Origin of the sequence: Prevotella sp. P2-180 (assembly GCF_002251435.1) — a bacterium.
In the GTDB taxonomy this organism is placed as follows: domain Bacteria; phylum Bacteroidota; class Bacteroidia; order Bacteroidales; family Bacteroidaceae; genus Prevotella.
Genome location: NZ_NPJI01000037.1, coordinates 57,672 through 107,265, shown reverse-complemented (window position 1 = coordinate 107,265; position 49,594 = coordinate 57,672). Strand labels below are relative to the sequence as shown.

General features: G+C 40.4%; 93 protein-coding genes and 1 pseudogene (2 of these 94 only partly in view). 55 read left to right on the top strand and 39 right to left on the bottom strand.

Annotated features, from left to right (window positions below; all coding sequences use genetic code 11):
• From dcm to CIK98_RS06325, 51 genes and pseudogenes are all read left to right on the top strand, one after another.
• Positions 1-260, top strand: partial view of a DNA (cytosine-5-)-methyltransferase gene (gene dcm, locus CIK98_RS06550; RefSeq protein WP_094383463.1) — the 3' portion only. 580 nt of this gene lie to the left of the window's left edge; 260 of the gene's 840 nt are visible here — the last part of the coding sequence; the start codon falls outside the window, past its left edge; the stop codon is at positions 258-260.
• Positions 261-421: 161 nt separating this feature from the next.
• A complete protein-coding gene (locus CIK98_RS17610) occupies positions 422-625 on the top strand; it encodes a hypothetical protein (protein ID WP_141210443.1) in 204 nt (67 codons plus the stop codon).
• A gap of 423 nt (positions 626-1,048) precedes the next feature.
• Positions 1,049-2,005: a DNA cytosine methyltransferase gene (locus CIK98_RS06545; RefSeq protein WP_094383462.1), complete on the top strand. Its 957-nt coding sequence runs from the start codon at positions 1,049-1,051 to the stop codon at positions 2,003-2,005.
• A 54-nt stretch (positions 2,006-2,059) separates the two neighbouring features.
• Positions 2,060-2,206, top strand: a complete 147-nt coding sequence (locus tag CIK98_RS18035) for a hypothetical protein (RefSeq protein WP_172409845.1) — start codon at positions 2,060-2,062, stop codon at positions 2,204-2,206.
• Between the two features lie 19 nt (positions 2,207-2,225).
• Positions 2,226-2,711 (top strand): DUF4494 family protein, encoded by a 486-nt coding sequence (locus CIK98_RS06540; RefSeq protein ID WP_094383461.1) that lies wholly within the window; start codon positions 2,226-2,228, stop codon positions 2,709-2,711.
• A 75-nt stretch (positions 2,712-2,786) separates the two neighbouring features.
• On the top strand, positions 2,787-3,194 hold the full coding sequence (locus CIK98_RS06535; protein ID WP_141210442.1) for a hypothetical protein: 408 nt from the start codon (positions 2,787-2,789) through the stop codon (positions 3,192-3,194).
• A 58-nt stretch (positions 3,195-3,252) separates the two neighbouring features.
• Entirely contained in the window at positions 3,253-3,489 is a 237-nt protein-coding gene (locus CIK98_RS06530) for a hypothetical protein (RefSeq protein WP_094383459.1), read from the top strand.
• Positions 3,490-3,804: 315 nt separating this feature from the next.
• Positions 3,805-4,176, top strand: coding sequence for a hypothetical protein (locus tag CIK98_RS06525; RefSeq protein ID WP_141210441.1), 372 nt, complete (start codon positions 3,805-3,807; stop codon positions 4,174-4,176).
• On the top strand, positions 4,163-4,459 hold the full coding sequence (locus CIK98_RS06520) for a hypothetical protein (protein WP_141210440.1): 297 nt from the start codon (positions 4,163-4,165) through the stop codon (positions 4,457-4,459). The genes CIK98_RS06525 and CIK98_RS06520 overlap by 14 nt, the downstream gene beginning before the upstream one ends.
• A gap of 2 nt (positions 4,460-4,461) precedes the next feature.
• The gene (locus CIK98_RS06515) at positions 4,462-4,986 is read left to right on the top strand and encodes a hypothetical protein (protein WP_094383456.1); all 525 of its coding nucleotides are present in this window, start codon (positions 4,462-4,464) and stop codon (positions 4,984-4,986) included.
• Positions 4,987-5,003: 17 nt separating this feature from the next.
• The gene (locus tag CIK98_RS06510) at positions 5,004-5,891 is read left to right on the top strand and encodes a hypothetical protein (RefSeq protein ID WP_094383455.1); all 888 of its coding nucleotides are present in this window, start codon (positions 5,004-5,006) and stop codon (positions 5,889-5,891) included.
• A gap of 2 nt (positions 5,892-5,893) precedes the next feature.
• A complete protein-coding gene (locus tag CIK98_RS06505) occupies positions 5,894-6,079 on the top strand; it encodes a hypothetical protein (protein WP_094383454.1) in 186 nt (61 codons plus the stop codon).
• Positions 6,080-6,081: 2 nt separating this feature from the next.
• Positions 6,082-6,420: a hypothetical protein gene (locus tag CIK98_RS06500; RefSeq protein ID WP_141210439.1), complete on the top strand. Its 339-nt coding sequence runs from the start codon at positions 6,082-6,084 to the stop codon at positions 6,418-6,420.
• A 62-nt stretch (positions 6,421-6,482) separates the two neighbouring features.
• Entirely contained in the window at positions 6,483-6,608 is a 126-nt protein-coding gene (locus CIK98_RS18910; protein ID WP_256387759.1) for a hypothetical protein, read from the top strand.
• A 5-nt stretch (positions 6,609-6,613) separates the two neighbouring features.
• Entirely contained in the window at positions 6,614-6,988 is a 375-nt protein-coding gene (locus CIK98_RS06490) for a hypothetical protein (protein WP_094383451.1), read from the top strand.
• A gap of 14 nt (positions 6,989-7,002) precedes the next feature.
• The gene (locus CIK98_RS06485) at positions 7,003-7,329 is read left to right on the top strand and encodes a hypothetical protein (protein ID WP_094383450.1); all 327 of its coding nucleotides are present in this window, start codon (positions 7,003-7,005) and stop codon (positions 7,327-7,329) included.
• 3 nt (positions 7,330-7,332) lie between these two features.
• Positions 7,333-7,773 (top strand): hypothetical protein, encoded by a 441-nt coding sequence (locus tag CIK98_RS06480; protein WP_094383449.1) that lies wholly within the window; start codon positions 7,333-7,335, stop codon positions 7,771-7,773.
• A gap of 16 nt (positions 7,774-7,789) precedes the next feature.
• Positions 7,790-8,041 carry a hypothetical protein gene (locus tag CIK98_RS06475; RefSeq protein ID WP_141210438.1) on the top strand — a complete coding sequence of 84 codons (252 nt, stop codon included), beginning with the start codon at positions 7,790-7,792 and terminating at the stop codon, positions 8,039-8,041.
• 55 nt (positions 8,042-8,096) lie between these two features.
• Positions 8,097-8,330: a hypothetical protein gene (locus CIK98_RS06470; protein WP_141210437.1), complete on the top strand. Its 234-nt coding sequence runs from the start codon at positions 8,097-8,099 to the stop codon at positions 8,328-8,330.
• Between the two features lie 12 nt (positions 8,331-8,342).
• Complete coding sequence (locus CIK98_RS06465; RefSeq protein WP_094383446.1) at positions 8,343-9,047, top strand: DUF2829 domain-containing protein; 705 nt, start codon at positions 8,343-8,345, stop codon at positions 9,045-9,047.
• Between the two features lie 47 nt (positions 9,048-9,094).
• Positions 9,095-9,364, top strand: coding sequence for a hypothetical protein (locus CIK98_RS06460; protein ID WP_094383445.1), 270 nt, complete (start codon positions 9,095-9,097; stop codon positions 9,362-9,364).
• A gap of 5 nt (positions 9,365-9,369) precedes the next feature.
• Positions 9,370-9,570 (top strand): hypothetical protein, encoded by a 201-nt coding sequence (locus tag CIK98_RS06455; protein WP_094383444.1) that lies wholly within the window; start codon positions 9,370-9,372, stop codon positions 9,568-9,570.
• Position 9,571: 1 nt separating this feature from the next.
• Positions 9,572-9,760: a hypothetical protein gene (locus CIK98_RS18030; protein ID WP_094383443.1), complete on the top strand. Its 189-nt coding sequence runs from the start codon at positions 9,572-9,574 to the stop codon at positions 9,758-9,760.
• Positions 9,757-9,975: a DUF2829 domain-containing protein gene (locus CIK98_RS06445; protein ID WP_094383442.1), complete on the top strand. Its 219-nt coding sequence runs from the start codon at positions 9,757-9,759 to the stop codon at positions 9,973-9,975. The genes CIK98_RS18030 and CIK98_RS06445 overlap by 4 nt, the downstream gene beginning before the upstream one ends.
• Before the next feature lie 18 nt (positions 9,976-9,993).
• The gene (locus tag CIK98_RS06440) at positions 9,994-10,239 is read left to right on the top strand and encodes a hypothetical protein (protein WP_094383441.1); all 246 of its coding nucleotides are present in this window, start codon (positions 9,994-9,996) and stop codon (positions 10,237-10,239) included.
• A gap of 1 nt (position 10,240) precedes the next feature.
• A complete protein-coding gene (locus CIK98_RS18025; RefSeq protein ID WP_172409844.1) occupies positions 10,241-10,417 on the top strand; it encodes a hypothetical protein in 177 nt (58 codons plus the stop codon).
• Positions 10,417-10,866 carry a hypothetical protein gene (locus CIK98_RS06435; RefSeq protein ID WP_094383440.1) on the top strand — a complete coding sequence of 150 codons (450 nt, stop codon included), beginning with the start codon at positions 10,417-10,419 and terminating at the stop codon, positions 10,864-10,866. Before CIK98_RS18025 ends, CIK98_RS06435 begins: the two co-directional genes overlap by 1 nt.
• Positions 10,863-11,096, top strand: coding sequence for a hypothetical protein (locus CIK98_RS06430; protein ID WP_094383439.1), 234 nt, complete (start codon positions 10,863-10,865; stop codon positions 11,094-11,096). Before CIK98_RS06435 ends, CIK98_RS06430 begins: the two co-directional genes overlap by 4 nt.
• Positions 11,089-11,451: a hypothetical protein gene (locus CIK98_RS06425; RefSeq protein WP_094383438.1), complete on the top strand. Its 363-nt coding sequence runs from the start codon at positions 11,089-11,091 to the stop codon at positions 11,449-11,451. Before CIK98_RS06430 ends, CIK98_RS06425 begins: the two co-directional genes overlap by 8 nt.
• Positions 11,448-11,600, top strand: coding sequence for a hypothetical protein (locus tag CIK98_RS18020; protein WP_172409843.1), 153 nt, complete (start codon positions 11,448-11,450; stop codon positions 11,598-11,600). Before CIK98_RS06425 ends, CIK98_RS18020 begins: the two co-directional genes overlap by 4 nt.
• Positions 11,576-11,977 carry a hypothetical protein gene (locus CIK98_RS06420; protein WP_094383437.1) on the top strand — a complete coding sequence of 134 codons (402 nt, stop codon included), beginning with the start codon at positions 11,576-11,578 and terminating at the stop codon, positions 11,975-11,977. Before CIK98_RS18020 ends, CIK98_RS06420 begins: the two co-directional genes overlap by 25 nt.
• Positions 11,974-12,255: a hypothetical protein gene (locus tag CIK98_RS06415; RefSeq protein ID WP_094383436.1), complete on the top strand. Its 282-nt coding sequence runs from the start codon at positions 11,974-11,976 to the stop codon at positions 12,253-12,255. The genes CIK98_RS06420 and CIK98_RS06415 overlap by 4 nt, the downstream gene beginning before the upstream one ends.
• 9 nt (positions 12,256-12,264) lie before the next feature.
• Positions 12,265-12,399: a hypothetical protein gene (locus CIK98_RS18905; protein WP_256387758.1), complete on the top strand. Its 135-nt coding sequence runs from the start codon at positions 12,265-12,267 to the stop codon at positions 12,397-12,399.
• Positions 12,396-13,172 (top strand): site-specific DNA-methyltransferase, encoded by a 777-nt coding sequence (locus tag CIK98_RS06410; protein WP_094383524.1) that lies wholly within the window; start codon positions 12,396-12,398, stop codon positions 13,170-13,172. The genes CIK98_RS18905 and CIK98_RS06410 overlap by 4 nt, the downstream gene beginning before the upstream one ends.
• A 1-nt stretch (position 13,173) precedes the next feature.
• Positions 13,174-14,184 (top strand): annotated as a pseudogene (locus CIK98_RS06405) (radical SAM protein).
• Between the two features lie 131 nt (positions 14,185-14,315).
• Complete coding sequence (locus CIK98_RS06400) at positions 14,316-14,627, top strand: hypothetical protein (RefSeq protein ID WP_094383435.1); 312 nt, start codon at positions 14,316-14,318, stop codon at positions 14,625-14,627.
• Entirely contained in the window at positions 14,624-15,028 is a 405-nt protein-coding gene (locus CIK98_RS06395) for a hypothetical protein (RefSeq protein ID WP_094383434.1), read from the top strand. The genes CIK98_RS06400 and CIK98_RS06395 overlap by 4 nt, the downstream gene beginning before the upstream one ends.
• Entirely contained in the window at positions 15,028-15,423 is a 396-nt protein-coding gene (locus CIK98_RS06390) for a hypothetical protein (RefSeq protein WP_216358959.1), read from the top strand. Before CIK98_RS06395 ends, CIK98_RS06390 begins: the two co-directional genes overlap by 1 nt.
• Positions 15,423-15,626: a hypothetical protein gene (locus CIK98_RS06385; RefSeq protein ID WP_094383433.1), complete on the top strand. Its 204-nt coding sequence runs from the start codon at positions 15,423-15,425 to the stop codon at positions 15,624-15,626. The genes CIK98_RS06390 and CIK98_RS06385 overlap by 1 nt, the downstream gene beginning before the upstream one ends.
• A 224-nt stretch (positions 15,627-15,850) precedes the next feature.
• On the top strand, positions 15,851-16,258 hold the full coding sequence (locus CIK98_RS06375) for a YopX family protein (RefSeq protein ID WP_094383431.1): 408 nt from the start codon (positions 15,851-15,853) through the stop codon (positions 16,256-16,258).
• Complete coding sequence (locus tag CIK98_RS06370) at positions 16,242-16,559, top strand: hypothetical protein (RefSeq protein WP_094383430.1); 318 nt, start codon at positions 16,242-16,244, stop codon at positions 16,557-16,559. Before CIK98_RS06375 ends, CIK98_RS06370 begins: the two co-directional genes overlap by 17 nt.
• A 158-nt stretch (positions 16,560-16,717) precedes the next feature.
• Positions 16,718-17,080, top strand: a complete 363-nt coding sequence (locus CIK98_RS17605) for a hypothetical protein (RefSeq protein WP_141210436.1) — start codon at positions 16,718-16,720, stop codon at positions 17,078-17,080.
• Positions 17,081-17,093: 13 nt separating this feature from the next.
• Positions 17,094-17,753, top strand: coding sequence for a nucleotide modification associated domain-containing protein (locus CIK98_RS06365; protein ID WP_172409842.1), 660 nt, complete (start codon positions 17,094-17,096; stop codon positions 17,751-17,753).
• Positions 17,750-18,031: a hypothetical protein gene (locus tag CIK98_RS18015; RefSeq protein WP_094383428.1), complete on the top strand. Its 282-nt coding sequence runs from the start codon at positions 17,750-17,752 to the stop codon at positions 18,029-18,031. The genes CIK98_RS06365 and CIK98_RS18015 overlap by 4 nt, the downstream gene beginning before the upstream one ends.
• Positions 18,015-18,344: a hypothetical protein gene (locus CIK98_RS06355; RefSeq protein ID WP_094383427.1), complete on the top strand. Its 330-nt coding sequence runs from the start codon at positions 18,015-18,017 to the stop codon at positions 18,342-18,344. The genes CIK98_RS18015 and CIK98_RS06355 overlap by 17 nt, the downstream gene beginning before the upstream one ends.
• The gene (locus CIK98_RS06350) at positions 18,328-18,555 is read left to right on the top strand and encodes a hypothetical protein (RefSeq protein WP_094383426.1); all 228 of its coding nucleotides are present in this window, start codon (positions 18,328-18,330) and stop codon (positions 18,553-18,555) included. Before CIK98_RS06355 ends, CIK98_RS06350 begins: the two co-directional genes overlap by 17 nt.
• The gene (locus tag CIK98_RS06345; RefSeq protein ID WP_172409841.1) at positions 18,552-18,887 is read left to right on the top strand and encodes a DUF4406 domain-containing protein; all 336 of its coding nucleotides are present in this window, start codon (positions 18,552-18,554) and stop codon (positions 18,885-18,887) included. The genes CIK98_RS06350 and CIK98_RS06345 overlap by 4 nt, the downstream gene beginning before the upstream one ends.
• Entirely contained in the window at positions 18,875-19,600 is a 726-nt protein-coding gene (locus CIK98_RS06340; protein WP_094383424.1) for a hypothetical protein, read from the top strand. Before CIK98_RS06345 ends, CIK98_RS06340 begins: the two co-directional genes overlap by 13 nt.
• Positions 19,601-19,604: 4 nt before the next feature.
• Positions 19,605-20,096: a hypothetical protein gene (locus tag CIK98_RS06335; protein WP_094383423.1), complete on the top strand. Its 492-nt coding sequence runs from the start codon at positions 19,605-19,607 to the stop codon at positions 20,094-20,096.
• Between the two features lie 210 nt (positions 20,097-20,306).
• On the top strand, positions 20,307-21,080 hold the full coding sequence (locus CIK98_RS06330) for a hypothetical protein (RefSeq protein ID WP_094383422.1): 774 nt from the start codon (positions 20,307-20,309) through the stop codon (positions 21,078-21,080).
• On the top strand, positions 21,058-21,954 hold the full coding sequence (locus tag CIK98_RS06325) for a hypothetical protein (protein ID WP_172409840.1): 897 nt from the start codon (positions 21,058-21,060) through the stop codon (positions 21,952-21,954). Before CIK98_RS06330 ends, CIK98_RS06325 begins: the two co-directional genes overlap by 23 nt.
• A 36-nt stretch (positions 21,955-21,990) precedes the next feature.
• Here CIK98_RS06325 and CIK98_RS06320 read toward each other — a convergent pair whose 3' ends face one another.
• The 34 genes from CIK98_RS06320 to CIK98_RS06145 form a co-directional block, all read right to left on the bottom strand.
• Positions 21,991-22,821 carry a tyrosine-type recombinase/integrase gene (locus CIK98_RS06320; protein ID WP_094383420.1) on the bottom strand — a complete coding sequence of 277 codons (831 nt, stop codon included), beginning with the start codon at positions 22,819-22,821 and terminating at the stop codon, positions 21,991-21,993.
• Between the two features lie 76 nt (positions 22,822-22,897).
• Positions 22,898-23,500 (bottom strand): hypothetical protein, encoded by a 603-nt coding sequence (locus CIK98_RS06315; RefSeq protein WP_141210435.1) that lies wholly within the window; start codon positions 23,498-23,500, stop codon positions 22,898-22,900.
• 62 nt (positions 23,501-23,562) lie between these two features.
• Positions 23,563-23,874, bottom strand: a complete 312-nt coding sequence (locus CIK98_RS06310) for a hypothetical protein (RefSeq protein WP_094383418.1) — start codon at positions 23,872-23,874, stop codon at positions 23,563-23,565.
• A gap of 2 nt (positions 23,875-23,876) precedes the next feature.
• Positions 23,877-24,479: a hypothetical protein gene (locus CIK98_RS06305; protein ID WP_094383417.1), complete on the bottom strand. Its 603-nt coding sequence runs from the start codon at positions 24,477-24,479 to the stop codon at positions 23,877-23,879.
• A gap of 181 nt (positions 24,480-24,660) precedes the next feature.
• The gene (locus tag CIK98_RS06300; RefSeq protein ID WP_094383416.1) at positions 24,661-24,918 is read right to left on the bottom strand and encodes a hypothetical protein; all 258 of its coding nucleotides are present in this window, start codon (positions 24,916-24,918) and stop codon (positions 24,661-24,663) included.
• A gap of 38 nt (positions 24,919-24,956) precedes the next feature.
• Positions 24,957-25,541: a hypothetical protein gene (locus CIK98_RS06295; RefSeq protein ID WP_094383415.1), complete on the bottom strand. Its 585-nt coding sequence runs from the start codon at positions 25,539-25,541 to the stop codon at positions 24,957-24,959.
• A 60-nt stretch (positions 25,542-25,601) separates the two neighbouring features.
• Positions 25,602-25,985: a hypothetical protein gene (locus CIK98_RS06290; protein WP_094383414.1), complete on the bottom strand. Its 384-nt coding sequence runs from the start codon at positions 25,983-25,985 to the stop codon at positions 25,602-25,604.
• 133 nt (positions 25,986-26,118) lie between these two features.
• Positions 26,119-27,081, bottom strand: a complete 963-nt coding sequence (locus tag CIK98_RS06285) for a hypothetical protein (RefSeq protein ID WP_141210434.1) — start codon at positions 27,079-27,081, stop codon at positions 26,119-26,121.
• 110 nt (positions 27,082-27,191) lie between these two features.
• Positions 27,192-27,431: a hypothetical protein gene (locus tag CIK98_RS06280; RefSeq protein ID WP_094383412.1), complete on the bottom strand. Its 240-nt coding sequence runs from the start codon at positions 27,429-27,431 to the stop codon at positions 27,192-27,194.
• A gap of 64 nt (positions 27,432-27,495) precedes the next feature.
• Positions 27,496-28,140, bottom strand: coding sequence for a hypothetical protein (locus CIK98_RS06275; protein ID WP_094383411.1), 645 nt, complete (start codon positions 28,138-28,140; stop codon positions 27,496-27,498).
• A 68-nt stretch (positions 28,141-28,208) separates the two neighbouring features.
• Complete coding sequence (locus CIK98_RS06270; RefSeq protein WP_094383410.1) at positions 28,209-28,445, bottom strand: hypothetical protein; 237 nt, start codon at positions 28,443-28,445, stop codon at positions 28,209-28,211.
• Positions 28,446-28,507: 62 nt separating this feature from the next.
• On the bottom strand, positions 28,508-28,789 hold the full coding sequence (locus CIK98_RS06265; protein ID WP_094383409.1) for a hypothetical protein: 282 nt from the start codon (positions 28,787-28,789) through the stop codon (positions 28,508-28,510).
• Between the two features lie 61 nt (positions 28,790-28,850).
• A complete protein-coding gene (locus CIK98_RS06260) occupies positions 28,851-29,234 on the bottom strand; it encodes a hypothetical protein (protein WP_094383408.1) in 384 nt (127 codons plus the stop codon).
• Between the two features lie 159 nt (positions 29,235-29,393).
• Positions 29,394-30,134, bottom strand: a complete 741-nt coding sequence (locus CIK98_RS06255; RefSeq protein ID WP_094383407.1) for a hypothetical protein — start codon at positions 30,132-30,134, stop codon at positions 29,394-29,396.
• Between the two features lie 75 nt (positions 30,135-30,209).
• Positions 30,210-31,010 carry a hypothetical protein gene (locus CIK98_RS06250; RefSeq protein ID WP_094383406.1) on the bottom strand — a complete coding sequence of 267 codons (801 nt, stop codon included), beginning with the start codon at positions 31,008-31,010 and terminating at the stop codon, positions 30,210-30,212.
• A 368-nt stretch (positions 31,011-31,378) separates the two neighbouring features.
• The gene (locus CIK98_RS17600; protein ID WP_141210433.1) at positions 31,379-31,558 is read right to left on the bottom strand and encodes a hypothetical protein; all 180 of its coding nucleotides are present in this window, start codon (positions 31,556-31,558) and stop codon (positions 31,379-31,381) included.
• 56 nt (positions 31,559-31,614) lie between these two features.
• Positions 31,615-32,046, bottom strand: a complete 432-nt coding sequence (locus CIK98_RS06240; protein ID WP_094383404.1) for a hypothetical protein — start codon at positions 32,044-32,046, stop codon at positions 31,615-31,617.
• Positions 32,047-32,119: 73 nt separating this feature from the next.
• Positions 32,120-32,380 carry a hypothetical protein gene (locus CIK98_RS06235; RefSeq protein WP_094383403.1) on the bottom strand — a complete coding sequence of 87 codons (261 nt, stop codon included), beginning with the start codon at positions 32,378-32,380 and terminating at the stop codon, positions 32,120-32,122.
• Between the two features lie 65 nt (positions 32,381-32,445).
• Positions 32,446-32,673 carry a hypothetical protein gene (locus tag CIK98_RS06230; protein ID WP_094383402.1) on the bottom strand — a complete coding sequence of 76 codons (228 nt, stop codon included), beginning with the start codon at positions 32,671-32,673 and terminating at the stop codon, positions 32,446-32,448.
• Between the two features lie 60 nt (positions 32,674-32,733).
• Entirely contained in the window at positions 32,734-33,090 is a 357-nt protein-coding gene (locus CIK98_RS06225) for a hypothetical protein (RefSeq protein WP_094383401.1), read from the bottom strand.
• Between the two features lie 530 nt (positions 33,091-33,620).
• Positions 33,621-34,025 (bottom strand): hypothetical protein, encoded by a 405-nt coding sequence (locus CIK98_RS06215; RefSeq protein WP_094383399.1) that lies wholly within the window; start codon positions 34,023-34,025, stop codon positions 33,621-33,623.
• A gap of 59 nt (positions 34,026-34,084) precedes the next feature.
• Positions 34,085-34,312 (bottom strand): hypothetical protein, encoded by a 228-nt coding sequence (locus CIK98_RS06210; protein WP_094383398.1) that lies wholly within the window; start codon positions 34,310-34,312, stop codon positions 34,085-34,087.
• A gap of 12 nt (positions 34,313-34,324) precedes the next feature.
• Positions 34,325-34,471 (bottom strand): hypothetical protein, encoded by a 147-nt coding sequence (locus tag CIK98_RS18010; protein ID WP_172409839.1) that lies wholly within the window; start codon positions 34,469-34,471, stop codon positions 34,325-34,327.
• A 172-nt stretch (positions 34,472-34,643) separates the two neighbouring features.
• Positions 34,644-34,961 (bottom strand): hypothetical protein, encoded by a 318-nt coding sequence (locus tag CIK98_RS06200; RefSeq protein ID WP_141210432.1) that lies wholly within the window; start codon positions 34,959-34,961, stop codon positions 34,644-34,646.
• A gap of 62 nt (positions 34,962-35,023) precedes the next feature.
• Entirely contained in the window at positions 35,024-35,569 is a 546-nt protein-coding gene (locus tag CIK98_RS06195; protein WP_094383395.1) for a hypothetical protein, read from the bottom strand.
• 678 nt (positions 35,570-36,247) lie between these two features.
• Entirely contained in the window at positions 36,248-36,859 is a 612-nt protein-coding gene (locus CIK98_RS06185; RefSeq protein WP_094383393.1) for a hypothetical protein, read from the bottom strand.
• A 59-nt stretch (positions 36,860-36,918) separates the two neighbouring features.
• The gene (locus tag CIK98_RS18005) at positions 36,919-37,095 is read right to left on the bottom strand and encodes a hypothetical protein (RefSeq protein ID WP_172409838.1); all 177 of its coding nucleotides are present in this window, start codon (positions 37,093-37,095) and stop codon (positions 36,919-36,921) included.
• Positions 37,096-37,160: 65 nt separating this feature from the next.
• Positions 37,161-37,436, bottom strand: a complete 276-nt coding sequence (locus CIK98_RS06180) for a hypothetical protein (RefSeq protein WP_094383392.1) — start codon at positions 37,434-37,436, stop codon at positions 37,161-37,163.
• A gap of 41 nt (positions 37,437-37,477) precedes the next feature.
• On the bottom strand, positions 37,478-37,957 hold the full coding sequence (locus CIK98_RS06175) for a hypothetical protein (RefSeq protein WP_094383391.1): 480 nt from the start codon (positions 37,955-37,957) through the stop codon (positions 37,478-37,480).
• Positions 37,945-38,157, bottom strand: coding sequence for a hypothetical protein (locus CIK98_RS06170; protein ID WP_094383390.1), 213 nt, complete (start codon positions 38,155-38,157; stop codon positions 37,945-37,947). Before CIK98_RS06170 ends, CIK98_RS06175 begins: the two co-directional genes overlap by 13 nt.
• Before the next feature lie 65 nt (positions 38,158-38,222).
• A complete protein-coding gene (locus CIK98_RS06165) occupies positions 38,223-38,453 on the bottom strand; it encodes a hypothetical protein (RefSeq protein ID WP_094383389.1) in 231 nt (76 codons plus the stop codon).
• 362 nt (positions 38,454-38,815) lie between these two features.
• Entirely contained in the window at positions 38,816-39,268 is a 453-nt protein-coding gene (locus CIK98_RS06155; protein ID WP_094383387.1) for a hypothetical protein, read from the bottom strand.
• A 112-nt stretch (positions 39,269-39,380) separates the two neighbouring features.
• Positions 39,381-39,599: a hypothetical protein gene (locus CIK98_RS06150; RefSeq protein ID WP_141210431.1), complete on the bottom strand. Its 219-nt coding sequence runs from the start codon at positions 39,597-39,599 to the stop codon at positions 39,381-39,383.
• An 895-nt stretch (positions 39,600-40,494) separates the two neighbouring features.
• Positions 40,495-41,565, bottom strand: a complete 1,071-nt coding sequence (locus tag CIK98_RS06145) for a hypothetical protein (protein ID WP_141210430.1) — start codon at positions 41,563-41,565, stop codon at positions 40,495-40,497.
• 1,073 nt (positions 41,566-42,638) lie between these two features.
• Here CIK98_RS06145 and CIK98_RS06140 point away from each other — a divergent pair.
• From CIK98_RS06140 to CIK98_RS06125, 4 genes are all read left to right on the top strand, one after another.
• Positions 42,639-44,093 carry a phage/plasmid primase, P4 family gene (locus tag CIK98_RS06140; protein ID WP_094383384.1) on the top strand — a complete coding sequence of 485 codons (1,455 nt, stop codon included), beginning with the start codon at positions 42,639-42,641 and terminating at the stop codon, positions 44,091-44,093.
• A 38-nt stretch (positions 44,094-44,131) separates the two neighbouring features.
• Positions 44,132-44,629 carry an HAD-IIIA family hydrolase gene (locus CIK98_RS06135; RefSeq protein ID WP_094383383.1) on the top strand — a complete coding sequence of 166 codons (498 nt, stop codon included), beginning with the start codon at positions 44,132-44,134 and terminating at the stop codon, positions 44,627-44,629.
• Between the two features lie 70 nt (positions 44,630-44,699).
• Positions 44,700-45,185 (top strand): hypothetical protein, encoded by a 486-nt coding sequence (locus CIK98_RS06130; RefSeq protein ID WP_141210429.1) that lies wholly within the window; start codon positions 44,700-44,702, stop codon positions 45,183-45,185.
• A gap of 5 nt (positions 45,186-45,190) precedes the next feature.
• Complete coding sequence (locus CIK98_RS06125; RefSeq protein ID WP_141210428.1) at positions 45,191-45,715, top strand: hypothetical protein; 525 nt, start codon at positions 45,191-45,193, stop codon at positions 45,713-45,715.
• Positions 45,716-45,779: 64 nt separating this feature from the next.
• On the opposite strand, the gene CIK98_RS18665 is transcribed toward CIK98_RS06125, so the two are convergent.
• The 5 genes in view from CIK98_RS18665 to CIK98_RS18660 are tightly spaced (at most 12 nt apart) and all read right to left on the bottom strand, a layout consistent with a single transcriptional unit that may run on beyond the window.
• A complete protein-coding gene (locus tag CIK98_RS18665; protein ID WP_253249656.1) occupies positions 45,780-46,367 on the bottom strand; it encodes a hypothetical protein in 588 nt (195 codons plus the stop codon).
• Positions 46,339-46,851, bottom strand: coding sequence for a hypothetical protein (locus tag CIK98_RS06115; RefSeq protein WP_094383380.1), 513 nt, complete (start codon positions 46,849-46,851; stop codon positions 46,339-46,341). Before CIK98_RS06115 ends, CIK98_RS18665 begins: the two co-directional genes overlap by 29 nt.
• Positions 46,829-47,728: a hypothetical protein gene (locus CIK98_RS06110; RefSeq protein ID WP_094383379.1), complete on the bottom strand. Its 900-nt coding sequence runs from the start codon at positions 47,726-47,728 to the stop codon at positions 46,829-46,831. The genes CIK98_RS06115 and CIK98_RS06110 overlap by 23 nt, the downstream gene beginning before the upstream one ends.
• Before the next feature lie 2 nt (positions 47,729-47,730).
• The gene (locus CIK98_RS06105; protein WP_094383378.1) at positions 47,731-49,482 is read right to left on the bottom strand and encodes a phage portal protein; all 1,752 of its coding nucleotides are present in this window, start codon (positions 49,480-49,482) and stop codon (positions 47,731-47,733) included.
• A 12-nt stretch (positions 49,483-49,494) separates the two neighbouring features.
• Positions 49,495-49,594 carry the end of a terminase large subunit domain-containing protein gene (locus CIK98_RS18660; protein ID WP_253249655.1) on the bottom strand. The gene runs 2,642 nt beyond the window's last position, so 100 of the gene's 2,742 nt are visible here — the last part of the coding sequence; the start codon falls outside the window, past its right edge — the gene reads right to left on this strand; its stop codon occupies positions 49,495-49,497.

The window sequence follows — 49,594 nt, the reverse complement described above, 5'->3', positions numbered from 1 at the left end:
ACTACTTCCCCAAAAAGATGAAACTTGAAAGACGTATCAAGGATATTCTTGAACCAAACGTTGATGAGAGCTTCTATTTGTCGGACAAGGCATTGGAGTATTTTTGCCGAGTAAATAACGGTCTAAATGGCTCTGATGAAAGTTCTTGTGTGGGAAAGGTGTCTAACTCGCAGGACGGTGTTGTTTCGGGTGTAAATGCTATTGCACCGACACTAACAGCAGGTCACGCAAATCAGCCAAAATTGTTCAATGAAGAATAACCATACCCACCCCCAATGGATTGTGGACGATATGCAGCCGATGTTGCAGTGTTCGGATGGGTCAAGTCCGACCGTCACTGCACGTTGCAGCAATGCAGGTATAGTCAATATGCTCGACCTTGCGCACTATCCAATTCAAGGGGTCTTAGTTATAGGGCATTATGAGTGACGGAATAATAATGATAGACAATATCTATTACGGCGAATACCGGCACGGCTTTGCGGGCAATATAGTAGGAGTGACTGGTATAAGTCCTACCATAACCTGCGTAGGGGGCGGCGGTAATCGGATGCCTTTAATACTGACAGAAGATGAGCGAGAGAAACACAGGCGGCAAGAATATGAAAACCTTGCTTCAAAATAGGGGAGGGCAAATGAAACCATACTCAGTGATTGACACATACAATCAAGCGGTGTATGACATCTGTCCGACCCTTAAAACGACATACGACAACAATAATTCAATATTCGTTGTGGCACCATGAAGGAGTTTAGGTACAAAGGTTCGATGGTAAGACCTTACGAACCATTCTATTACAATAAGAGCGAAAGATTCTTTAAAGGCAGTATGGTGGTGGCGAGGACATTGCTTGCTGACGAACACCCGCAAGCAGTAATAATTGAGATAGATGAAGAGACAGGAACTATTAAATAGCATTAGGGGGGGGGCAAGAACAGATATGCCCGACTCTCAAAGCCAACTACTACAAGATGGGAGCGGCAAACTTTGTGTATCATAAAGGCTGCGGTGATGGTTTTCTTGCACCTTGTGTAATAGAGATAAGCAATGAAGAAATTAATTAATACCGACTCTAACGGAAACGCCAAGGCAATACGTGCTTGCTATGGGCAGTGCGGGTTCGATAGTGTATTCCGTGGAGGCGGTCAAGGTATAACAGGAGTTATGGAAGAAGTAGAGCCAAAAATTGCCGCAAGTCGTGGCCGTGGCGAATCAAATAGACAGCAACTCGAAATCAATAACAGCGGTACATCTAACACGATTACGAGTGTAAATAAGGATAATCTTCTTATTGAGCCAAAGATTAACCTCGTAGGACAGTATGATAGTAGTCAGAATAGCCGTGTAATCGACACTGAAGGAATCTCATATTGTATGGCAAACGGTCATAAAGATGGTATGTCTAAGATAATCGAGCCAAACGTGCTGCGCCAGGAAAGGACAGAACAATGTAAGAAACTAAGAAAAAAGAACAGAGACAAGGGGATGAAATTCAATCAAGGAAGCAAGGAGTATAGCCCAAGAACGGACGGGGTAAGTAATACTCTCAGTACATCGACCAAAGACAATATGCTCGCAATACCAGAGTTGAGAATGGAAAATGGCTGTATGGTCGATAAGGAAGGGCGCAGATACCGAATACGCAAGCTCACACCAACGGAATGTTTTAGACTCCAAGATGTCAGCGACGAGGATATTGAGAAAATCATAAGTTATAGAGATAGCGAAACCTCAATAATATGTGATGCAAATGGCAAACCTATTATGAATATGTATTTTGACAAACCATCCGAAAACGAGAGGAAAGTCACTATTACGGTCGATGGCGAGCAGAGGGAATATTACAGAACTCAGCTGATTTGGAAGAAGAAAGGCAAGGAAATCTTCAAGACCAATTTATACAAGTTGGCAGGAAATTCAATCTGTGTTGCACCGATGTATCATATCTTCCGAAAGCTCTTCATCGAGAAAGGAAACGAGAATCGGCAATTAGAACTATTCTGATATGCCCGACACAGACGTTCACGATGGCAGTGGATGCAAACTAATACTTCAGATATGGCAATAAACTGGAATGCTTTTTATGCTAACGGAGGCTATTCAAACGAGAATAGCGACCCTCGCTCGTATGACGATGGAGAAGATGACACATACGCACCCGATCCGGGTAGGGAAACAAAGGAGGATTATTATGAAGGTGACTAATTTTTAAAACGAGATATTTATGGCAAATTTAAGAACAAGAAGCGGATTCTGGATAGAGACCGCTATCAGTTACCCTTTTACCAACGAGAAGGGAGTGACAAAGACAATGAACGAGAAGTATATCGTTGAAGCCGCTGACTTCGGGCAGGCAGAAGAGCGTATACGAAAGGAACTCAATTGCGACAATCGCACTATTTCGGTTAAGAACGTAACCCGACCGAGATATAGCGAAATCTGCTTTGATGACGAATCCTCATGCGACACCTTCTTCAAGGTGAAGGTGGCTATCCACGAAGAAGTGGAAATCAAAGGAGGCCTGGAAACGAAGATAAAGGACGTGAAGAAAGTCTATATCGTACAGGCCGACAGTATCGAATCAGCCCGCAACGCTATAACAGAGAGCGTTTATAAAAACTCTATGGAGGACTACGACATCGTTGATGTCAACATCACAAAGTTCCTTGGTATTCTAGAATACGGAAAGCACCTACAGAAGGACGAGTAGACAAAGGCTCGCCAAGACTAAAGGCGGCAGGCGCTTGATTGTGCCAGCCGCCCCTAACTAACGAAGAATAATCAAATGAGTAAGAAACGGACAAATTATCTTGTGGCAGTTGTGTCGAACGGAGAATGTCACCATCTGTTTTATTCGCATGACCTTTCAGACTTGCCGATGTTGAAGGAGATGTACCGAGGATGCTCCTTTGAAATCGCAGATCTTAGACCATATAGGGAAATAAGCAAAAAGAGCGCAAAGGTTGTAACACCACAAAAAGCTTTCCTCATGCACAAGCGAGGCAAGGGTGCGACAAAAGTCTTATGCCGGACTACCGGAAAAGTGTTCGATTCGGTCAAAGCCTGTAGCGAAGAACTTGGAATACCTGTGATGACGATATATCAGGCTATCCGCAGGAACTTTGCGGCCAGTAAGATGTATTTTGAATACCTTATCGAGGACGAGGGTTATACAGTCGAGGAAGATGATTGATGGTGTTAGGAGGATGGCATTACAAAACAGCATTGTAGTTTTATAAAATCCCGAATATATGAATAGAGAAAAAAAAGAGTTTGACTTCATTCCGCAGACTGGAGACACTTATTATTTTACAAGACTTATGGCGATGAGGAAGGTGTATGAAGTACAGTGCGACAAATGGACTGGAAGCCTCTTTGGTATGGCTCGCCTTGCCAATGCCAATGTGTTCCGTACAAGTGAAGAGGCCCAGGAATATGCGGATTCTATGAATCTCAGATTGTCTAAGGTTTGCGCCCTGTACATTTGAAACACAGACATAGTGCGTGGTTAAACGTTTGTCCTGGGGAAGAAAGATTGCCCTCTGTAAACAGTAACGTTTAATTTGAAACAACGCAACGTCACGTTAACAGATTTCTAACGTCACGTTTGCGGACAAGGGACCTTAGATTAAATCGTCATGATGAACATCTTGGTGGCAGCATGATTGCGAGGCGACTAAGAGTAAGAAATTTCGCCCTCCTGCATCTGTGAGAGAAGTTAATCAAATCTCATTCGTCAGTTGCAGTGAGGGCGATTAGGTTAATAGACGAAAAGTTAAACATAAAAAATATCAGTTAGTAGTATGGAATTTATATTATCAGTTGTAGCAATGCTCGTAGCGGTTATTGCTATGCTCGCAATTAACCACATCATTTACAAGCGTGAGAAAATACTTCTTGAAATCAACGAGAAGTACAAGAGGTTCTATAATCGTTCGCTTGACGATTGTGTCGAGCTGAAGGAACTTGTTGTCAGTACCGACAATGAGAAGGAGGCTTACAAGAATGCAATCTACGACTGCATTGAGAACTTCAATAGGGTTTACTCTAACACCAAATTGCATTTTGATGAAGACAAATGTGCCTTTGTAATAGAAGATATTGACGTGAATGATAGTTTGCCCACCGAAGAAGAAATAACGCAACAGAACGAAAATAACAATGAAAATAAGTAACCCATTTAGTGCGTTCCTCCGTAAGATGCGTGAGGAACGTAATATATCAATCGAGTTGAACAACAAGAGAACGGTCAACGCTGACGTTACGATAGCCAACGATCCCAACGACCCCGAAAACAGGATATACGTCTTTGTCGGTGGTATTCCTATTGCCGAGGTGGGTGACGTTGAACTCGACGGAGAGAACATTATACTGATAGACCACGTTGGTGAGTTCGTGGCAAACGTCAAGAAGATGTATCTCAATAGTCTAAACGGAAAACCGATTAAGAATAAATAGCTATGGAAACAAGACAAATTGAATTGTCGCTTGATACTGCCAGGCGGTTGTATGAACAAGGAGGCGAGTACAGAAACATTGCGCTTACCGCCTTTAAGGAACACGAATTAATCGGTGACAGATTGCCAAAGACGTGGCAGGAGTTCTGTGCGCAAAACGAGGTAAAAATCGGCGAGTGCTATCTGGACGATTGCTGCGGCTTAATTGAAGCCTACGAGGGTGGAGACACAAGGGACAAGGTTAATGACAGGAATATATTGCCGCATAAACCAGCGGCTTTAGCGCATCTTGCTTTAATGCAATTACATCAACTTAGGGATTGTTATCGTGATGGTTGGCTACCTAATGGCCTTTCGAGTGTACACGGCATTGAGATGTATTATGAACCAGTCGATGGCGTTGTTAAAGTGAGAGTAAGAAAGTGCTATAGTATTTCAAAGTTCTTGTCCTTCCAGACCGAGGAAAGAGCCAACGAGTTCTTAACCAATTTCCTTGACCTTATTAAGGAAGCGGGGGATTTAATTTAACTAAAAACAGAAGCAATATGGAAAGAAAAATTGGAGAAGTATTTGAATGTGAGGGCAAGAAACTACAAGTGAAAGAAAGCCACTGTCATAGTTGTGACGGTTGCTTTTTTAAAGGGCATTGCGAACACAGCAGCAATCCGATTATTGGACTTTGCGAGAAAGACCAGCGAGAAGATGAAAAGGACGTTATCTTCGTGGAGGTACAGGAACAGGAAGAAGCCGAAGAACAACATCAGGAAGAGCAGCCGAAGCTGAACCTTTGCGAGATTTTAAGGGACTGTCCGAGGGGAACAAAGTTATATTCAACAGTGCTTGGCTATGTTATCTTCCAAGGGATTGTTGAAGGTGTGGTATATCCGATTGTCGTAAGTTGTGAAAACGGAGTCACTGAAACTTTTACGGCTGATGGCAAGATGTTTATAGATTTAGATGGGGAATGCACGTTATTCCCATCTAAAGAACAGAGAAGCTGGGCAGATTTTATCGCTCCTTGGTACAAGAAGGAGAAGTTGGTTAAACCGAAATTTAAAGTAGGGGATATAATAAGACATAAAGAAACCAATAAAGATGATGTTTATAAGATAAGCAAAGTTTATAATGATTCTTATGGAATCGATGGTTTTACTTGGATGATTTACATGAAGTACCAAGACCAATATGAATTGGTTCCCAATAAATTTGACCCTAAGACGTTGAAAGCGTTTGACAGAGTGCTTGTAAGGATAGGCGACGGTGATGCTTATTGTTGGTTTGCCGATTTTGTTTCAATACCTGGTGAGGATTCATTTCTTTGCACAATGAGTAATAAAGATACTTCTATGATTATCCCCTACAACGACGACACCAAACATCTTGTAGGCACAACAGACGAAGCCCCAGACTTCTATAGATATTGGGAGGATTGAGTATGTTGAAAAGAAAAGAACATCAAGCATTGTTGAATTTTAGTCTTGCTGCATTGGGTTATATCCCTCCACAAACCGACGAGGAACTGCAAGCATTTGAGGAATTGCACAAAGATTATGTGCCGAGAATAAAGAACAGGCACGTTGATGTGAATAAAATAATTAATGGTGAAATAAAATGTGAATGATTATGGAAATACTAAACAATTTCAGTTCTATTTACTGCTTCATCACGTTTATCATTGGAGCAGTGTTTATGCTCATCGCTGTCTGTATTGTGGCGATGGGTAAGGTGAAAGAGCCGAAGAATAAGGTGCGGTTCTATGTCGCAAGAAATAAGAATGACAGACTTTGGCTTTATATGGGTAAACCTCGTAGATATGATGATGAGTTTCGGGCTTATTTAGATAAAGGGTCTAAGTATATTAGTGGTTATGATTTCGATGCTTTTGGTCTAAACGAAAAAGATTATGATAATCTCAAATGGGAAGATGAACCTGTTGAGGTATTCTTAAACATGGAGGATTGAGTATGGGATGTGATTGTTGTAAAGAAGTAAATCCTGCTGATTACGAAAAGTGTCAGCAGGATATGGAGAGAATATTGAGAAACAAGAAGCCGGCATCTTCCAAAAGATATGTCGCTCCTTGTGGCGAGTCGTTCACATTTGGGGCAAAGTTTACAATGCCAAAAAAGAAGAGGAAACGTAAGAGATAAGTAATATGACACTACAAGAAAAGATACAAAAGAAAGCCGAGGGATATGGGAAACTTGCTCCCGCGTTCCTCGAAGGTGCTGAATTTGCGCTGGAAAACAGATATATAAATTACCAGGAACAAAAGCCACCATTTGGAGTTGAAGTTATAGCATATCACCACAAATGGGTTGACGAAGACTTTAATCCTAATGGCACAAGAGTAGGCTTTTTATCAGACGAGGGATTTATATCTGCATTTTGGTGGGATTATCAGGACTGTTATGAAACAATAAGCAAGTCACACTGCGAGAGTAATAAAGATTTCTATAGAAGTCATCTTGATAATACTGAACCTGAATTTTGGTTTCCAATACCGAAATTTCTCAAACCTTCAAAATAATAGGAGGTTAGATTATGACTAAAGAAGAATATCAAAAGAGAATTAATGAACTTAAGAGACAAAAAGAAGCGTTGGACGCTCAGATTAGACAAGTACGTAAGGAGTTTGGAGACTCCTTGCTGAGAGAACTTGGAGAACAAGGAATAACTCCAGGCACTAAGGTTTCAGTTAAAACGAAAGCATGGCGGGGTGATGAAATTGACATCGAAACTTACTTCTTCGGAGTATCTCTCGAATGGGGTGAGATGAAATACGTCTTCCGTAAAATTAAAAAGGACGGATCGATGTCTCAGGTAAGCCAATACATCGGAGGACCGATTATTTCAATTCATAAAATATAAACTATGACAAGAGAAGAAGCACGCAAAGCAGCGGAAGTAATGCTGGCTTATGCAAATGGAGAAGAGATTGAAACAATATGTTTCGAGGATTATATACCTTGTGAAAATCCATCTTTTAATTGGATAGATGATAAGGGTATAGAAAATTATAGAATTAAACCAAAACCGAAGTACAGACCCTTCAAGACCCAAGAAGAGTGCTGGAACGAAATGCTGAAACATTCGCCGTTTGGCTGGATATATAGTAAAAACAGAAGTTGTTATTATTGTATCATAAGTGTTGAAGAAGATAGAATAGAATTGCCTCCCAGAGAACAATCTCGTTCTGAAGGACCGCTAAAAGAATTTTACCTGAAAAATTATCATTGCTTTTTTGAAGAAGCGTTAGAATTGTTTAAACTCACTTTCGCAGACGGAACGCCATTTGGAATAAAAGAGGAATAGCCATATGAATAACGATATGAATGAGGTCAGTTGCAGGGTGATGGATATAAGTAAATTCTTTGACGTAGTGCAGCATATTCCTGCAAAGGACGATAGAGTGATACCTGTCAATAATGCCCGAAGACAAGCCTTAGTAACAGAATACATAAAGCTTCTGATGCAGATAGCCACTTTAAAAAATGTAGCCGAGGAATATCCGGGCAAGACCATTGAGAATATCATTCAGCAGTTGGAGGCGAGAAAGAAGGAGGTTGAAAATGCCAATTAAACCCGAAAATAAATCTCGCTATCCAAAGAACTGGAAGGAGATAAGAGAAAGGATTTTGAAGCGAGCAAATAACCGTTGCGAGTTCTGTGGAGTGGAAAATCACACTTACCGCTACAACCCCAAGACGGGTAAAGACGCATACATCGTGCTGACGATTGCCCACCTCGACCACACTCCCGAAAACTGCTCGGATGATAACTTAAAAGCATTGTGTCAAAGGTGTCACAACCAGTATGACGCAGAGCATAGAAAACAGACAAGAAAAGGCAATAGTGCCGAAAAACAATAAAATTTAAGCACGATGAAAAAGTACATTGGTACAAAGCAAATTGAAGCCGAACCGATGACAATGGGTGAGGCTTATGAGAAGAATCTCCTGCAAGCAGGAAGAGTGCCTAACGAGTCAGAAAAGACTAAGGCAGGTTATCACGTAAAGTATGGGGGTGGTTATGAAAACTGGTCGCCAGCCGAGCCATTCGAGAAGGCTTACAAAGTCGCCGACACTCCGCTTGACAGAATGACTATCGAAGAGAACGAACTTGACGACCGCATGCAGAAACTGTATGCTTTTATTCGTGGCGATAAGTTCAAGGAATTGGATAGTACCACGAGAGCAATGCTTGCTGTTCAATATTCGGACATGTCTGCATACTTGAACGTACTTCGCTTACGGTCAACTAAGATGGAAAGTAAAGACGGTGGTTGTTCAGGTATATCGTTCGGTTCAGCTATTGCGCTGCTAAAAAGCGGCTTCGCGATTCGTCGTTCGGGTTGGAATGGTAAGAACCTATTCGTCATTAAGCAAGTGCCGGCACATATCGAGAGTGACATTATCCCAAAGATGCAGTCACTTCCTCAGTCTGCCAAAGACCTTATCCTTAATGACAAGGGATTTATTGACTACACAAACCAATGTCTCATATACAACAGTAATACAGGTCGAGCCGACTCATGGGTGCCGAGTATATCAGATGTATTTGCAGATGATTGGGAACTTGTAGAGTAGCAACCAAGAGCCGTATGTGACAGGTGCGGCTCGTAAACCAAACTAATATGAAAAAGCCAGAAATAATTATCGAAAAAGGAAGGGAGAAAGATGAACTTCATGCCTTGTCTTACGAGTTCTTTGATGCCGTAAACGAGTACAACAAAGAACATACCGACCAAGCGCACGTAGTAGTACTTGCTTGCGACTCTAAAGGTGGTGCGAGTTTTATGGTTGGCGATACTGAAATGTGTGTCAAAGAGTTTTGTGAAAGTGCAGTAAGACATAAAGGTTTTTTGGACTTACTTAAAGGTATTTTGGATAAACTACAAGATTAGTGTTTATGGAACAAGAAATGTGGTTATCAAGGGATGAAAATGGTGCTTTGTATTTTCACGGTATTTCAAAACCTAAGAAAGATACAGGGGATGGTATGTGGATAAGCGACAATTATAACCCTTATCCTATAAGCCCAGATTTATTCCCCGAAGTACAATGGTCGGACGAGGAACCGACCAAGGTTAAATTAGTAATTGACAAATGATATGAAACAGAATCTTGATGACCTTCAATCAGGTCAAATAATGTTAGTAGTGAAAAACGACGATGGCTCATTCTCGCCTCTTGGTATCAGCCCAAGTCAGGCCGCAATTCTGAACAGACTCTTGGGTTCTTTCAGCGGATCTGAGCCGTTTGTGGTTAACAGAGAAGTTAAACTCGTAATTGATAAATGATATGGACTTTTTCAGAGGCATTGAAATTATTGAAACAAGGCGCAGTAATCAGAAGGGCGAGTTGGAGCGGTACGAAACGCATTGTCCTGTTGGCTGGTTCTGCGGATTTGGAAATACTACCGTACATAGGTATAGTCACAAAGGATGGCAAGTATGGTGTCTATACCGCCACGAATTGCGATATACTTGCTGATGATTGGATGCGTTATTGTTAAACAGGTAAAATAAGTGATATGAAAATAAAACAATGTAATCGTAACCCATATTTTCTGGCTGATTTCGCTTATGATGGAGAATTTAGTGACGGAGGACATTTTGAGTTGCGAATACCAGAAAAAGATGTCGAAGAATTTGCAACTAAATTACTTCAAGCCTATAAAGACGATAAGAACGGAAAAGTAAAAGTTATACCACCTCACGTACATATTACTGCGAAAGGCAATATTTTTCACGATGGGGTAGTTATTAAAAACGAATAGTATGAAAATATCAGAACTAATCAAGAAGCTCCAAGAAATCCAAAAGGCACACGGAGATATTGAAGTGTTGGCTCTGGAAAACACATACGGCGAGGGTGAGTTTGTTCCGCTTGAAGATAGCGGAGTAAGTTTTGACAGATTTAATGAGGGTAAAAACATTGTATATATTGGTTGGTAATGGAATACAAGAAAGACAAACGAACAATGAACCTAACCCTCCGTGATATTCACGTAGGCGATTGGGTGCAGGTGTGGAGCGAGCAGACAGAACGTTACTCGCCTCCATTAAAGATAATACAGATATGCGATGACGGAACTATTTACCTCGTGACAAGTGACGAGGAAAGACCGACACCGTGGGAAGAGGACATCAAGAACGTGGATGCGCTGGAGATAACCCCTGAGCTGCTTAAAGGATTCGGATATGATATTGCAACAAATAAATATGGCGATACCGTAGTGTTATATAACGGCAAAGAAATATGCCGATTATTAAAATTTCTTAGATGGTTTAGTTTAGAGACCTCGGAGGAGAAACCTTACCACTTTTTCCATGAGTTCTTAGATGGTATGTACGACGATTTCCCCGAATTATTAAGTCTTGAATGGAAAGGAGTCGAGAAATGACCGAGCAAGAATTTAACAACCTTGAATGGCAGTTCAGCAGCCATTTCAACACGCCGACCAGCCATTCGACGGTTGATAAGTGCAAGACAATACCAACACTATTTCGTTGCGTCAAAGTCAACTACAAAGATGGCGAGCCAAGCAATAAAGGTGGTTATACTCACTATATGCTTGATAAAAAAGTCTACAAGTCAAAACAAAAATTGTTGGAGGCAATTAATAATGATTAAACTAATTGATTACAGAAATGACGAAAAGGGGAAAATCGTGTTCATTAACAAATCCTGTATTGGAGGAATGATAAGAAAAGAACAAGAAGGATTGACCCGTTTGTGGGATAATGGAGTGACAGAATGTGCAGGGTATGATTTTAAGGAAACTCCCGAAGAAATTCTTGCAATGCCAGACATAGAGGAAGGTAACAAGGTGCTCGATTGGGAGCAGCGGAGGTATGAGATAGCGAAAGACATAACAGCTGCTATATACACAAGACCTAACGTAAAGGGTACTTTGCTCAATTATAATCAGATAGTAGCCGCCGCTGACGGATTGATAAGAGAATTAAAGAAAGGAGGTGAGAAATGATTTTAGATACATACCATAATGGCTCAGAATTAAAATTTGTCTGCCGCAAATACCCCAAGGCAGTGTTTATTCCTAAAGACCATCATTACAACGCTAATAACAAACGTAAGAAAGGAAAGAAGAAATGGAAATCAAAGAACAAGTATTGAGCATTGAGCAGATGAAGCACCTGCAAGAGTTGGGTGTTGATACGTCTGATGCGAGTATGTGTTGGGTTGCAGGAGAAGATACATTTACAGATGAAGAAGAATGGAATTTATGTATTCCTAATCATTTTCTTTTGCCTTATAATATTCCGACATACACTACTGGCGACCTTATCGAGAAACTGCCTAAAACAATCGGAATATATCATCTGATGATAGATTGGAACTTAATGAAAATTGAATATACAAATTGGTCTTGGCAAGAATCTGTGTTTAGAGAGTATTTTACTCTTAATGATAAACCTTTAATAAATACCTTGTATGATTGCTTATGCTGGGTAGCTGAAAATCATAAAGAACTATTGGAGGTGAAGAAATGAAAATAGATGAACAAGTTGATGGTTCAATACCTAAAAAAGACGTATTGCTTCTTCTACCTGGCATTAAGAATTACGACACATTGCTTGATGATTACAGATGGGTTGTGCAAAACGTACCAAATTACAGACCATTGCACGAAATACTTGAATTGCTGCTGTTTGAAGAGACTTATTGCGGAGGATTTGATGTTGATAGAACAGGTCATTATAACAGGCAATACACATTCGATGTGTACAGCGATGGTACTGCCGAGTATATTGGTTTGTGTAAATGCTAAACAGTAATTATGAACAAAGAAATCTACTGTGGCGAGTGTGAGAAATTTGCCTACGAAGATACGGATGGCTACGGCATCTGCGGCAAGACCAAAAAGGTATGTTACTGCAGCGACAAGTGTCACTTAACAAACGGAAAACCATAATGGAGATAGATAAGATATACTTAGGCGACTGTCTGGAACTGATGAAGGAGATACCCGACAAGAGTATTGACTGCATTATCTGTGATTTGCCGTATGAGGTATTGAACAAGAACAATGTCAATGTGCAATGGGATAGAATTATTCCATTCGAGCAGTTATGGGGACAATATGAACGTGTGATTAAAGATGATGCAGCGATTATTCTCTTTGCGCAAGGTATGTTCACTGCCAAGATGATGTTGTCGAATCCGAAGTTATGGAGGTATAATCTGATATGGGATAAGGTTGCTAAAAACGGATTTCTTAACTCTAAACGTATGCCGTTAAGACAACACGAGGATATTTGTATATTCTACAAGCAATTACCAACTTACAACCCTCAAATGGTAAAATGCGAGCCACACAAAAGAAACCATACAAAGGGGAATGGCAAACATCAACAAAAGAATAGTTGCTATGGAGCATTTGTTGAAGTGCCAACGATTGTTTCAGACGAGAAATATCCTACATCTATAATAACCATTCCAAAAGAGCATAAAAATGGGCAATTCTTTCATCCTACCCAAAAGCCAGTAGAGTTAATCAGATACCTAATTAGGACATACACAAATGAGGGTGATTTGATACTTGATAACTGCATAGGCAGCGGTACTATGGCAGTTGCAGCCATAAGGGAGAAGCGACACTTCATCGGAATGGAACTCAATAAGGAATATTACGATATTGCCTGCAAGCGAATTAAGAACGAATTAAATAACCCTACACTATTTTGATATGAAAATAGGACTTATTGATGTTGACGGACATGCAAAGAAAAAGAAATGGGGAGCGACGATATACCCAAATCTTGCCCTTTGTAAGGTAGCCTCTTACCATCGAGCGAAAGGAGATGGCGTGGAATGGTATGACGGAATGTTCGGCGGGGAATACGATATAGTCTATATGGCTAAGGTATTCAACTTCTCTCCTGATTACACTGGTTATATCAATGCCAAGCAGATTGTGAGGGGCGGTACTGGTTATGACGTTTGTTCAATTTTACCCAACGAAATTGACGATTGCCAGCCGGACTACTCGATATACCCTTCTATCCCAGGTGACACGTCTTACGGTTTCCTTACGAGAGGTTGTCCTAACAAGTGCATGTGGTGTGTCGTCCCAAAGAAAGAGGGAGCTATCAGACCTTATTGGGATATTGATAGGGTAGCCAACGGACGAAAGAATGTTGTACTGATGGATAACAACTTCCTTGCGGCAGGAGATTATGCACACGAGCAACTTGACAAGATCATAGCCAAGGGTTATCATATAGACCTCAATCAGGCAAACGATGCAAGGCTAATGACTGACGAATTTGCAAGGAAATTCGCCAAGGTTAAATGGCTGAACAATAGGATAAGATTTGGCTGCGACACAACAGCACAGATAAAGTACTGTGAGAGGGCTATTGAGATGATAAACTCTTATGGTTTCAAGGGTGAGTATTTTCTTTACACAATGATTGGTGGGGGTAATGGTTTTGAAGAGTGTTACAGCAGAATTAATCATTGACACGAAAAACTATTGGAGTTCCGAAAGACCAAGCAAGGGCGACCGGTGTATGCCTATGCACAGCCTTACCGTGACCCGTTCGGGAAAGCGAATGAAATACCGATGTGGCAGAAAGATATGGCTCGATGGTGTAACAAACGAATGATATTCACAACTTGCGAATTTATGGACTTCTCACCTCGCAAGGGATTTAAATGTAGTAAATATTTTGAATATGACGCACTACGATTTTGACCTCTGCTGCAACGAGCTATGCCCCAAGCGGTTCAGTTGCCAGAGGTATATGATATACAAGTATAGCGAGTGGGAGTACTGCTACGTTATGCACGGATGTATTGATTTTCAACTCTTTAAATAATACAGATATGAATTTCTTTGAACAAGGCAAGAAAGACTTGACGCAAGAAACCGAAATGGAAATCTTGCAAAAGCAGAAACACAAACAAGTGTTTATTGGTAGCACTAAAAAAGTACCAGGACATACGATGTTCTCGTTCAACACCGTCACTAAAGAAATCAAGATCGCACCTGTAAAGCGAGAGGCAGTGATTGATTATCGCACACGGACTCCAAGATACAAGGAGTCTATTATCATTGAAAAGAACTGTATATATTTTCAAGCACTCAACAAGAAGAACTTTATCAAGAAACTTAAACGTTACGGATATACATTATGAAAGAGAAGAAATGGCGAATAGAACTGACGGAGCATCAGTTAATGCTGATTGCTAATTGCGTGGAGGACTGCCATAGGTTCATCGGCGGTCAGATGGAGCTAATTAATTCAACGGCTTGTCTCAAGCATTATCGGGAACTTAGAGAGAAACTTAGCAAGTTGCAACCGCTTGTTACCCCATTGCTCGGGCCTGGGGCAAGTTATGGATGGAATGGTGGTTCTTGTCCCGATGATAACCAGCGTAAGTTTATCGCAGAAACATACTATCTCTATCGTGAGATATACCACCAACTGACCCTTGAAGCGGCAAAGGACATGGATATGGGGTGGTGCGTTTATCTTGGCAGGACATTGACTTGTGATGAAAGTGGCGAACCTATTAAAGTAGAAAGGATTGAGTAATGACAAAAGATAACGTATCTCCATTAGGAAGCCTTGAAGATATAAGTAACGTGTGTAATGAACTTATAAAATTCAATATTGATGAAAAAGTTAACAAAACGCTTCACCTTGTGCTGAAACGCAAATGGTGGGATATGATAGCAAGCGGCGAAAAAAGAGAGGAATATCGCGCACAAAGTGACTATTGGATAAAGAGGCTTGTTGATGGGGAATATCACGGCAGTGATAAACTTGACAGATACAAGCCGTTCGAAAACGTTTGTTTTCACCTCGGCTATACCAATACCACGATGACGTTCAGAATTGTCTGTATATATCAGGGATATGGTGTTCCTGAATGGGGCGGCGGCAAAGAGCGGGTGTTTATAATTTCACTTGGAGAAAGGGCTGAATAATGGAACTGACGAAACAAGATAAGAAACGAATACAAGAGAGGGTTAGTAAACTATCCTTCCGTATAGCGGACGAGGCAAACGAGTATGCAAGGCTCTACGAGAAATCCTACTACGAGGAAGTTATCAAGGTGTGTCAAGCACGAATTGATGCCATCGACATTTATCACGAGCAGACAACAAAAGTAGCAAACAATGAGACTTAGGCAAGCGAAGAAAATAATGGGGTGGTGCAAGGGCGAAGGCAACTGGCGCTCCAAAGACTACCGAAAGAGTTTTTGGAGGAAATGCAATAAACTTCGCCCCGGTTATTATAACAAGAGAGGTGTATGGGTGCATCCATCATGTCACGACATAGACATAATCAGTCGTGCTCACACAAGGCTCTTTCGATGGATAAGAAAAGGTAAGAAATTTAAAGAACAGAATCATGAAGGTTGAAAATATTAAATTCAGAGCCAAGCGCACGGACGATGGCGCATGGGTATACGGCGACCTTACGCACGTGCAGAGGATATGCACGAAGGAGCAAACCGAGAAGAGCGGCAGACGCACAGAACCAGCCGTGAGGATTGCAAACTACGACGTGGACGAAGAGACCATCGGGCAGTTTACTGGGCTGTATGACAATAGTGGCAAGGCAGTGTACGAGGGGGATTTGCTCAGCGGAGAGGACAACAACGTAATCGTCGTGGTATGGTTTGATGCTGGGTTTTGCGATTGCAACTCCAATGCCATTGTGTCTTTAAGGGAACTTGGCGTAGAAGACCGAAAAGTGATAGGCAATATCTACGACAATAAAGAACTATTAACGCAAGAATATGAAAGAATTGATTAATGTAGCAGAAGAGCTGCACAAGCAGTTGAGTGATTTACGAGAAAAATTGGCTTCAAATTTAAGCAGCGACGACAACGAAACATTGTTAAGGGCAGAATGTTTTATGTTGAACATCATTAAGCGCAAGGACAATATCGTTGACCTTAGCGAGGTGTGGAAAGATGGTAAGAAGGAAAAGCCAATACCATGTTCCGATATTGTCATTAGGGATTGTTGTATAACATCAGGTTACGAAGATGTTGTCGATGAAAGCCAGTGGGCGTACCTTGATGATTTATTACCGAAAGGAGACAGTAAGTAACAAGAAATCGGGCTGGCTGTACAGCCTTAAGTTGAGGGATTTACCACTCGATAACTATTGTAAAATTCAAATATGTGTTATAAAAAATAGATACAGCAACTCGTAGAACAATGTGAAACAAAAGACGTCAAACGAGAAAAAACAAAAGAAATAACAATATGGAAAAACAGATTTATTACGCAGACCTTACTCCTTGCGATAATATGGATGACTACAAGGAGGCTTCATTTGTACCTCAATTCGTACTTGACGATACAAAAAAGTTCGATACCAAGCCTCCTATCGGGGTAGTGCAGCTGGCCACCCATCTTGGATGGTGTATCGTAGCTAAGTGGTATAATAATGGCTCTACACGTATTTATGGTGGAACTGAAGATACAATAAGGGCAGGAGTGTCAATTCTTAGCGGTTGTTGCGATTCGGGCGATTGCTACTATGCCTTTTACGAGGAAAAAATCAGCACCAAGTTCATATCTGAGGAAGATATGTCGGTATTTTACGGATATACAACTTACAACTAAAATCTTATTAAGAATGGAACAGAAAACAGAAATTAAGATAAAGGGTACTGACAAGACGTTTGCGACCCAAGTAATAAACGAACTAAAAATAGAGGACTTGAAGAATAGGGATTTCGTTGCGTTTGACTACAACGGAAACACCGCAGTTACACGACTCACATCTGACGATGGCGATTTTATGTACGCTGTTGGCTTGTGGCACGACTCTAATCTCGTTGGTGATACTGATGCAATATGGTATGCGGATAACTTGAAAGATGTAAATTCAGTATTTCCGATAACTAATCTGCATTATGCCACAATAGACGAGATAAAACGTTATGTTAATGCACTGACGTATTCTTTCGAGATACGTGAGCAGATACAAAGGGAAAGAGAGCCGAAGATGCTTCCTGATTGCGTCACGACTGAAGATTACATCAAGAGCCTAACGAATAAATTGGCTCTTACACTGCAAGCAAAGAACCACGATTATAATTCTGCTTTCTCGGAAATGTTTGACGAGTTGGGTATTGATTATGCCTATGGCAAGCTGCGTGAGAAGATGAATAGAATAAAGGTGTTGCGCAGCAAGCCTAACATGGTCGAGAACGAGGGCTTGGAAGATGCCTTGCTCGATACAGCAGGGTATGCGATATTAACTCTTGTTGAACTCAAAAAGAGAAAGAAATGACACAAATTAACTACAACTTAAAAGTACACCGTAAGAATATACGGTGTGCTAAGACTAAGTACGACATAACAAAGGCTTTTATTGACTCGTTCAAAGAAACTATTGAGGACAACAAGCGAATGAAGGATGCTTTATTGGCATTCTCTCAATATCTTCAAGGAAATTTCAATCACTGCATTCTACTTGATTGTAACGATGAAGCGGTTAATGAGTTGATAAACATTGTCGGTTCAGGAATTAGGAAATTAAAACAAGAAAGAAATGAAGATACCAAGTAAAATCAGAATCGGCGGGCAGGACATAGTGATTGAAATGCCCGAACACTTACCCGACAATAACTTGGGCGATATTTGTGTAGCGGAAGGAAAAATCCGTATAGCCAAGAAATTCTCAGACAGCGAGCAGAGTGAAACGTCCATAACAAACACCTTTATCCACGAGGTTGTGCATGGTGTGCTAAAAACTATGGGTGAATACGAACTGAACGAAAACGAGAGGTTTGTATCTACATTCGCATCGTTATTGGTAGATGTTATTGAGGAAATTGTCAAAGTAAACAAGGAGAGCTGTTCCAATGATAAATCTGAGTGAGTGTAAGTTCGGCGATAGGCTGAAAACAAGGGATGGTCGTATGGCGGTGTTTCTTGGCAAAGGTTATGAGTATGCAGAAGGTTTCGCCTGTCCCGTTAAAGGCGAAGAAAATAGTTTTTCCTATATGTTCTACAGACGTGATGGAAAGGTTTTTTATAGTGCTTTTGGTAACAAGTATGACATAGTAGGCAAATGGGAGGACGAGGAATGAAAAGAAAAAGAATATACATATCAATTCCAATATCGGGGCACGACCTTGAAGAGGTTAAAGCAAAGGCAAGAGATATAAGAGAGTGGGTATTATGGGATGAGTTTGGCTTAGAAAGAGGATGGCATCGTCCAGACGTAATCACCCCCTTTGACGTTTGCCCCGAACCCGACAAGTCATACTCGTACTATATGGGCAAGGATATTGAAGCCTTATTGGAGTGTGATGCTATCTATCTATGCGAAGGGTGGCAGAACTCCAAAGGCTGTATGGCAGAGTTCGAGGTGGCAAGAATTTACGGTAAAGAAATCTTATTTGAGTCATGGGGAAGGTAATAACGTATTACAACGAAAGGGAGTTTGAGGCTATTAGAGTTGGCGCAAAAGTGATAGATAACGGCGTGTCACTTATAACTACCGCCGGCATTCATTGGTGTAGAAACGCAATACAACGCTTGCGCGAGACCTCATATAACAAAGGCAGGACAAAGCACCTGATTAACGTGCTGTATGCCGAGCTGAAACAAAAGGAAATAGTAATGCGCAGTGTTATGGTGTCGCCTAAATTTTATGATGCCTATACCGATGCCGTTATAGATGCTTCCGATGAAGACGTGGAGAAGTTCAGAAGAACAATCATAAGGTCTCTGAAAAAGGCGGGAATAGAAAACGAGGAAGCCTTGTCTACCATCGAAACTGCCAGAGTAGTACTCCATATAGCTAAACACCTCTACGAAGAAGCGATAGCCAAAATACGGAAGGATGCGGGGATAGTAAGAACACCCGACGGAAGAATTGTCACCAGGAACTATGACGAGATGTTTTCCAATATGCGCCCGCATCGTCTTGTGATGGCTGCTGAGAATCTGAGTAACAACCTATATGAGGGGATGGCTTGCGACCTCAACACAAAAGAAAGCAAAAGGATATGGCGGGCGATGGCAAGACGATTTGAGGATGGTGTCTATATCAAGGCTTGTCTCAAAGAAGCTTTCAAAGAGTGTCCTGAGTTTAAAAACGAAATCAAGGTTAAAACTTTAAAAGAATAAAAGCATGGGAAGAAAATCGACTATTTACCAAAACTACAAAGTAGTATTGTGTGGCGGCATCATGCCAAAGCAGAGTGTAGAATTTTCGGCAGGTTATGATCTGTATGTTCCGTTTGATACGGTAATCAAACGTGGCAGACAAGCATTACCTATCGGTGTCAAGATAGATGTGCCAAGGGGTATAGACGGACACATACGTCCTCGTAGCGGCTTTTCTGCCGAGGGAGTGGAAGGTTATACCATTCCGCTGTTCGAGTGGCTTAAACCGAAAAAGAAGCGGTTTGACGCAGATGTTATTGAAGGTACTATCGACCACGGGTATAAAAACGAGATAAACATCATCATCATCAACCACGATGAGCCGTTTCTTATCGAAGGCGGCACGCGCATTGCGCAGATGGTGTTCAACAGGCACGAATTGCCAATCTTGCTTGAAGTTGATGAACTGACGGGCTTCGACCGAGGCGGCGGCATGGGGCATACAGGTTCGAAGTAATAAAAACTACATATTTTATAACAGATGAGTAATAAATACGCGTACATTGCCTAATTTTGTTGTGCCATTATATTTATTATATATTTTTGTTTAGAACGATTTAACTCTGGAATATCGGTGCGTGAGCATAGGTTATTTCCGTAGGCATTGTACATTTTATCAGCGCCGCCTGTCCTATATTGGGCGGGCGGTTTAATTTTATCTTTAATTATGGAAAAATACGTATCATTTGTAAGAAATCACAATCACCCTGACATCAAACTGTTCGTATCAGGTTTCTGGAGAATACCATTCGTTTGGGCATTCGTAAAGTACTCCAGTGACATAAGGCAAGCCATACCATTAAACACCGATCAGTTACCCTATGTCTGTAAGGCTTTAACAAAGCGGTTCCCCTCAGTACGAATTGACTGTGATGAAAATATCGAAGCGTTTAAGGATAAGAATCCATTCTATGTTTTACGTTTCAGAACAGCAAAAGGTGAGGTTTTGTACCTTAAAAGTCTTCAAGGGAAGGATAGGCAAAAAGGCGTTGAACTTGACAAGGAAATAAGACACGCATATCTTTCCATGTCGATGAGGGATATAAGAAGCGTGTACAATCTGGCATTAAGACATGCAGGCAAATATGTGGTTGATATTCTACCTGTATACTTGAACATAAAAAATACTCTCAACAACCCTAATTTCCTCATCGTATCAAGAGTTTACGGTAGGATAAGGTTTATATATTTACAAGACGCGGAAAAATATACCTTTACAGAATGGCAAGGCAATGCCCAGTTGTTTGGTTATGATGAAGCTATGGAGAAACATGAGCGTTTGTCAGAGCGCCACACTGACCGGTGCTTCAGCGTAATTGCAGCACCAAAACCAAAAGTGAATGCGAACAAACTTCAAGACTACTTTTGTAAGAAAGGAAACAACAACCGCGTTATAGTATCAATAGCACTCAAAGATTATGAATGGGAAACTAGCAAATAAAAGAATGTCAGAGAAAGAGATGCGTCTCGAAATAGCCAGAAAGACAATGCGTCAATACTACGAGAAGTTCGCCATACACCATAAGATATGGATAAGGAAACTCATGGAGAACTTTGTAGGGCGCGATGGCTTTAACGTGCACACAATGATGTTGGCCGACAGATATAAAACACCCGAAGATCAGATGATAGCCTTGTTTGCCTCTTTGCTTGTAAGGGACAAGGGTGTCAACATTATCATGCAGCAGACTAACAAGCTCTATTCAATACTTACCGAACACCCATACGAGTGGTTTAATAACTTCGGTTATATCCCCTTTGGAGATGCGACCATGAGAGACAAGCTGACCCTCTACTCGGTCAGGTGCGGACAAATATGCGACTTGCTTGACTCGCTTATGGATATTCAGAAGATGGCAAGTTCTATCCAGTCCTATCTTCAGGTTGTAATGAAACGTGCCGATGGTGTTGAGGTTGTAAAACATGCCATTGGAGAGGGTGCAAAAATCAAGGATATAGATTATGTCCTTCCATTGATGCTTATCAGAATGTCGCACAAGAAAGGTCTTGGCCTTGGAATTGTTGACATTGACGATAGTCAGCTTCTCCCTTGGAATAGTGATGTAAGAATGTTCCTCAACACTTTCTCCATGCCAACGGACAAGTTTTCCGCTGACGAGAAAATCGAAATGATGGGCTTTGAGAGCAAGAGCGATTTCTTCTATGCCTATCTCGCATATAAGGACTTGATGACGAGATATTCAACTGAGTGCCGTAGATATGCGACAACATTCAGGACGAGAATGACCTTACGTTGTGACAGAGAAAACATGCACACGTTCGATATGAAGAAAATTCTCCCGCCCCTTGAATAGTAGAGCCCCTGCACAGAATTAACCGTGCAGGGGCTTTTATTTTGCCTCAAAGAAGCGCATTGCAGCTTCTCCTACTCTCTTTGTGTCAATACATATATACCTGTTACTTGTTATGTTGGAGTTTGAATGGCCTGCTAACTTGGAGATAACCTCTGTTGGCACGTTCATTTCTGCAAGTATCGTACAATAAGTCCTGCGCGATGTGTGCTCAGTGACAAACTCGTACTTGTGGCCTTTTTTGAGTTTGCCGTTTACGAATAGTTGGACCTCTTCATCCATGCCGATATTTTGACAGATTTGCTTAATAGTCCTGTTCACGACAACGGAATGCCTTATCTTTGTCGGCGGTTCGTATATATACTTCCACAAAAGCGCATGAGCGGGTTGTTTTACCTCGGTATGGGTCTTTTTCGATACATAAGTTAAAACGCCGTTGCTGATATTGCCAGCGCCTATCGCTATTGCGTCCGAATACCTTGCGCCGGTCAGGCATCCTCGCATGAAGATGTTTTTCACATCGCGCTCCGTATCGTTTTTTGGCTGGTAGGCATCGAGTTTCATAACCTCTTCGTAGCTAAGTGCTATATGCTGTGAAGGCACCGCCTTTACTCTCATTTGCGGGTTGGCGCAAGGCATGAGGTTTTCTTCGCTATACCTTGCGAGAAAGGCCTTTATGACGGCTATGTAAGTCCTCGCCGAATTTGGCGATACTCGTTCGGTCAGGTAAGAACACACCCTCTCCATGTTGAGTTTGGTAATGTCCTTCCATGAAATCTCGCTCTTTTGTAAGCTGGTTTGCATAAACCTCAGTAAGTGAGGGTATGCAGGGTTTACCCTCATAAACTCTTTTTCAAAATTCATTTCCATAATATTCAATTTATTGGTTATCGAACCGCTACGGCCACCTAAGACCGCAACGGCAATTATTAACTAAACAATTACATTATGGATTTAATATTCGTTTTTCGTACATAGTTGTGCGAGAAACAAGCGTTGGCATGTGTACTACGCCAGCGAGATGTCCATCGTCAAGTTTTCTATGTTTCTTACAGTACTCTTCGAGTGCTTCGATGGCCTCCAGTAAGGAATATGACTTCATAAACCCTACTTCAAGTCCTGCCGTGTTGTCGGGATCTTCGCCTTTTTCCATTACGTGTTCAATTGTACATTTTGTGGTGGGGTTTGCCAAATACATAGTTGGTTCTTGACACATATTGTCAAGGGCTTCGTCAATATCCGCAAAGTCGGAGATGTACACAAGTTTACCATCATCGAAGAAACAATGGCTAAATGCCCCGCTCTTCCAATCAATATATACGGAGAACGGAAGGTCGTCGGTGTCCCAATCGTACATTAATATGAAATGCGCCTTCGGACGTATCTCCAGGATGAAATACCAAACAGTGATGTTCATCTCATTCCCAGGGAGTTTTTGTAATATCTGAGGGTTACTCATCATAAAATACCACCTTCTCGTCTCAAAAAAATCGAGGCATTTTCTGCTAAAGTCCTCAAAAGTCATTTTGTTGTTAATTCTTTTTGCCATAATTTTTATTTTAAAGATACTGTTCGTCATCCGCAACAAAACCAATCGTTGCGGACGGATAGTTATGGCAAAGACTCGGCAAAGGCACTTTCTCTCTCTCTCAGCTTCTTTAAAGTTTTAACCTTGTACATAATATCTTTGTCGTTCGTCCGTTGCAGGTACGCATCGAGAAGCCTTTGTTTGTCTCTTGCAAACTCATCTCTTGTTATGTCTGCACATACATCGTACCTCGCGGCCATTTCCAATATATCTTTCTCGATATATCCAATTAACTTTTCGAGTAGTTCGGTGTCCCAACTTTCATCAAGAAGATCTATTTTTGTAAGAACACCTAAGTACCCTTCATTGATTTCTTGTATATTGTCTAATTCCATAGTTACTCGCTTATTACTCCGTTGTCGTATTCTTCAAACTCTTCCTTAGTGATTATCTCAAAAATGTAATCGTGATCATCAATGAAGAATGGGTGTGTTTCCTTTATATAGTAGGTTTCTCCATTGCCGGCAACGAACTTGAAGAAATTTTGGTGTTCTTCGTTGGGGTAGTCCTGAGTCACACAACCAGATGCCATATAGCACACACCTTCTATAATGTCGGCGTTTGTAATATAATAGGTGTCTGTGTTTATCCCATGTTCTGACTCTAATTTAAGATGATGTTCGTAATTTTCCCAATCAGCCTTGACGTATGGCACCGGTTCATCATCGTGGTAATTCTCAAACATAAAGACTTCTTTGCCTTTATCACAAGTTTCATCGTATTTCTCGTACAAGTCGTCAAACTTATTTTCAGTAACCACGTCTGCGGCTCTGTCCATATAACCGCTATCATCGACTTCGTATAATTCGGTGTAACTACCGTCATTGCAAACTACTTCTTCGATATTCTTCGAGTGGGCGAGGAATATTTTTTCAAAGCCATCTGCATTTTCTATCTCTGTATTTATCACTAATCTGTTGTAGTGCTTCCATTTTTTCATAGGTATGACTTAACCGTGATGTCGAGGGCTTGCGTGTTAAATGTGTGTTAAAAACACAAGAAGTGATTGTTGTTTCCAAATATCTCCGTATCTTTGCACCGCAATCTTCGGATTGGGTCAGCCTTCGGGCTGTGGATTTAAACGAAAAAGTTTAGAGGGGAGCGGCCCGCTCCCCTTTTTCTTAATCCCTTATGGCATCAAGAAAATCGTCAATTGACTTACAAACCTTACTTATGTAAGAATCGTCATAGGTGAAATCACCGTCGCCAGAGTCTTTGCATTTGTCCCAAATTAATTTACGGTCTTCTTTACTTAGTTCTGAGGGATTTACGCTAATTTCGAACCAGCGTCCGTAGTTGTCACCACTATGGTACACGCCGTTTTCTATAAACTCTTGCTTAACTGCTTCGTAGCTAATTTCATATCTGATTGTTATCATAGTTTCTGACTTAACCGTGTTGTCGAGGGCTTATGGGTTTATAATCTTCCAATATTCGTGTAGTTAGAGAGGTGTCCCATAGGAGCACCATACTGGAGTTTCTTGACAACCTTACCATCTTCAGTTGTAATTCCGTCGTTCAGAATGATAGTAACAGCAATCTTACCATCACAGTCGTACTGGTTAGCGGAATATCCTTGTGAGAGTGTAGGTAATTGCCATTGCCCCCATGGAATGCTGCGCAGGTAACGCATAAGCACGTACAGGTTATCAACAGAGGCTTCAATCGCCACAGACTTGTCAATGTTGCCGATGCTCATTCCGTACTTTGAGAGCATTTCATTGTAAGCCTTGGCAACAGATTCCTTTTCGGCATTTGCGCTTTGCAAACGCATAGCCTCGCGGTACTCTTTTTGTTTCTTGGCTACAAGTTCGCGGTCTTCAACAAACTCCTTGAAGTCCCTCTCGTCCTCGATACAATGGTCAAGGAAAGCGGAAATGCCACCACGTTGCATAATCATAGCACCAGCGTTCTTGGCTTCTGGAGTAAAGGTTAGTGTACCATCGTCGTTCTTAGTGATAAGATAGACGTTCTTCTTTGTGCAATAATATAAATTTTTCATAATTGAATGACTTGACCGTGTTGTCGAGGGCTTGATAAATAATAGTTATGGAAGGGGAGGCTACTCCCCACCCACGTAATTTTCACGCTCCATTGCTTTGTCTATGAGGGAACGGATAAACGAACTTGCGATACCTTTAGACTTCACAAAGTCGGCTTGGTTGGCGTTCAAATAAATCATGAAGGCCTTGTTAAACGTAACCCTTGAACCCTTTTCGTACTTCGTGAACGTGAACTTCTCAGGATACATAGTTGCAGCCTGGCTAGCGGTCATAAGAACAGCACTGTCACCATACATGATGCGTATCTGTGGCGCAACCCTTTGCGAATAGACTACAACAACACTGTCACTATCCTTGATGTAGACAACTCTCTGCTGCATCTTGACATCTGACAGGTCAAACAATTTGCCTTCCTTCAGTTTAATTACTTTGTTTAATTCCATAATATATTCTTTTTGAATTACATTGCAAAGTTATAATATTATTATATATATTGTATAATACATATAAGATATATAACATATTTTAAACATTATTGTGTTCCGTTTACCCGAATTAAAGGATAAACGGATAAGATTACAGAATGCGGTACAAGACTTCTTCACGCCACTTAATGCCGTAATCCTCAACTCCTTTGATGAACTTGTTAAAGCCGTCCTTATCGATGTCTGACAGAGATTTTACCTCTACGCCAGTATATAGACGATAATCGTCAAGAATTTCTTTTGGCTCGCAAGTCACGAAGTCCTCGTACATCAGGAATAAGACTATCCTAACCTCTTCGACCAGACTAAAGTAATCTCCATCGAAAATATCGTCAGGAACGAACACCTTTGGTAGCCATCCGTTTTCCCTTAATTCCTCCTCTTTTTCAGGATTGTCCTTTAGATAGTCCCTAAGGGCGTAAGACCCAATATCAAAATTTAAATCTTCTAACCCAAGTACATCACGAGGGTCTATTTCTCGTGTGAAAAGGTCGTCATCAACAGCAAGACAGCCATAACCATGGCCGTAGAGCAGTTCATCGAATCTTTGATAGAACGAAATGATATGTTTGTCATCCCATATCTCTACGGTGGGGAGCAACGTACAACCATCTATTGAACGTTCTACCGTCACGGAAATGGACTTGTAGTTACAGTCGAAATTCTCCCGACCCTGCCTGTTGTAACCGTCGAACTTTCTATAAGCTATAGAGAATGGCAAATCTTCAAGTTCGTGAAGCAGTTCCACGAAATCTTTCTTTGCCTGACTAAGCATGGGGATAGTGAGTTCGCCCACTTTGTAATGGTATACACCTAAAATCTCATTAACATCTTTGGCAAGCAAATATTTGGGGTCTTTGATGTAATTAGGATCGTCTTTGTCCCAAGTCAGGTTATCGGCAAACTCTACTCCATGCTTACGACAGGCATCATAGCACTTTTCAATCTTGTCGATAGTTCGAAACATTGCGGTAAAGTCGTCGTTTTGACAATCACACCAAGTCACTAACTTTTGCAGCTTTTCCACTGCATTTAAACTTCTTTTTTCTTCCATAGTTGTTTTCTTTTTAGTTAATAATCGTACTCTGTCCGCTTCAATACAGACAGAGTGTAAGACCAGAATATTCGCCCCCTTCCAATTCTGCCACTTATTCATTGGCAGTTTTACGACCATTCATTCAGGTTAAAAATCTGTATTCTGTAATTCCATTTCAAATCTGGTGTATAGAGGTGTTCTCTAAGATATTGCCTCATGTCACTTACACAGTTCAGTTCATCCTCGCTATACCACCCATTTTTAATTATATTGGATATAGCGTTTTCAAGTGTGTCAAAAACACCAACAATACATGGACTTCCTCCCCATTTATCGCACTCAGACACGACATAAATTTCTTTCTTCATATCTTTATTGTTTTAATTTGTTGATAATCGTACTCTGTCCGCTGCAACACGGACGGAGTCAAAGTCAGTTCCAATAAGTAAAATAGGCATAGTCACCTACCTCAAATGAATTGTTCTCGATAACATCCTCCAACTCTTCGAGAGTCAAATCCTGTGGATGCTTGCCTGTTTCCTCCATGATGCTATTAATACTTTTAGTATTGCCGGTACACAAGTCAGGATATTTGTCGCCGGCTATCTCGTAGCAATCCAGGAGATACATCTTCGTAGCCTCGTCTCTGTCCTTTGCGCCATAATCTTCTTTATAGTGTTTGAATCTGCACTCTTCACTACAAGCGTAATGGTTTGTAAGGTAAAAGCCCTCTGTCATTGGCATGCCACAATAACTGCACCAGCGGACACCGCAATCTAAATACGTCTTAAATTTGCCAGCGTTAATACCGGGATAAAGCGAAAGGATATGGTCGGCAATAGTAACGAGTGCTTCAAACGCAGTCTCGAAATCAATGTAACCATCCTCATTCCAGAAGTGAGACAATTCGTCCATCTCTTCTTCTCTTTGGGTCATAAAGTCTACTATCACCTTGTCAGTACTATTCAGTTCAGAATAGTCTGCTTGCTTAGGATTTGACACTATGAACATATCCGTTTCGTTTTCGCGATACAAGCGCATGTAAAGCGCATTAGCATATAAATTCATTTTGTTCATAATAAAATTGTATTTAGTTAATAATTAGAACCTAAGCCGTAGTCATTGCGACTTAAGTTGGATAGAGTCTAAGCAGAGAAATCACCATTGCGTTCCCTATAAAACTCTATTAGGGAGCGGATTCCGTGCTTCTCGTTCTCGGTTAGGACATCAAAATCCTTATGAAGTCTTTTCTCGAATACAACCTGAGATTTCTTGCACTCAGTAAGAGTTCCGAAATAAGGAGGAATAGCTGTTACAGGACAATAAAGCATATAATTGCCCTTTAAATTGTTTTTGCTGATTATTGACAACATTTCTTTCATGATTGTATTTCTTTAGTTAATAAATAGTAATCCAACCTCTTATAAGAGATTGGATTTTGGGTTCAGTTGTCAGTAATCTTGAGAAGAAGGTGTTTTACCACAACCATCCTGACAAGGTTGTCTTTTCTGTCATAAAGAGAAAAACAATTCTCTGCTTCATCAAAAAGCAAAAGGTTATTTCTGTTAGCGTATTCTTCCAACTCCTTGCGCCTTGTGTTGAAATGATTAAAGGCACCCTCTTTGTTGTCTCTGATAGTGATAGGGTTATCGTAACAACTGTTTCTTGTTTCTTGAACAACCCAAATGTGCACACGTTTTACTCCGTTAGATTCAATTGTCTTCATAATCGTATTCTTTTAGTTAATAAATAGTAGTCCGCTCCTTGCCATAGAAGCGGACTTCGAGTTACTTGCGGGGGTCATATCCTTTATTGTGGAGTTCGTTAATCACCCAAACCCTGCAATGGTCTTTAAATATTGTCACTTCCTCATAACCATTCCCGAAGTAACTTTTAGCAAGTTTCTTGGCTTCAGCAAGCGTGCGGCAATCGTCTTTGTCATCTTCACCACAGTCTTTGTCCCATGTGATAATGTGGTATTTGTCAAAGTCTTTCGGCTTGACAGAAAAATTCTTGTCGAGAATCCTCTGTATTTTCTTTTCCGTGTTTTCGAGGATGGTTTGGATTTCCAATCGAACATCACTTCCAAAAGCAGAGTCGCTACAACTTGAAATTGTATTCTCTAATGAAACTTTCAGATTGTGCAAGTTATGCCATTCGTCTATTGGCATTTGTAAATGACTTGTTTTAAGCATAATATAATCTCCTATGATTTAGTTAATAAATAGCACTCCTTTCGCTTACCACGACGAAAGGAGCTGGATTGGTTAGTAGGACTTTGCTTGATTTTTTTGAAAGTATGCCGCAAGCAAATGCAGCATACTTTAGTGTTAATCCTTACGCTTGACGTAGAAATAGAACTCATCACCCCAAAACGCATCTCCATATCCGAATGGAACTTCTGTCAGGTCGCAATTCAACAACCTTGACATACCTTCCTCGTCAGCATCGGATATACTGTATTCCTCTAACTTCTCGGTATTGATGAAAAATCTTCCTCCGAAATTAATCAAAGGCTCCAAACCTGATTCGGAAATCTTCTTCTCCAGTTCTTGCAACTGTTTAAGAAGTTCCATTTGTTCTTCGGTCGGTTTGATGAGTTTCGCCAACGATTCTTTTACAATCTCCGTTCCGTCCTCCTTCTTGATTACGAGGTCGCAGTGTTGCATCGCTGTCACATAAGAACAGAACGTTTGGCTCGGGACTTCATCTTCGTTGAAACTCAACTTGTCATTCTTGTCAACATGAACATAAAGTACAAGCGGATCTACCACAACCTTTACAGGTTGGTTGTTTTTGACAACCCAGGTAGTTCTTTCCTTCGGATTGTCATAATTCACCCAACAAGCCAAGCATTGCATTATTGTTTCCGGTCTGATATTTCTCTCATAGTCATCGACTGACAGATAGAAGTTGTCGGCAGGTACCCAGTACTCTTTCTCCCGATGTAACACACAAATGTCGATAGAGCCATTTTTTTGGTAAGCATAAGTATCGATTCTTACTTCAAGCAGTTCGCCATTAACGAATGAATAACCATTGTTACTTACAAAAATTTCAAAACTTTTCATAATAATTGAATTTAAATTGTTAATACTAAAATAATTGCAAGTGCGCTATAACCTGATATAGCACACTCTGAATGATTACCGCTTGACGTAGATGTAGAACAACTCTTGTCCATACTCGATTCCGTCGCTGAAATTAAAGTCAAATATAAGCTGACCTTCACGGCAAACTGTTTCTTCTCCCGGCCTTTTTTCGAGATCTTCTTCTTCACTCCACTCGCTGACCACGCGAACTTCCTGCACTTCTTTTGTGTTGAGTGCAAACCATGTGGAATCGTCTCTGTGTACCAACTTAACACCAGCAGCATAAAGCTTTTCAAGAGTGTTGTTCAACTCCTGTAACAACTTTTGCTGCTCATCATTTGGTTTGAGAAGTTTTATGAGTCCTACGTGAGTCTTTTCCGTTCCGTCCGGCTCAACCGAAGTGTAAGAAGTACTCTGGATTGCCTCTTCATAGTCCCAATAAAGCTGCTCCTTTATTTCAGAGGAAGTGACCTTGAAGCAGTTATGTCTTTCAAGCGAACACTGTATAGAGCACAAACCAAACTTTTTTTTGACGGGCAGTCCGTTCGAATCTATAGCATACGCAGACCATGTATCAGTCTCTCTGTTGTATCGGATATTCTTAATTTTCCCTACAATAGGGTACTCTCGCATTGGAGAAGGTTTTCCTTGCTCGAAGTCCTTCGTTGAATCGAAATAGTCTTCAGGGCGAACCCTGTACTTATTCTCTCCGTCAGTACAATTGATACGAATCCTCTTACCAATGGCAGTCTGCAAAATGTCTATCGTTTCTGCCTTTACTGCAATAAGTCTGTCATCAACAAGTGCATAACCGTTCCAACTCTCGTCATTTACAAAAGCATTGAATTTTTCCATAATTAATTGAATTTTAAATTGTTAATACTAAAAATAATTGCAAGTATGGCGGTCACTACACCGCCTTACTTGCTTGGATAGTGTAAGGTGTAAAACACATTGGTATGTTTTGCCGCTCACACCATTTTAATGCGTCCTCGTATATATCGAATACGACAGTTCTTGGGTCTAATACCAAAAAACGAAAACCTTGACTTTTAAGATCTGCCTTCATAGAACGAAAACCGTCAAATGTCATTGCCTTTTTCTCGCCGGTTTCCATATCTGTAACCGTCTTACTCCCGAAATCGTAAACAAATTCCCTTATGGAATTGTTCCTATAAACCGTTATTTCTTCCGTCATACATTACAGTTTTAGAATATTGATACTATCTAAGTCTATACTTCCACCTCAATGCCTTTGTGAGTGAGTTAACCACCTTGAAGGGTAATTCGTAGAAATGAGTTCCAATACTATTAAGACGCAATGCTTGCGCCTTGTCTATCTTCTGATAGCCTCGCTCACCATTTTCTGAAATGGTGTAGCAAAAATACTTGTTGTCTTGCATAATTGTTGAATTTAGTGAATAATTGTACCCTACCCACTGCAATGTGGGCAAGGTCGTTAAATCAAGATTTGTTCAGAACAGAGATTCATTGCAACGACGAGTAAATTCGTTTCATCCATTTCAGAAAGTTCCAAATCCATTTCCTTTGCTTTTTTCTCTAATTCGTACAGATTAGTGCCTATATAGTAAACTTTACAGCCTTTATGGAGTTTGAATTTCTTTCCTTGCGGATTGTCGTACCTTTTAGCATTGCTAAAATCCAATGGCTCTTTAACGCCGGAAAGCAAGCAGAGAAGTTCATACTCCGCAAAATACCTCTGTTCTGTCAGTATTTTACTTTCGAGTTCTCCTTTAAGCTGAAGCCTTGCTTTTCTGTACCTCTCTATCAACTCTTTTCCTGAAAGCATAGTCCTTATGTCCTCATTCCACCATTTCCAGATATGGGGACACTCTTTCATCATAATTTCTTTAATGTGTTCGTAACTCATAATCTAAATATTTAGTTAATAATTGAACTATGGCATAAGTTAATACGACCATAGTTATATGAGTTAATTTCAATTAATACTCGTGCCAAATAGGTTTGATAATTTTATGCTTTTCTATCCTATAATTGACAGAGAAATCAGGTGTACACAAGTGTTCCTCAATATAATTCCACACCCTGTCTATACTTCCAAATGTGTTTTCCATTTCTTCTTCATTTATATCACCATCAGAAAGTATTCCCTCTATAGCATCTTTAAGAACTGAATAGACACCCCATATCTCAGGATTATTAAAGAAATGGTTACTTTTCGTCACAATATAAACTTCATCCATAACAATACATTTTTAAGTTAATAATTGAAGCACACGGAATGATTAAACTCCGTGTGCTTGACAGGTTAGAAATCGATACGATCAAGAATGTGATTTGCAACATTAGGACATTCGGCAAGCAAAAACTTCATCATTTCTTTTCTGTCCTTTTTGCGCAGGCTCTTGAAATCTTTCACGCTCTGCATATCACAGCAGTTACATTGAATCCAATACCGCCACACATCAGCAAGTCCGTACTCGTTCAATTCCTCGCAATCATTGGCTTTTGCCAGCCCTTTAATAGTGTATGCCATAATTCAAAAAATAATTAGTTAATAAATCGCTCCAATCGGGCGGCAAAGCCCGAAAGGGAATTAGCGGCCTCGCAAGAATTTTCTGATGCAATAGTCGTAAGCCTCGCCCGAAAGGGAATTGCTGATGTAGATTTCGTTTTCCCCTTGCTCTACGTAGAAGCATTGGAACAAAGACCAATCAAGCCAACTGCTTCCGCTCGTAAGGCTTGCAACAAAGTTTTCTTTAGAACTTTTCTTTTTGTAAATCTGTTCTGCAAAGGCTCTCGCAACTTTCTCTTGCAGTTCCTTTGTTGGCTGTAACCGTGCATCCTTGCCGTTTCTGTAAACACGTCTTTTTCTGTCAAAGAAATCTCTGACACTAACTTGGCCACCGTAAGCTTTTCTCAAGCCTCTTAAAGTTTTGTAATACCTAATCATAATTGTTGTGTTTTAGTTAAATAAAAGTAGGCAAATAACTGCAACGTCATTTGCCTTTTGCTTCTATGCGTACCTATAAATCTTTATCCTTCCCTTGTTGTGTTTTCTTATAACGGAAACATCATCATTGTTAAATTTAGAAGGCTTGCCGAATATTCCCTTTAGAGTCTTGGTAGTAATTGTTTCTTTCATGTTTCCGTGAACATTAACCCACGGATTGTCATCTCGAATGTATTGCGCTCTACCTTCGTTGTCATAACGACATACAATAGTATATATAACGTAGGTATCAGTCCGAACTCCATATAATACACCATTGTTTAGAACATAGAAGCAATAATCCCATTTGCCTTGTTTGCATCGAAACGGACTTACATCTTCTGATTTACTACGATACACACGATAACCTAACTTCTTTAAATCCAATGCCATAGCACGCATGTCATCAATAACGCATTGCATAATTTAATCTCCTATGATTTTAGTTAATAATTAGTTACGGATATGCTTTCATACATATCCGCAGAAAGTCATTTATACTGGAACGTGTTAATCTTGTATCTCGCAGCAAGTTGAAGGATGCAAGTAGCAATAATTTCAAACCACTTATTGCAGAAGTATTCTTCTTTTTCTTTCGACTTATACCCCTCCCACTCTTTTGTCAGTTCGATGATTCTATTCCACATAAAGTCAATATTAATCGACGATGGAAGCCCTTGCAAGTACGAGGCAATTCTAAGACGTAAAATAGGGTAGCGTATCTTGTTGTAGTCGTAGTTGTATTCCTCATTAAATTGCTCAAGGAAAAACTCAATACGGCTTCTGTCATCTTCAAAAGTTAAACCTAAGTCGCTTGCAGTTGAAGATTCGGCGATGCTGTCGAGAACGTAGTTATACCACTTTCCCCACACTTTTAATTTTCTTGGATCTTTCATAATCGTAAATATTTAGTTAAAGAATAGTCCGTAGCCAACAATCAGGCTGGCTACGATTTTTAAATTGACAAGAGCACGTCTGATGCGTAAATTGGCTTAGACGTGTATTTCCTGAGATACTTTGCAATACAATACACGATGTGCGTGTTTACGTAGCCATCCATGAAGGTATGCCAATTGATACACAGGTAGTTCTTGCAGTTTTCTACCCATACTGTTTCCTCATTCACACATTTGTATTTCAAATACAAATTGTCTAAAACTTCTTCTAACGTCTGTTTCTTCATATTCGTAAATATTTAGATGATACTCTTTATCTTGCTGCCGTCATCATTAGCCATGAACACGACACAAAAATCTGAACCAATCCAAAAAACTTGGAAATCACCGCTACTGTCATGCTTGGTTTCTATAGTGGTGCAATTCTCTGAATTATAAGATTTCATAAATTCATCTTTTGCAGATTCGTAATCTGTACTCGTGTATGTACTCATTACGCAAGGTCGCATGGGATTTCTCCAATCTATTTTCTGCACGCAATATACTGTTTCTTTCATAATTATAAATATTTAGTTAATTATTAGTTTCTCCCTATCTGTCACAACAGGGAGAGTAAAGTCAGAAGTTAAAACCGATTCTGAAAAGTCTATAAACATCATCTTTCAAAGACTGTTCAAACACGAGGATTCCGTTTTTAGTGAGCCAAAGTCTATCAACGTTTTCTTGGCGACAATTACGATACCAGGAGTAACATCCGTCAGACCAGAAATGCTGCGATTCTCTTGGTCTTATGGCATTTCCAACAAGTTCAAGCATTCGTGCCTCAAAGTCGCTCAGGTCCTTGTTTTCTTTTCTGTTTTTCTGAAAAATGTCATGTTCTAACACTTCGAAAAACTTAACATCTGACTTTTTGATTGAAGTTTTACCTTTACTCATAATAATTGAATTTAAATTGTTAGACAATAGCAGTGCGCCCGCTGCAATGCAAGCGCACATAATCAGACTGCCGCTACATCCATACAATACTCAGCAAATTCTTCCTGTGTATCTTCATAGCCATAAAATCCGATAAATGACAGATAGCTTTCTGAAATGTTGTAAACCTCCTCGGTATCTATGTCAAACGAATTTTCATAGTCTGAGCCGTAGCAACTGCCAACACAAATTTCAGAGCGCAACCTTTTCAGCTGTTCTTCATCAAGATCCCAAATGTGGATTTCTTTTTCTTTGCGCAGTTCGTCGAGTTCTTCTTTTTCATCGTCAGTGAGAAGTCTCAAACCTATTGGGCAATAGTGACCATTCACCATTTTCATCCAATATTTTTCGCCGTAGCAATCCTTCTGCCAGCAAAGGTAGTCATCGAACCACATTTCAGACTCATCCTCAACGCAAACTATATAAGTGTCGCTCGGATAATCGTGAATGTATTTTTCAAGAAGTTCGTCCGCTTTTTTCTCAGCTTCTACTATTCCTCTTGCTTCTGCGTCTGCATACTTGGAATTTCTTTCGCCTGCAACGATAGCAATTAATTTGTAAGTTTTCATAACTGTAAAATATTTAGTTAATAATCAAAGCACGCACGTTAGGTATCATCCTAACGCACGCGTTATTTTCTAAGAGAAATGGGCTATGCCATCTTGAATCCATCCGTAGTCTGACCTGAACTCAACACGAAAATCACACGGTTTCCCTATCCAAAAACTTTTGGTAAAATCTCCGCAACAGTCACGTTTTACTTCAATCGAAGAACCATTTTCCGACTTATGGATTTTTGTAAATTCGCTATGGGCAGACTCGTAATCTGTAGTAAAAAACGTGCTTATAACCTTATCCAAATTCGGCAATCTGTAGTCAAATATTTGCACGCAATAAATAGTTTCATACATAATCGTAAATATTTAGTTAATAATCGTACTCCATACCTGAGAAAACAGATATGGAGTTAAATGTTATTCGTGTTCTCTCGTCCACCATTCAGCAATGTCACTTCGTTTACAACCTCTCCTTTCAATAAATTCTTTCAGTGTATGACAATGCGTGCTTTCTGCATAAAAAGCACCTTTAAATCTAACATGAATCCATCTTTTCATAATCGTATTTTTTTAGTTAATAATAGGAATGGCTGCACCCGAACAAACGAGCACAGCCTCACCTAAAAAATATAAAAATTAATGGAAAATATAACCGCGATACTGCACCGAACCAACGATGCAATATCTTTTTTAAACTATTTTCTTTTTGTACTCTACATACTCAAAATAGTTTTCCTTAAGATAATAATAGAAATCTTCTATGGAATTGTCAATTTTTTCCTTTAGTTCTCCTTCATTTAGAATACAAAGAGTCAAAAAAGCCGCAACCTGATGTACACGCATTTCAAAATACTTAGATGGTTTTAAAATTTCCTCTATAGACTCAGGCATAAAAGAGATAAAACCAGAACAAGACTTCCAATTTTCTTCGATATATTTTTTGTACTTTTCTTCTTTCTCAAACTTAGAAATGTACTTTTTTATTATGTCATCAAAGTCATCCGATAAAGTCACGTCAAAGCACAGCATGTCATTTTGATAATTATAATAATATGGCTTATAAAGAGAAAAATTATCAATAGAAACAATTCCATATTTCTTGAAAGTTTCAAGTACATTTTCTTTTATAAACTGACTTGAAACATACACAAGTTCTTTCTCGTACTTGTCCTGATTGATTTCTATTTCATCTTCTTCATCCTGATTTAGGTAATATTCCATTTCACCTGAATCGAGAATAGTTCCGTACATCGCAACATCTGCGATTGGAAACAATGATGTGTTTAAACTAAGTTTTTCCATAATTCTATTTTTAAGTTAATAATCGTACTCCATACATAGCAAAATGTATGGAGATTGTTTTAGCTGCAAAGTTCTACCAGGTTAAAAAAGTCCTCTTTCAAAAGATTGTTCACGCCCTGATAGCCTCGCCCGGTCTGATTGTTGCACCTTAGCTGCCTTGCATGAATCTTGATTTTCTCAATCATCTGGAAAAGTTCTTTTTCAAACTTTCTGTCATTCTTTACGTTCTGTACCATAACTTTATATTTTTTAGTGAATAATCGTACTCCTTGCCTAAATCAATAGGCATGGAGTTAAATAGTTAGTTCAGCTCAAAAACAAGCAATGTTTCGCCGGTCTTATAGTCGTTTAGAACATACTTAGGAGTTATGCAAGTTTTGTCGAATAACATAATATCCATTTCGTTATCTTTCGAAATCCAGACATATACAACAAAACCTTTAACTTTTTCATCGGCTCCAAAATTGGTTTGTTTCTTAACGCTCGTTTCTTCAAAATAAAACGTGCATAGCCATCTATCATTACCGTAACCGAGCGTATTAATAGCATTAAAAACATTAAACTCTCCTAATTTCATAATCGTATTTATTTAGTTAATAATGGAAAGTAATCGCGCTGTCACGCGCAATCACTTTTTACATACTTATCGTACTTTTCGTGAAGTTCATTGTACTTTTTCACAAATACGGCGTACTCTTCATTTGTACAATACCATGCAGGCCAAATAACATCTCCCTTGTGGTCATATTTTGGGTTTATTCCTGATGTTCTGCAAGAAACTATCCTACAGAAATACTCAAACCTGGAGAAAAAGCCCGCTCCGTTCCCTGCATATTTTTTGGAAATATAGATAACTCCCAAAAATCTTTCGTTTTCGTTTGGCCAGCCTTTGATTATTGTTATCGGATATAAATATCCCGTTCCGTCATAATCTTCTTCGACTCCGATTATTTCCCAGTCATAGACATAATCGAGATAGCGAACACCAACGTCATTTGTGAGTTCGTTTAATTCTTTTCTTTCCATAATATAAACTTTTAGTGAATAATCGTATCTTGCAGCCAAATCAATGACTGCAAAGAAAATCAGTTGTTCCACGGCTCATTTCCGTCATTGTCGTCAAATCTTGCGCAGAAAAAACAATATGTCCTTTCTTCTGGAACATCTACTTTCACGAAACAAAATAATGGCAATTTGTTTGTTTCAATTTCCTCTTTTGTCATAAGTTCATTATTTATCAACGTGATTTCGCCAAATGTTCTTTCTGCAAATTTCGCTTTTACTTTGTAATATTCCATAACTTTATAAATTTAGTGAATTAATAATTATCGTACTTTCCAGGCGAATCAACGCCTGAAAAATATTAGAACTCTATTGCGTGGAGATTTTCCATTTTAACGCAGATTGTAATTTCAGTGAAGTCAGTGGACTCGTCGAATGTTACTCCATCGCAAAGAAGAGTGTACTTGTTGCAATTGCAATTGCTCATTTTTACATATACATTATTTCTGTCGAAAGTAATGCTGTTGCAAGAATATCCGACAACTTTGCCGTTAATCTTGAACCAAACGTTTTTAGCTTTTTTAGTTTCCATAACTTTATATATTTAGTGAATAATTATCGTACTTCCAACCAGTTCTCGCCTGCTGGAAGTAATTATCGTACTTTCAATTATCGTACTTGTTTATTCTTCGGATTTTTGAGACTTCAGGAACTCGTCAAAGTCATTGCAAATCGAAAAATAATCTTTCCAGAATCCATGGAAATATACATTCCCGATGAATAATAAAAATATTATCAATATTGCATCAAGGATGTAAATAAACACATCGTCTGTCAACAACAACATTATCGGGAATGATAATATCACGTTCCCCAAAAGGAACACTTTACTCTTTTTCATATTATTTTCTGTTAGCTTGATTTATAAATTATTGAACCGGAACGTGAAACAAATCACATTCCGGTAATTCTTTTGGCTTCTTCATACATTTTATTTACCTTGCTTAATACAAGACCGTGCATCTTCATTTCTTTCTTTGTAAGAGAAAGCCTTTCACGTCTTTCTGTCAATATATTATAACTGCTAATTATTTCATAACATGTATTCTCTTCATATCCATTAGAAATAATCTTGTTGTAATATACTTCAAAGTCTATACGTGATAGAGTGATAGCTCTTTTCCTTTCGTCCATTTTTCTGAAATGTTCAAGAGCTTTCTGTTTTCCATATTCAGTCAGTTGGCCGTCTATCATTTCTTTTTTAACGGTCGTCATTTCCTGAACATCATAATATTCTCTTTGCTTGTTGCGTATATATTCAACAAACTCTTGTTGAGAAAGATTTTGCTTTGTTGCGGAAATCTCCCACTTTCGCAAGAGATTTCCAGGAATTTCCTTAGTTTCCATAAATTTTCAATAAATTGTGAATGTTCGCACGACAAAGGATTTTTATTCCTTTCTCAATTCCGTATCTTTCGAAGATCACGTTTGAAAGATTGTAATAATCGTTTGCCATTGCTTAATCGTTTTTAAATTCTGAAAAAGAGAAATGTTCGCCTTCTTTCAATTTCTTTGCTACGAAATTTGAAAGAGGAAAAACCAAACCGTTTATTTTGTCATCAAGCTCTTTGTTTGAGCCAAAGTATGACAACAAATCAGAGAACTGATTTAACAGCTCCATCGGTGAAATAAAACCCATTTCGTAGTCTTCCACCATGTTTAAAATTTCTTTTCGCATAATATCTGTTTTTTGTTAATATTTTGTTTGAACTCCACGGCTGAGCAAACAACCGTGGAGCTATAAAAATTTTCCCTCATTTCATTCTTCACACACGAAATGCTAATAATTACTTTGAGAGAAATATTAACTAAATTCAATTATGGATTTATAATTGTGACAGCAAGTTGTTACTTTCACCAAAAATTGTTTGCCAAAGGTCTTTTGAACCTGATAACAAAATATTTTATAGTGTTTCACTCAATACTTATTTGCAGCTTGATGTATATAAGTTTGTCCGTCATACATAAAACAGTCCTGCAAGCGAACTATTTTCTCAAATAATTCTTTTTCTTTTCCTCTCGGATCTTTGTCACACCTTTTCTTCTGTGCCATTCACAGCCGTATAAAAAGTATTTGAAAAACTTTTCACGGAATTTTTGTCAAACTCCAAATTTTTGTCACAGCCCGGTTAAGTAGTGCAAAATAGTTATTTTTGAAACTACTAAATTTATTACTGCAAACAAATTGATTTGAAGAAAATATTTATCGAAAAAAAATCAAATCAAGATAGACCAAAATCAAATCAAGATTTGAACCGATAAATAAAAAACCAAGAAAAAATAATATATCAAAGAAAAGCAGCCGGACAGAATCAATAACGAAAGTTATTGTAACAACACCCAACCGCCGGGAATGCTGAAACCGCCGAAGCAGAAGCACCAGCAGCACCAGCAGCACCAGCCAACCAGCAGCCAAAAACGACCACTGAAAGACTGATAAAAGCAACCACCAACGGAATCACCCGCCAGCAGCTTTTATTTAATCAAATGAAAAATCTAAATTACTTTTGACACAACCGAAAGAGAGAACCGCCCGAGGACGAACCCCGGACGGTTAATAAATGAAAATGCAATCACTTTTCGAACTTTTTCAAATCCAAGCGAGCCACAGAGAGCGAAGTCTTAACGGCTGAAAGTTTTTGGTTGTAAACGTTAAGTAACTTTTGTAGTTTCTTATATTTAGCAACGCCCAAACCGTCGTTTGATATTTTCGCCCTTGTTTCATCATAAAGCCGTTGTATTTCTGTCAACTCGAACTCTTTTTGAATCACCGCAGCAGTTAAAACGGCTTTTTGGTCGTCTTTTTCTTGTTGAATCTCTTTTTCAACCTCCTGCGCTATATCGGCAATATCAGAAGCAGAAAGAAATCCGGCTAAAAGGATTTTTTTAATGTAGCCAGAAACCGCAGGACGAAGCGCAAAAACGTTACTTATTTTGCCGTTCATTTCACGCCGTTTAGCATCAAGATAAACACCAACAGAACCGACCGCACGAATATAATTAGCCGTTGACTCTTCGATAAACGTATAATAACACCCGGGTAAGAGCATATTTTTTTCACCGTTGTTATTTGTTGCTGAATACACAACCAAACGAGAATCAATAAAAAGCCACTCAGGATTAATGTTACAGAAATACACCTCAGACGAAAGCGAAGTGTTATTGTTTGCAAAATTAACAACATCTTTCACCGTTGCAACTTTAAAATCACCCTCAACACGCCACCACGCACTGGCAGCACGAGAGACAGCCGAAGCCACGGGAGCCGAAAGCCCGAAGACGAAAGACGCAACCGCAAAATCATCATCAAGTTTCAAGCCATCAAGTTCTAAGGCTAATTTTATAACTTCTTTATTATCGGACGGCAGTCCAGCACGAAAGAACCGACCAAGCAACACCGCAGCCGTTGGAACCGGTGCACGGTAATTGTTTCTGATTAATTCCATGCAATCACGCTTTTTAACTGCTTCAGTGTCCCCCGCTTCTATTTGGTCAGATATAACAACCGAATCCACCAACGGAAGAACCGCAGAGGAATCAGCCGAGGAATCCGAAGAAGAACCAACAGCCTTTGCATTCTCAATAACATTTGCGGCAACAATATTATCAATATTATTTGCCATTTCTTTTGTTTTCTTACTCATAATTTTTATATTTAATAGGTTAAACAATCAATCACGATGAAAACACAGAAAGAAAATGTTACCTTCCTTTTGTGTCAATAAGCCAAAGAGCAACCACGGTGAGGAATCAAGATAACTTGTAACCATGCCACCAATAAGTTTTCAAGTGCAAAGATAATACATTATTAATGTTATGTCAAGAGAAAAGTTATATATAAGTTATATTTACGGCTAATTATTGACATATATCAAGGGAAAGGGCGTAAAACACCGCTGAAGTAGTCTATATAAGGTATATATACGTGTGTCTGTATATGTAAGGGAAGCATAAAGCAGGCAAGCAGCACAGCAATAAAACTGCTATAAGACATCTTAAAACCTGGAGCAAGCTAACAAGGTTCAAGACTCAAGAATAAGATCCTGAAGGGAAGAGAAGAGGACAGAGGGCAGACAGAAGAGGAAGACAAGAGAAGACAGACGGAAGACGGAAGAGGACAGAGGAAAACAGAAGGGAAGGAGACAGAGGACAGACAGAAGGGAAGACAGACAAACAGAAGGGAAGAGAAGAGAAGAAGACGGACAGACGGAGAAAATAAAGGACTTCAGACCGATATGATTTGATAAGCTATTTTCGGAAAAATGTTACATTATTGTTATAATATAACAATACGTAATGTACTGATAATTAACGTATTACATACCCCTAACACCCCTTTTAACTATTTTGAGGCAAGCCATATTGACCTTTCATCTGGAATTTTTAATTTTTTATTTTTTCGATTTTTTCGATTTTCGTTTCGTGTACCATGCATAATCCTTCATTTTTCTGTTATTATCCTATGGGAAAATAGTCGTTTTTATACACTTTTATTGTATTTTATGGAGTAGTGAAAAATCCCCAAAATGTATGTTTAGTGTATGATTTCGCATGTTTTTGTGTACTTTTTATCCTATTTATGTAGGATTGTTTCAAGTTTTACCATTCCTCCGAAACGCCTGTAAATAAAAGGCATTACCTTTGCATCAGTGTATGAAATGTATAAATAATCATCATTTTAGAGTTATTGATTTGATTTTTTATTTATTTATTGTATATGGCTAAGAAATTGAGCAATAGTGCATCAGACAGGAATTACGGCATTGTTGCCGCTGTAAGTGCCGAGCTGCTGTCACATGTCAACAAGTCCGAGATGACTCGTATTCGTCAGGAGTCTCGTTACGATGACCGCCTGTATGGTTACAGGGATGTTGTCACCCGTGCTTCGAGTGCTTGTTTCCGTGGTCTGCATGGTATGGTATACTATTTTGACGGTCGTTGTTGGGTATCGTTTGACAAGGACTTTGTTCTCCTGAAAGCGTCTATTAACTCAGCCCTTGTCAGTCTGAATGTCCCCAAGGGCGATGTAGTCAAGAGTGAGTTGCGCCTTTTGCAGGCTGCCCGTGATGGAGCTTCGATGTCTCCGTTGGAGCAGTCTCCTTGTGTCATTGGTTTCTACAATGGCGTATGGGATTTCTCCGACATCAGCAATCCGGTGAGGCATGATTTCTCTGAGCGTATGCCGATTACCTCTGTATTGTCTTATCCGTACCTTCCTGGCGAGAAGTGTCCTTTGTGGTGTTCTTTTTTGTCGAAGATCCTCAAGCCTCGTGACATAGAGGTTTTGCAGCGTTATCTTGGCTTAGGTTGTTGTGACCGTCGTTACATGAGCCACAAGATAGAGGAGACGTTGTGGCTTGTCGGCGGTGGCGGTAACGGCAAGAGCACTGTGTTTGAGATGGTGAAGGCCGTGTACGGTGCCGAGAACATCTCGTACATGCCGTTGGGTCATCTTGTCACTCCCAATGTAGACTTGAGGATGCGTAACATCGGTCGTATTGTCGGCAAGGTGTTCAACTACTGTTCCGAGATACAGGCTGACGACATCACCAAGAGTTCGGACACGTTCAAGAGCCTGTGTTCTGGCGAGCCCCAGGAGGTTCGCAGGATAGGCAAGGATTCGGAGACCGCCTTTGACATTCCTTTCTTTGTGTTCAACATGAACAGGATGCCGGCTAACAGGGCTATGGACGCTGCCTTTGTCAGGAGGCTTATCGTCATCAGCTTCAGTACGAGGGTGCGCCGCGAGTGTATCGACAGGGAGTTGGTCACGAAGATGATGTCCGAGTTGCCTGGCATAAGGAACTGGGTGGTGGAGGGTCTGAGGAAGCTTGCCGCCGACGGCTACGTCCTTGTGCCTGACGCCCGCGTGAGTGAGTCCATCAGGGAGTACGAGATAGAGAACGGCCAGTCGGTGAAGCTTTTCTGTGATGACAACGGTTACAGACAGGGAGTGTATTCGGGCATGTGGGACGAGAAGCCCAAGTACGTCTCGTCTGGCGTGCTGTATACGAAATACCAGTCGTTTGCGGAGCTTAACGGCATTGAGCCGGTCACGATAAACTCTTTCGGGCGGGAGATGCGCAAGCTTGGTTTCAGGTCCAGGAGGAAGAGCGGCGGTGTCATCTACGACATCTACAGCGACGAGGACATACCTTTTGCCATAAAGTAATAGATAACACACACGTACAATCATTAAAATAAGCAGATATGATAAACATTGAAAACAAGAGAGTGTTGTTTTGCGACCTTGACGGCACTCTGATAAAGACAGTAAGCAAGGCCGTGTTTCCGAAGGACGTTACCGATTTCCAGATAAGGAAGGATGTCCTTGACAAGGTGAAGGACTTGGGTTGTTTCACTCACCTTGCGATAGTAACCAACCAGGCTGGCATACCCAAGTTTGTCAACAAGGAGGATTTTGTGGCAAAGTTGTGTTGCATTGCCAAATTTATAGAGAAGTACTGTTCCGTAAACGTCAAGGCGGTGTGGTGCTCTTCGTCCGACAGCAACCACCCGTGTCGCAAGCCGAACCCCGGCATGCTGGAGGACTTATACGAAGAGTACTACGACCCTATGAGCAAGTCGATGATGATGATGATAGGCGACGCTTCTGGTAAGCCTGGTTGTTTTTCCGACAGCGACTTGAAGTGTGCTGAGAATTTCGGCATAGACTATATGGACGTAGAGGACTTCGTGATGCTCTGACGGCAAATCCCGCGTGGCATATTGCCGAGGCTCCCATAAGTAATAATTGTCAAACATAAAAAGTATAATCATGAGAATTGGAAGAGAACGGAAGCTCACCGTCGATATCATGCAGGTGAGGACAGGCTCTACGGGTGTCAAGGGAGGAGTGATATTCCCTGACAGTGAATTAGAGCAAGTGTACAATCAATATTCGGCACTTCCTTACGAGGAGGCGTTGAAGCAGTTCACGGATATGGGGATGAAAGACCTTGCCGAACGTCTGACAAAGGAAAGGGACGAGAGACTGGCAGAGGAAAAGGCGAAGCGGGCCGCGAGGTTAGATGAAATCAACGCCCTCCCAGAGAACGAGAGGCTTGTTGCATTGCTTGCGGCTGGCTTCGACGATGAGGCAAAGGCTCTCAGTGAGTTCTTCGCTTCGAAGAAAGAAGAAGAGTCCCGCCAAGAAGAAAGCAAGGCCATCTCGCCTGCCCCTGACGAGGAACCAGAGGCGCAGCAAGTAGCAAAGAAGCCTCGTGCAACAAGAGGCAAGAAATCAACGACAAATAAAAAATAACAACAATGCCAAGAACAAAATTCAAGAGAATAACCTACAGAGAGGAATTTGCGTTAGGCAATTTCCGTTTGAGGTTGTACCGCAAGTTGGTCATCAACGAGTTTGTAGACCCAGGGACGTATGCGTCAGTGTCTATTCGTGATGTCGACGAAAACTTCAGGATCAGCATAACAGAGTACACTCCGTTGTTCCGCGTGATTATCGACCTTATCGAGGAAAACAAGCCGGAGTACGACACGATGGTGCTGAACATACTCAGGAATATCGAGATAGTCTCAACGCAGCCTGACGTGTTCCTGCAACAAGCAGTAACCTTGTCGTGCATAGCTTTTGTCAATCCGTCAGTCCTCGACCCTGAGAGTGAGAGCCACAAGGAGTATGAAGGCCTTGTGGACAGTTTGAAAGCGAAATGGCTCGATTCTATCCACAGAGACGCTAAGGCAATGGAAAAAGCCAATGACGAGTACACTGAGGAAGATGCAAAAGCCGATGCCGCGGGTGATGCGGCAGAAGAAGAACTGAAGTCATAAAAAATCGGGATGTCATTTTAGGCATCCCGATTTTTCTTATAACCATTTCACTACAGGGTCGCCCCTATAACCTTTCTCCCATATAAACCAAGCGTAAGAGACCGCTGACCCCCCCCCCTCGTACCATGCCGTCAAAATCGCCGTTTTTCGCACAGAGAACGCGCTGAACGAACTGAAATATGTAACGTGGAGGATTTACCGAGAAAAGCTTATCGAAGCGTCTCTTGCCCTCTAAAAATGTCGTTTTGAGGAACATCGCGCAGATACCATTTTCAGGTAATAGCTTCAAGGAGTGTAACACGAACTCCATAGCCATGCTATAGGGCGGGTTAGTTAAGATACACTTACAGTCATCGGGCAAACATTTAGTATTGAGAAAATCCCTAACGCCATCTCCGTAGCCTCTATCAACTATGTCGTATGAGTACACTTTCCTCCCGCTTTTGGCAAGAACTTCGCTGAGACAGCCAGTCCCGCACGCAGGCTCGTAAACGACTGATGGAAGTTGATACCCATTGCTTTCATCCATGAGTTTTTTCAAGGCCATAGGTGATGTCGCGTAGAAATCGTTCTTCTCCCTTTCCTTCTCAGTGTGATTCGATGCGCCAAGGCATTTGAATATACTATTCTTGTTTCCTTTCCAGTCTTTCATCTTTCTTTTTCTCCTTATATTCGGTCATTAGTGGACATTTGTCGCAGCATACAGGGAAATAGAACATAAGGAATTGCTCCTTGTTCTCGTCAGACTGCTCATTCTTCTTAACTATTTCCTGATATTTCGCCATGAGGTCGGCTCTTTCTTTTGAGCCAGAAGGTTGTCCGTATGCAGATCGAAGAATTTCTTTCGCCACCTCGTCTGTGCCAATCAGTTGGATGTCTTCAGAGGTGGGATCTCCAATCCTGTTACGTATGACATCCTTTCTCTCTGCCACGAGACTTCTGAATTTCTGAGTCTTCACTATATTCTGACGCAAATTGTTGTTTTGCTGTATAGTGTATGTAATGTTCTCTGGGTGCGCGATGTTAAAAGCATCGTTTTCCGAGTAACCGATGGCTATCAGGTCGGCCATCAAAAGCTGTTGTTCGGATGCACCGAACTGCTTGGCTATTTTTTTAAATGATGTTGATAATTCCATTCGTAAAATTGTTTTGTGGATATATAGGTATTCTGTAGCAGCAGCAGTGAAGATGCACCAGCGGGTCGGTGTATATCCCCTCAATGCCCTTATGGAAGCCTACTTGCTCATCGCACGCAGCACATGGATAGTTACTACCCCTTAATTGGTAATATCCTGCCGCACCCTTTTGTTCAAACTCCAGCCCTTCAGCACGCATCCATGCCATGTGAACGGTGGCTTCTGCCATCATTATGACATTTATAATGCCGTTGTTAGAAATACCCCTTGTTCCTTTGCCGGTCTCAAAGTCGTAGTGTATTCCTTTGCTTGCAATATATATGGCCTTCATTCCAGGCACGGAAAATGCCTCCTTTACTTCCGGTTGTGTGTAAACACTATGTATGGAGGTTTTGGCTTTTGTAACAGCAGTCGTGTACGAATAACCCTTGTTTGTGTAAGCAGCGGCCAAAGCCTCGATGTCGTACATAAAACGTTTCATATATGTATGAAGGGTAGTCCGCAAGTTTCTATTACCGCGTCCAAGCGAGAGGATGTAAAGAAGGAGCATATTCTTGAATTTCTCATCCTCTGTACAATTAAGGGCATAGGATTGTATAAGCTCATATATCTCCTGCTCAGCATCGTCAAGGACTTCCTGCACCTCTTCTTCCAGCGTTTTGTTTTCGCTGAATGAGAGGTTTTTCCCTTTTTGTGGATATTTGTAAATAAGCTCGAAAATCTCACCGACAGCATTCATTAGAATGCCGTCGATGGTTTTCTTTAACTCGTTGGCGTTGGCATTGCGTTTAAGGACATACTGCTTTCCTTCCGTAATGTCTTTCGCCGTAGGAGGTTGATAAAGCCTTGTGTCAAGCGTTATAGTTACTTCCGACATAATCAATGCGTATTATTCCAGTTATCCCAATTCTGCCGACCTTCCCAATTTCCGTTTTCGTCGTACTTGCGCCCGCTTTTGTTGGGCCTGCCTGCGCCGCGTCCGGTAGCCACGGAATACTTTCTCTTTCGACTTACCTTGGGTTTTGTCTTGCCGTTGTCTTCTGTGGCCGTAGTAGTTTCTTGTGCCTGAATAATCTTCTCTTCCTTCTGCACCTCAATATCAGCCAATTGTTCCTGCATCTCCACGTTAGCGTCATTTTGGATATTGACTTTTTCCTCTTGGAGAAGAAGCTCATGCTGCTGTTCCTCCTTATTCTCTCGTTGTATACGCTCCCATTCGTTAGGAGTAGCATAAGGAGATTTCTCAGAGGCAGTCTGCTTAGATAAGAAACCTCCAACAACCGAGGTGTTAAGGTTGGTTGTAAGTTCAGTTTCATTTCTGTGGATATACGGCTCTATGTAGTGACGGATATTAGTATTCCTGAACGCAAGCTGATTTCCGCTTTCAACACCGTAGCCAAAAGAATATATATCCACAAGTGTGTCAAGTACCTCATCGTACTCGTTTGAGTCAATCATTGCCTTTTCATAAGCATCAGAATACATAATTTTCAGAGATACGCCTGGTGTGTCTCCAGACTTTAACTCAGGAGTTTTTACGGCAAATGACTGCTTGTAAATCAGTTCCTCCAGCTTGTCTATCTCTGTTTTGTACGCGGCGGAGGCATCTTGTTTGTTGACAAATCCTATTTCTCCATCGGTCGGAAGTAGCATAATCTTGGAAGCGTAGGAGAGATCCCTTGAAGATACTTCCTCAGAGCCTTCGCCTTTAAGGTACATAATAGGCAGTCCAAAGTCGTGGTTGCTCTGCGCAAGGTTGCTGAATGCAATCTCGTAATTCTCTATAGTTTCCTGAGAGAAAGTCCAGCACGGTCCGAAATCATCCCTATAATATGCGACAGGTATCATTTCAAATCCATGTCTGCGCGACTCTTCAAGCTCAAAGCCCGATACTTTAAATAAGTTCTTAACCTTGTCTACTATGTTATTTGCTTTTGCGTTATTTGCAAACCTGTAGTAGTTGGTATCATCCCAAACCTCCACATACTCTTTTAGCTGTACACCTGTTTCGTCATATTCCGAGAACTTACGAGCGAAATATTTCAGTTTCCCAGTATATTTGTCGTAGTGCGGGTATAGAATATCTCCATTAGCGAAAGACAAGACCTTCCAGCCAAACTTGCCATTATCGAGGAACCCTATGATAGCTCCATCTCCAGTTGATTTTACCGACTTGCATAGTTTATACCATGCTATCTCCATATTCTTGTTAGCCCAGCCGAGTACGAAATTATTGTAAATTTCGTTAGTCTCGTCAGTAACCTTCTTGTCGGATAATTCAAAGCGCACGTCATTTCCACATAAGTGCGTGAGGTGTTTGGTGAGAATAATGAGTTCGTAAGAGATAGCGTATCTTGGAATCTCTTCTATGTACCATTTGCCATCTTCTTCATTCTGCCTCCATATATCAGGAAATAATTCCCTGTTATTTATGGCATGGCCTAGTGGATCAAGTTCCCTAAGAAAATCCTCTTGTGTCACAAGTTTCCTTTCAACGTTGTCGTTCGGTACGGGAGCCATATTCAACTTACCCGATATGACTGGGTGATCGTACACTCCTGTGGAGATAGTACGAAAGAACGGTTTCTTAACAAGAAGCTCGCCAACCTTGAATTTTTCGATATTTTCCATTATGATTACATTTTAAACACGTTTGAATCCTATTCTTCTTACTAAAATGTTTCCATTCCTGGCATTTGGTTTACACCATTTGGGAATTTCCACCGTGCGCTTCTTTAGTTCA

What these genes read in the sequence shown, in the direction of transcription:
- CIK98_RS17610 (WP_141210443.1), top strand. Translation starts at nt 422, where the DNA reads ATGAGTGACGGAATAATAATGATAGACAATATCTATTACGGCGAATAC.
- CIK98_RS06545 (WP_094383462.1), top strand. Translation starts at nt 1,049, where the DNA reads ATGAAGAAATTAATTAATACCGACTCTAACGGAAACGCCAAGGCAATA.
- CIK98_RS18035 (WP_172409845.1), top strand. Translation starts at nt 2,060, where the DNA reads ATGGCAATAAACTGGAATGCTTTTTATGCTAACGGAGGCTATTCAAAC.
- CIK98_RS06540 (WP_094383461.1), top strand. Translation starts at nt 2,226, where the DNA reads ATGGCAAATTTAAGAACAAGAAGCGGATTCTGGATAGAGACCGCTATC.
- CIK98_RS06535 (WP_141210442.1), top strand. Translation starts at nt 2,787, where the DNA reads ATGAGTAAGAAACGGACAAATTATCTTGTGGCAGTTGTGTCGAACGGA.
- CIK98_RS06530 (WP_094383459.1), top strand. Translation starts at nt 3,253, where the DNA reads ATGAATAGAGAAAAAAAAGAGTTTGACTTCATTCCGCAGACTGGAGAC.
- CIK98_RS06525 (WP_141210441.1), top strand. Translation starts at nt 3,805, where the DNA reads ATGGAATTTATATTATCAGTTGTAGCAATGCTCGTAGCGGTTATTGCT.
- CIK98_RS06520 (WP_141210440.1), top strand. Translation starts at nt 4,163, where the DNA reads ATGAAAATAAGTAACCCATTTAGTGCGTTCCTCCGTAAGATGCGTGAG.
- CIK98_RS06515 (WP_094383456.1), top strand. Translation starts at nt 4,462, where the DNA reads ATGGAAACAAGACAAATTGAATTGTCGCTTGATACTGCCAGGCGGTTG.
- CIK98_RS06510 (WP_094383455.1), top strand. Translation starts at nt 5,004, where the DNA reads ATGGAAAGAAAAATTGGAGAAGTATTTGAATGTGAGGGCAAGAAACTA.
- CIK98_RS06505 (WP_094383454.1), top strand. Translation starts at nt 5,894, where the DNA reads ATGTTGAAAAGAAAAGAACATCAAGCATTGTTGAATTTTAGTCTTGCT.
- CIK98_RS06500 (WP_141210439.1), top strand. Translation starts at nt 6,082, where the DNA reads ATGGAAATACTAAACAATTTCAGTTCTATTTACTGCTTCATCACGTTT.
- CIK98_RS18910 (WP_256387759.1), top strand. Translation starts at nt 6,483, where the DNA reads ATGGAGAGAATATTGAGAAACAAGAAGCCGGCATCTTCCAAAAGATAT.
- CIK98_RS06490 (WP_094383451.1), top strand. Translation starts at nt 6,614, where the DNA reads ATGACACTACAAGAAAAGATACAAAAGAAAGCCGAGGGATATGGGAAA.
- CIK98_RS06485 (WP_094383450.1), top strand. Translation starts at nt 7,003, where the DNA reads ATGACTAAAGAAGAATATCAAAAGAGAATTAATGAACTTAAGAGACAA.
- CIK98_RS06480 (WP_094383449.1), top strand. Translation starts at nt 7,333, where the DNA reads ATGACAAGAGAAGAAGCACGCAAAGCAGCGGAAGTAATGCTGGCTTAT.
- CIK98_RS06475 (WP_141210438.1), top strand. Translation starts at nt 7,790, where the DNA reads ATGAATGAGGTCAGTTGCAGGGTGATGGATATAAGTAAATTCTTTGAC.
- CIK98_RS06465 (WP_094383446.1), top strand. Translation starts at nt 8,343, where the DNA reads ATGAAAAAGTACATTGGTACAAAGCAAATTGAAGCCGAACCGATGACA.
- CIK98_RS06460 (WP_094383445.1), top strand. Translation starts at nt 9,095, where the DNA reads ATGAAAAAGCCAGAAATAATTATCGAAAAAGGAAGGGAGAAAGATGAA.
- CIK98_RS06455 (WP_094383444.1), top strand. Translation starts at nt 9,370, where the DNA reads ATGGAACAAGAAATGTGGTTATCAAGGGATGAAAATGGTGCTTTGTAT.
- CIK98_RS18030 (WP_094383443.1), top strand. Translation starts at nt 9,572, where the DNA reads ATGAAACAGAATCTTGATGACCTTCAATCAGGTCAAATAATGTTAGTA.
- CIK98_RS06445 (WP_094383442.1), top strand. Translation starts at nt 9,757, where the DNA reads ATGATATGGACTTTTTCAGAGGCATTGAAATTATTGAAACAAGGCGCA.
- CIK98_RS06440 (WP_094383441.1), top strand. Translation starts at nt 9,994, where the DNA reads ATGAAAATAAAACAATGTAATCGTAACCCATATTTTCTGGCTGATTTC.
- CIK98_RS18025 (WP_172409844.1), top strand. Translation starts at nt 10,241, where the DNA reads ATGAAAATATCAGAACTAATCAAGAAGCTCCAAGAAATCCAAAAGGCA.
- CIK98_RS06435 (WP_094383440.1), top strand. Translation starts at nt 10,417, where the DNA reads ATGGAATACAAGAAAGACAAACGAACAATGAACCTAACCCTCCGTGAT.
- CIK98_RS06430 (WP_094383439.1), top strand. Translation starts at nt 10,863, where the DNA reads ATGACCGAGCAAGAATTTAACAACCTTGAATGGCAGTTCAGCAGCCAT.
- CIK98_RS06425 (WP_094383438.1), top strand. Translation starts at nt 11,089, where the DNA reads ATGATTAAACTAATTGATTACAGAAATGACGAAAAGGGGAAAATCGTG.
- CIK98_RS18020 (WP_172409843.1), top strand. Translation starts at nt 11,448, where the DNA reads ATGATTTTAGATACATACCATAATGGCTCAGAATTAAAATTTGTCTGC.
- CIK98_RS06420 (WP_094383437.1), top strand. Translation starts at nt 11,576, where the DNA reads ATGGAAATCAAAGAACAAGTATTGAGCATTGAGCAGATGAAGCACCTG.
- CIK98_RS06415 (WP_094383436.1), top strand. Translation starts at nt 11,974, where the DNA reads ATGAAAATAGATGAACAAGTTGATGGTTCAATACCTAAAAAAGACGTA.
- CIK98_RS18905 (WP_256387758.1), top strand. Translation starts at nt 12,265, where the DNA reads ATGAACAAAGAAATCTACTGTGGCGAGTGTGAGAAATTTGCCTACGAA.
- CIK98_RS06400 (WP_094383435.1), top strand. Translation starts at nt 14,316, where the DNA reads ATGAATTTCTTTGAACAAGGCAAGAAAGACTTGACGCAAGAAACCGAA.
- CIK98_RS06395 (WP_094383434.1), top strand. Translation starts at nt 14,624, where the DNA reads ATGAAAGAGAAGAAATGGCGAATAGAACTGACGGAGCATCAGTTAATG.
- CIK98_RS06390 (WP_216358959.1), top strand. Translation starts at nt 15,028, where the DNA reads ATGACAAAAGATAACGTATCTCCATTAGGAAGCCTTGAAGATATAAGT.
- CIK98_RS06385 (WP_094383433.1), top strand. Translation starts at nt 15,423, where the DNA reads ATGGAACTGACGAAACAAGATAAGAAACGAATACAAGAGAGGGTTAGT.
- CIK98_RS06375 (WP_094383431.1), top strand. Translation starts at nt 15,851, where the DNA reads ATGAAGGTTGAAAATATTAAATTCAGAGCCAAGCGCACGGACGATGGC.
- CIK98_RS06370 (WP_094383430.1), top strand. Translation starts at nt 16,242, where the DNA reads ATGAAAGAATTGATTAATGTAGCAGAAGAGCTGCACAAGCAGTTGAGT.
- CIK98_RS17605 (WP_141210436.1), top strand. Translation starts at nt 16,718, where the DNA reads ATGGAAAAACAGATTTATTACGCAGACCTTACTCCTTGCGATAATATG.
- CIK98_RS06365 (WP_172409842.1), top strand. Translation starts at nt 17,094, where the DNA reads ATGGAACAGAAAACAGAAATTAAGATAAAGGGTACTGACAAGACGTTT.
- CIK98_RS18015 (WP_094383428.1), top strand. Translation starts at nt 17,750, where the DNA reads ATGACACAAATTAACTACAACTTAAAAGTACACCGTAAGAATATACGG.
- CIK98_RS06355 (WP_094383427.1), top strand. Translation starts at nt 18,015, where the DNA reads ATGAAGATACCAAGTAAAATCAGAATCGGCGGGCAGGACATAGTGATT.
- CIK98_RS06350 (WP_094383426.1), top strand. Translation starts at nt 18,328, where the DNA reads ATGATAAATCTGAGTGAGTGTAAGTTCGGCGATAGGCTGAAAACAAGG.
- CIK98_RS06345 (WP_172409841.1), top strand. Translation starts at nt 18,552, where the DNA reads ATGAAAAGAAAAAGAATATACATATCAATTCCAATATCGGGGCACGAC.
- CIK98_RS06340 (WP_094383424.1), top strand. Translation starts at nt 18,875, where the DNA reads ATGGGGAAGGTAATAACGTATTACAACGAAAGGGAGTTTGAGGCTATT.
- CIK98_RS06335 (WP_094383423.1), top strand. Translation starts at nt 19,605, where the DNA reads ATGGGAAGAAAATCGACTATTTACCAAAACTACAAAGTAGTATTGTGT.
- CIK98_RS06330 (WP_094383422.1), top strand. Translation starts at nt 20,307, where the DNA reads ATGGAAAAATACGTATCATTTGTAAGAAATCACAATCACCCTGACATC.
- CIK98_RS06325 (WP_172409840.1), top strand. Translation starts at nt 21,058, where the DNA reads ATGAATGGGAAACTAGCAAATAAAAGAATGTCAGAGAAAGAGATGCGT.
- CIK98_RS06320 (WP_094383420.1), bottom strand. Translation starts at nt 22,821, where the DNA reads ATGGAAATGAATTTTGAAAAAGAGTTTATGAGGGTAAACCCTGCATAC.
- CIK98_RS06315 (WP_141210435.1), bottom strand. Translation starts at nt 23,500, where the DNA reads ATGGCAAAAAGAATTAACAACAAAATGACTTTTGAGGACTTTAGCAGA.
- CIK98_RS06310 (WP_094383418.1), bottom strand. Translation starts at nt 23,874, where the DNA reads ATGGAATTAGACAATATACAAGAAATCAATGAAGGGTACTTAGGTGTT.
- CIK98_RS06305 (WP_094383417.1), bottom strand. Translation starts at nt 24,479, where the DNA reads ATGAAAAAATGGAAGCACTACAACAGATTAGTGATAAATACAGAGATA.
- CIK98_RS06300 (WP_094383416.1), bottom strand. Translation starts at nt 24,918, where the DNA reads ATGATAACAATCAGATATGAAATTAGCTACGAAGCAGTTAAGCAAGAG.
- CIK98_RS06295 (WP_094383415.1), bottom strand. Translation starts at nt 25,541, where the DNA reads ATGAAAAATTTATATTATTGCACAAAGAAGAACGTCTATCTTATCACT.
- CIK98_RS06290 (WP_094383414.1), bottom strand. Translation starts at nt 25,985, where the DNA reads ATGGAATTAAACAAAGTAATTAAACTGAAGGAAGGCAAATTGTTTGAC.
- CIK98_RS06285 (WP_141210434.1), bottom strand. Translation starts at nt 27,081, where the DNA reads ATGGAAGAAAAAAGAAGTTTAAATGCAGTGGAAAAGCTGCAAAAGTTA.
- CIK98_RS06280 (WP_094383412.1), bottom strand. Translation starts at nt 27,431, where the DNA reads ATGAAGAAAGAAATTTATGTCGTGTCTGAGTGCGATAAATGGGGAGGA.
- CIK98_RS06275 (WP_094383411.1), bottom strand. Translation starts at nt 28,140, where the DNA reads ATGAACAAAATGAATTTATATGCTAATGCGCTTTACATGCGCTTGTAT.
- CIK98_RS06270 (WP_094383410.1), bottom strand. Translation starts at nt 28,445, where the DNA reads ATGAAAGAAATGTTGTCAATAATCAGCAAAAACAATTTAAAGGGCAAT.
- CIK98_RS06265 (WP_094383409.1), bottom strand. Translation starts at nt 28,789, where the DNA reads ATGAAGACAATTGAATCTAACGGAGTAAAACGTGTGCACATTTGGGTT.
- CIK98_RS06260 (WP_094383408.1), bottom strand. Translation starts at nt 29,234, where the DNA reads ATGCCAATAGACGAATGGCATAACTTGCACAATCTGAAAGTTTCATTA.
- CIK98_RS06255 (WP_094383407.1), bottom strand. Translation starts at nt 30,134, where the DNA reads ATGAAAAGTTTTGAAATTTTTGTAAGTAACAATGGTTATTCATTCGTT.
- CIK98_RS06250 (WP_094383406.1), bottom strand. Translation starts at nt 31,010, where the DNA reads ATGGAAAAATTCAATGCTTTTGTAAATGACGAGAGTTGGAACGGTTAT.
- CIK98_RS17600 (WP_141210433.1), bottom strand. Translation starts at nt 31,558, where the DNA reads ATGCAAGACAACAAGTATTTTTGCTACACCATTTCAGAAAATGGTGAG.
- CIK98_RS06240 (WP_094383404.1), bottom strand. Translation starts at nt 32,046, where the DNA reads ATGAGTTACGAACACATTAAAGAAATTATGATGAAAGAGTGTCCCCAT.
- CIK98_RS06235 (WP_094383403.1), bottom strand. Translation starts at nt 32,380, where the DNA reads ATGGATGAAGTTTATATTGTGACGAAAAGTAACCATTTCTTTAATAAT.
- CIK98_RS06230 (WP_094383402.1), bottom strand. Translation starts at nt 32,673, where the DNA reads ATGGCATACACTATTAAAGGGCTGGCAAAAGCCAATGATTGCGAGGAA.
- CIK98_RS06225 (WP_094383401.1), bottom strand. Translation starts at nt 33,090, where the DNA reads ATGATTAGGTATTACAAAACTTTAAGAGGCTTGAGAAAAGCTTACGGT.
- CIK98_RS06215 (WP_094383399.1), bottom strand. Translation starts at nt 34,025, where the DNA reads ATGAAAGATCCAAGAAAATTAAAAGTGTGGGGAAAGTGGTATAACTAC.
- CIK98_RS06210 (WP_094383398.1), bottom strand. Translation starts at nt 34,312, where the DNA reads ATGAAGAAACAGACGTTAGAAGAAGTTTTAGACAATTTGTATTTGAAA.
- CIK98_RS18010 (WP_172409839.1), bottom strand. Translation starts at nt 34,471, where the DNA reads ATGAAATCTTATAATTCAGAGAATTGCACCACTATAGAAACCAAGCAT.
- CIK98_RS06200 (WP_141210432.1), bottom strand. Translation starts at nt 34,961, where the DNA reads ATGAGTAAAGGTAAAACTTCAATCAAAAAGTCAGATGTTAAGTTTTTC.
- CIK98_RS06195 (WP_094383395.1), bottom strand. Translation starts at nt 35,569, where the DNA reads ATGAAAACTTACAAATTAATTGCTATCGTTGCAGGCGAAAGAAATTCC.
- CIK98_RS06185 (WP_094383393.1), bottom strand. Translation starts at nt 36,859, where the DNA reads ATGGAAAAACTTAGTTTAAACACATCATTGTTTCCAATCGCAGATGTT.
- CIK98_RS18005 (WP_172409838.1), bottom strand. Translation starts at nt 37,095, where the DNA reads ATGGTACAGAACGTAAAGAATGACAGAAAGTTTGAAAAAGAACTTTTC.
- CIK98_RS06180 (WP_094383392.1), bottom strand. Translation starts at nt 37,436, where the DNA reads ATGAAATTAGGAGAGTTTAATGTTTTTAATGCTATTAATACGCTCGGT.
- CIK98_RS06170 (WP_094383390.1), bottom strand. Translation starts at nt 38,157, where the DNA reads ATGGAATATTACAAAGTAAAAGCGAAATTTGCAGAAAGAACATTTGGC.
- CIK98_RS06165 (WP_094383389.1), bottom strand. Translation starts at nt 38,453, where the DNA reads ATGGAAACTAAAAAAGCTAAAAACGTTTGGTTCAAGATTAACGGCAAA.
- CIK98_RS06155 (WP_094383387.1), bottom strand. Translation starts at nt 39,268, where the DNA reads ATGGAAACTAAGGAAATTCCTGGAAATCTCTTGCGAAAGTGGGAGATT.
- CIK98_RS06150 (WP_141210431.1), bottom strand. Translation starts at nt 39,599, where the DNA reads ATGCGAAAAGAAATTTTAAACATGGTGGAAGACTACGAAATGGGTTTT.
- CIK98_RS06145 (WP_141210430.1), bottom strand. Translation starts at nt 41,565, where the DNA reads ATGAGTAAGAAAACAAAAGAAATGGCAAATAATATTGATAATATTGTT.
- CIK98_RS06140 (WP_094383384.1), top strand. Translation starts at nt 42,639, where the DNA reads ATGGCTAAGAAATTGAGCAATAGTGCATCAGACAGGAATTACGGCATT.
- CIK98_RS06135 (WP_094383383.1), top strand. Translation starts at nt 44,132, where the DNA reads ATGATAAACATTGAAAACAAGAGAGTGTTGTTTTGCGACCTTGACGGC.
- CIK98_RS06130 (WP_141210429.1), top strand. Translation starts at nt 44,700, where the DNA reads ATGAGAATTGGAAGAGAACGGAAGCTCACCGTCGATATCATGCAGGTG.
- CIK98_RS06125 (WP_141210428.1), top strand. Translation starts at nt 45,191, where the DNA reads ATGCCAAGAACAAAATTCAAGAGAATAACCTACAGAGAGGAATTTGCG.
- CIK98_RS18665 (WP_253249656.1), bottom strand. Translation starts at nt 46,367, where the DNA reads ATGAAAGACTGGAAAGGAAACAAGAATAGTATATTCAAATGCCTTGGC.
- CIK98_RS06115 (WP_094383380.1), bottom strand. Translation starts at nt 46,851, where the DNA reads ATGGAATTATCAACATCATTTAAAAAAATAGCCAAGCAGTTCGGTGCA.
- CIK98_RS06110 (WP_094383379.1), bottom strand. Translation starts at nt 47,728, where the DNA reads ATGTCGGAAGTAACTATAACGCTTGACACAAGGCTTTATCAACCTCCT.
- CIK98_RS06105 (WP_094383378.1), bottom strand. Translation starts at nt 49,482, where the DNA reads ATGGAAAATATCGAAAAATTCAAGGTTGGCGAGCTTCTTGTTAAGAAA.